The 57671-nt window shown below is 57.2% G+C and carries 52 protein-coding genes (1 of these 52 only partly in view); 20 read left to right on the plus strand and 32 right to left on the minus strand.

The genetic code is table 11. The features are described 5' to 3' along the window. Nucleotides 1-3 precede the first annotated feature (3 nt). From ABLQ08_RS21205 to ABLQ08_RS21225, 5 genes are all read left to right on the plus strand, one after another. Nucleotides 4-1212 (plus strand): SLC13 family permease, encoded by a 1209-nt coding sequence (locus ABLQ08_RS21205; protein ID WP_352946017.1) that lies wholly within the window; start codon nucleotides 4-6, stop codon nucleotides 1210-1212. Between the two features lie 156 nt (nucleotides 1213-1368). After that, nucleotides 1369-2343 carry a signal peptide peptidase SppA gene (gene sppA / locus ABLQ08_RS21210; RefSeq protein WP_352946020.1) on the plus strand — a complete coding sequence of 325 codons (975 nt, stop codon included), beginning with the start codon at nucleotides 1369-1371 and terminating at the stop codon, nucleotides 2341-2343. Nucleotides 2344-2367: 24 nt separating this feature from the next. Continuing rightward, the gene (locus ABLQ08_RS21215) at nucleotides 2368-2667 is read left to right on the plus strand and encodes an integration host factor subunit beta (protein ID WP_352946023.1); all 300 of its coding nucleotides are present in this window, start codon (nucleotides 2368-2370) and stop codon (nucleotides 2665-2667) included. Nucleotides 2668-2731: 64 nt separating this feature from the next. Further along, a complete protein-coding gene (locus tag ABLQ08_RS21220) occupies nucleotides 2732-3097 on the plus strand; it encodes a LapA family protein (protein ID WP_352946026.1) in 366 nt (121 codons plus the stop codon). A gap of 23 nt (nucleotides 3098-3120) precedes the next feature. Continuing rightward, the gene (locus ABLQ08_RS21225) at nucleotides 3121-4029 is read left to right on the plus strand and encodes an ornithine cyclodeaminase (protein WP_352946029.1); all 909 of its coding nucleotides are present in this window, start codon (nucleotides 3121-3123) and stop codon (nucleotides 4027-4029) included. 288 nt (nucleotides 4030-4317) lie between these two features. On the opposite strand, the gene ABLQ08_RS21230 is transcribed toward ABLQ08_RS21225, so the two are convergent. Next, entirely contained in the window at nucleotides 4318-4701 is a 384-nt protein-coding gene (locus tag ABLQ08_RS21230) for a VOC family protein (RefSeq protein WP_352946032.1), read from the minus strand. A gap of 157 nt (nucleotides 4702-4858) precedes the next feature. On the opposite strand from ABLQ08_RS21230, the gene ABLQ08_RS21235 reads away from it, so the two are divergent. Continuing rightward, complete coding sequence (locus ABLQ08_RS21235; protein ID WP_352946035.1) at nucleotides 4859-5434, plus strand: DJ-1/PfpI family protein; 576 nt, start codon at nucleotides 4859-4861, stop codon at nucleotides 5432-5434. 10 nt (nucleotides 5435-5444) lie between these two features. On the opposite strand, the gene ABLQ08_RS21240 is transcribed toward ABLQ08_RS21235, so the two are convergent. The 17 genes from ABLQ08_RS21240 to ABLQ08_RS21320 all read right to left on the minus strand — a co-directional run bounded on the left by ABLQ08_RS21240 (nucleotide 5445) and on the right by ABLQ08_RS21320 (nucleotide 27649). After that, complete coding sequence (locus tag ABLQ08_RS21240; RefSeq protein WP_352946848.1) at nucleotides 5445-6056, minus strand: trimeric intracellular cation channel family protein; 612 nt, start codon at nucleotides 6054-6056, stop codon at nucleotides 5445-5447. Nucleotides 6057-6297: 241 nt separating this feature from the next. Further along, on the minus strand, nucleotides 6298-6936 hold the full coding sequence (gene grpE, locus ABLQ08_RS21245; RefSeq protein WP_352946038.1) for a nucleotide exchange factor GrpE: 639 nt from the start codon (nucleotides 6934-6936) through the stop codon (nucleotides 6298-6300). A 147-nt stretch (nucleotides 6937-7083) separates the two neighbouring features. Then, the gene (trxA, locus tag ABLQ08_RS21250) at nucleotides 7084-7404 is read right to left on the minus strand and encodes a thioredoxin TrxA (RefSeq protein ID WP_352946041.1); all 321 of its coding nucleotides are present in this window, start codon (nucleotides 7402-7404) and stop codon (nucleotides 7084-7086) included. 85 nt (nucleotides 7405-7489) lie between these two features. After that, the gene (gene addA, locus ABLQ08_RS21255; protein WP_352946044.1) at nucleotides 7490-11002 is read right to left on the minus strand and encodes a double-strand break repair helicase AddA; all 3513 of its coding nucleotides are present in this window, start codon (nucleotides 11000-11002) and stop codon (nucleotides 7490-7492) included. After that, nucleotides 10999-14145 carry a double-strand break repair protein AddB gene (gene addB / locus ABLQ08_RS21260; protein WP_352946046.1) on the minus strand — a complete coding sequence of 1049 codons (3147 nt, stop codon included), beginning with the start codon at nucleotides 14143-14145 and terminating at the stop codon, nucleotides 10999-11001. Before addB ends, addA begins: the two co-directional genes overlap by 4 nt. Before the next feature lie 2 nt (nucleotides 14146-14147). Beyond that, nucleotides 14148-14882: a nucleotidyltransferase family protein gene (locus ABLQ08_RS21265; protein ID WP_352946049.1), complete on the minus strand. Its 735-nt coding sequence runs from the start codon at nucleotides 14880-14882 to the stop codon at nucleotides 14148-14150. 46 nt (nucleotides 14883-14928) lie between these two features. Next, entirely contained in the window at nucleotides 14929-16455 is a 1527-nt protein-coding gene (gene tsaE, locus ABLQ08_RS21270; protein WP_352946052.1) for a tRNA (adenosine(37)-N6)-threonylcarbamoyltransferase complex ATPase subunit type 1 TsaE, read from the minus strand. Nucleotides 16456-16466: 11 nt separating this feature from the next. Then, nucleotides 16467-18977: a PAS domain-containing sensor histidine kinase gene (locus ABLQ08_RS21275; RefSeq protein WP_352946055.1), complete on the minus strand. Its 2511-nt coding sequence runs from the start codon at nucleotides 18975-18977 to the stop codon at nucleotides 16467-16469. Between the two features lie 244 nt (nucleotides 18978-19221). Then, nucleotides 19222-20610, minus strand: coding sequence for an adenosylhomocysteinase (gene ahcY, locus ABLQ08_RS21280; protein ID WP_352946058.1), 1389 nt, complete (start codon nucleotides 20608-20610; stop codon nucleotides 19222-19224). Between the two features lie 310 nt (nucleotides 20611-20920). Then, entirely contained in the window at nucleotides 20921-21427 is a 507-nt protein-coding gene (locus ABLQ08_RS21285) for a hypothetical protein (RefSeq protein WP_352946061.1), read from the minus strand. A gap of 165 nt (nucleotides 21428-21592) precedes the next feature. Then, nucleotides 21593-22261 carry a SatD family protein gene (locus ABLQ08_RS21290; protein WP_352946064.1) on the minus strand — a complete coding sequence of 223 codons (669 nt, stop codon included), beginning with the start codon at nucleotides 22259-22261 and terminating at the stop codon, nucleotides 21593-21595. Between the two features lie 132 nt (nucleotides 22262-22393). Then, nucleotides 22394-23704, minus strand: coding sequence for a class I SAM-dependent methyltransferase (locus tag ABLQ08_RS21295; protein WP_352946067.1), 1311 nt, complete (start codon nucleotides 23702-23704; stop codon nucleotides 22394-22396). A gap of 111 nt (nucleotides 23705-23815) precedes the next feature. Continuing rightward, on the minus strand, nucleotides 23816-24100 hold the full coding sequence (locus tag ABLQ08_RS21300) for an HPr family phosphocarrier protein (protein WP_352946070.1): 285 nt from the start codon (nucleotides 24098-24100) through the stop codon (nucleotides 23816-23818). Nucleotides 24101-24107: 7 nt separating this feature from the next. Further along, a complete protein-coding gene (locus tag ABLQ08_RS21305; RefSeq protein ID WP_022998980.1) occupies nucleotides 24108-24512 on the minus strand; it encodes a PTS sugar transporter subunit IIA in 405 nt (134 codons plus the stop codon). A gap of 134 nt (nucleotides 24513-24646) precedes the next feature. Further along, the gene (locus ABLQ08_RS21310) at nucleotides 24647-25114 is read right to left on the minus strand and encodes an HPr kinase/phosphorylase (RefSeq protein WP_352946074.1); all 468 of its coding nucleotides are present in this window, start codon (nucleotides 25112-25114) and stop codon (nucleotides 24647-24649) included. After that, on the minus strand, nucleotides 25111-26928 hold the full coding sequence (locus tag ABLQ08_RS21315) for a sensor histidine kinase (protein WP_352946077.1): 1818 nt from the start codon (nucleotides 26926-26928) through the stop codon (nucleotides 25111-25113). The genes ABLQ08_RS21310 and ABLQ08_RS21315 overlap by 4 nt, the downstream gene beginning before the upstream one ends. A 22-nt stretch (nucleotides 26929-26950) precedes the next feature. Further along, nucleotides 26951-27649 (minus strand): response regulator transcription factor, encoded by a 699-nt coding sequence (locus tag ABLQ08_RS21320; protein ID WP_116699271.1) that lies wholly within the window; start codon nucleotides 27647-27649, stop codon nucleotides 26951-26953. Nucleotides 27650-28152: 503 nt separating this feature from the next. Between ABLQ08_RS21320 and ABLQ08_RS21325 the strand changes: the two genes are divergently transcribed. The 6 genes from ABLQ08_RS21325 to ABLQ08_RS21350 all read left to right on the plus strand — a co-directional run bounded on the left by ABLQ08_RS21325 (nucleotide 28153) and on the right by ABLQ08_RS21350 (nucleotide 33689). Further along, the gene (locus ABLQ08_RS21325; protein WP_352946081.1) at nucleotides 28153-29763 is read left to right on the plus strand and encodes a phosphoenolpyruvate carboxykinase; all 1611 of its coding nucleotides are present in this window, start codon (nucleotides 28153-28155) and stop codon (nucleotides 29761-29763) included. A gap of 137 nt (nucleotides 29764-29900) precedes the next feature. Continuing rightward, nucleotides 29901-30236: an XdhC family protein gene (locus tag ABLQ08_RS21330; protein ID WP_352946084.1), complete on the plus strand. Its 336-nt coding sequence runs from the start codon at nucleotides 29901-29903 to the stop codon at nucleotides 30234-30236. 14 nt (nucleotides 30237-30250) lie between these two features. Then, entirely contained in the window at nucleotides 30251-30880 is a 630-nt protein-coding gene (locus tag ABLQ08_RS21335) for a LysE family translocator (RefSeq protein ID WP_352946087.1), read from the plus strand. A 4-nt stretch (nucleotides 30881-30884) separates the two neighbouring features. Beyond that, on the plus strand, nucleotides 30885-31580 hold the full coding sequence (locus ABLQ08_RS21340) for an XdhC family protein (protein ID WP_352946089.1): 696 nt from the start codon (nucleotides 30885-30887) through the stop codon (nucleotides 31578-31580). Continuing rightward, a complete protein-coding gene (locus tag ABLQ08_RS21345) occupies nucleotides 31577-33193 on the plus strand; it encodes a molybdopterin-binding/glycosyltransferase family 2 protein (RefSeq protein ID WP_352946092.1) in 1617 nt (538 codons plus the stop codon). Before ABLQ08_RS21340 ends, ABLQ08_RS21345 begins: the two co-directional genes overlap by 4 nt. A gap of 286 nt (nucleotides 33194-33479) precedes the next feature. Then, nucleotides 33480-33689, plus strand: coding sequence for a hypothetical protein (locus ABLQ08_RS21350; RefSeq protein WP_352946095.1), 210 nt, complete (start codon nucleotides 33480-33482; stop codon nucleotides 33687-33689). A 208-nt stretch (nucleotides 33690-33897) separates the two neighbouring features. On the opposite strand, the gene ABLQ08_RS21355 is transcribed toward ABLQ08_RS21350, so the two are convergent. The 6 genes from ABLQ08_RS21355 to ABLQ08_RS21380 form a co-directional block, all read right to left on the minus strand. Continuing rightward, nucleotides 33898-34305, minus strand: a complete 408-nt coding sequence (locus ABLQ08_RS21355; protein ID WP_352946098.1) for a F0F1 ATP synthase subunit epsilon — start codon at nucleotides 34303-34305, stop codon at nucleotides 33898-33900. Nucleotides 34306-34403: 98 nt separating this feature from the next. After that, entirely contained in the window at nucleotides 34404-35828 is a 1425-nt protein-coding gene (gene atpD, locus ABLQ08_RS21360) for a F0F1 ATP synthase subunit beta (RefSeq protein ID WP_352946100.1), read from the minus strand. Nucleotides 35829-35947: 119 nt separating this feature from the next. Next, nucleotides 35948-36832, minus strand: coding sequence for a F0F1 ATP synthase subunit gamma (locus ABLQ08_RS21365; RefSeq protein ID WP_352946103.1), 885 nt, complete (start codon nucleotides 36830-36832; stop codon nucleotides 35948-35950). Nucleotides 36833-36865: 33 nt separating this feature from the next. Beyond that, nucleotides 36866-38395 (minus strand): F0F1 ATP synthase subunit alpha, encoded by a 1530-nt coding sequence (atpA, locus tag ABLQ08_RS21370; protein WP_352946105.1) that lies wholly within the window; start codon nucleotides 38393-38395, stop codon nucleotides 36866-36868. Then, complete coding sequence (locus ABLQ08_RS21375) at nucleotides 38395-38976, minus strand: F0F1 ATP synthase subunit delta (RefSeq protein ID WP_352946108.1); 582 nt, start codon at nucleotides 38974-38976, stop codon at nucleotides 38395-38397. The genes atpA and ABLQ08_RS21375 overlap by 1 nt, the downstream gene beginning before the upstream one ends. 183 nt (nucleotides 38977-39159) lie before the next feature. Further along, a complete protein-coding gene (locus ABLQ08_RS21380) occupies nucleotides 39160-41355 on the minus strand; it encodes a primosomal protein N' (RefSeq protein ID WP_352946111.1) in 2196 nt (731 codons plus the stop codon). A gap of 288 nt (nucleotides 41356-41643) precedes the next feature. On the opposite strand from ABLQ08_RS21380, the gene fsa reads away from it, so the two are divergent. The 3 genes from fsa (at nucleotide 41644) to ABLQ08_RS21395 (ending at nucleotide 44898) form a co-directional block, all read left to right on the plus strand. After that, entirely contained in the window at nucleotides 41644-42297 is a 654-nt protein-coding gene (gene fsa, locus ABLQ08_RS21385) for a fructose-6-phosphate aldolase (RefSeq protein WP_352946114.1), read from the plus strand. A gap of 232 nt (nucleotides 42298-42529) precedes the next feature. Further along, nucleotides 42530-43855, plus strand: coding sequence for a DUF1835 domain-containing protein (locus tag ABLQ08_RS21390; protein WP_352946117.1), 1326 nt, complete (start codon nucleotides 42530-42532; stop codon nucleotides 43853-43855). Nucleotides 43856-43965: 110 nt separating this feature from the next. Then, nucleotides 43966-44898, plus strand: a complete 933-nt coding sequence (locus tag ABLQ08_RS21395; RefSeq protein ID WP_352946120.1) for a tyrosine recombinase XerC — start codon at nucleotides 43966-43968, stop codon at nucleotides 44896-44898. 9 nt (nucleotides 44899-44907) lie between these two features. Here ABLQ08_RS21395 and ABLQ08_RS21400 read toward each other — a convergent pair whose 3' ends face one another. Beyond that, nucleotides 44908-45411: a GNAT family N-acetyltransferase gene (locus ABLQ08_RS21400; protein WP_352946123.1), complete on the minus strand. Its 504-nt coding sequence runs from the start codon at nucleotides 45409-45411 to the stop codon at nucleotides 44908-44910. Between the two features lie 157 nt (nucleotides 45412-45568). Between ABLQ08_RS21400 and ABLQ08_RS21405 the strand changes: the two genes are divergently transcribed. The 5 genes from ABLQ08_RS21405 (at nucleotide 45569) to ABLQ08_RS21425 (ending at nucleotide 48901) form a co-directional block, all read left to right on the plus strand. Beyond that, nucleotides 45569-45973, plus strand: coding sequence for a serine/threonine protein kinase (locus ABLQ08_RS21405; RefSeq protein ID WP_352946124.1), 405 nt, complete (start codon nucleotides 45569-45571; stop codon nucleotides 45971-45973). 110 nt (nucleotides 45974-46083) lie between these two features. Beyond that, complete coding sequence (locus tag ABLQ08_RS21410) at nucleotides 46084-46317, plus strand: hypothetical protein (protein ID WP_352946127.1); 234 nt, start codon at nucleotides 46084-46086, stop codon at nucleotides 46315-46317. A gap of 149 nt (nucleotides 46318-46466) precedes the next feature. Next, nucleotides 46467-47435: a metallophosphoesterase gene (locus ABLQ08_RS21415; RefSeq protein WP_352946130.1), complete on the plus strand. Its 969-nt coding sequence runs from the start codon at nucleotides 46467-46469 to the stop codon at nucleotides 47433-47435. Nucleotides 47436-47545: 110 nt separating this feature from the next. After that, nucleotides 47546-47965, plus strand: coding sequence for a MerR family transcriptional regulator (locus ABLQ08_RS21420; protein ID WP_352946132.1), 420 nt, complete (start codon nucleotides 47546-47548; stop codon nucleotides 47963-47965). A 159-nt stretch (nucleotides 47966-48124) separates the two neighbouring features. Then, the gene (locus ABLQ08_RS21425) at nucleotides 48125-48901 is read left to right on the plus strand and encodes a methyltransferase domain-containing protein (protein ID WP_352946135.1); all 777 of its coding nucleotides are present in this window, start codon (nucleotides 48125-48127) and stop codon (nucleotides 48899-48901) included. Nucleotides 48902-48958: 57 nt separating this feature from the next. Here ABLQ08_RS21425 and ABLQ08_RS21430 read toward each other — a convergent pair whose 3' ends face one another. The 7 genes from ABLQ08_RS21430 to ABLQ08_RS21460 form a co-directional block, all read right to left on the minus strand. Further along, entirely contained in the window at nucleotides 48959-50500 is a 1542-nt protein-coding gene (locus ABLQ08_RS21430; RefSeq protein ID WP_352946137.1) for a hypothetical protein, read from the minus strand. Nucleotides 50501-50608: 108 nt separating this feature from the next. Next, nucleotides 50609-52012 (minus strand): dihydrolipoyl dehydrogenase, encoded by a 1404-nt coding sequence (lpdA, locus tag ABLQ08_RS21435; RefSeq protein WP_352946140.1) that lies wholly within the window; start codon nucleotides 52010-52012, stop codon nucleotides 50609-50611. Nucleotides 52013-52058: 46 nt separating this feature from the next. After that, nucleotides 52059-52817: an SDR family oxidoreductase gene (locus tag ABLQ08_RS21440; protein WP_352946143.1), complete on the minus strand. Its 759-nt coding sequence runs from the start codon at nucleotides 52815-52817 to the stop codon at nucleotides 52059-52061. A 13-nt stretch (nucleotides 52818-52830) separates the two neighbouring features. Continuing rightward, nucleotides 52831-54249, minus strand: coding sequence for a caspase family protein (locus ABLQ08_RS21445; protein WP_352946146.1), 1419 nt, complete (start codon nucleotides 54247-54249; stop codon nucleotides 52831-52833). Between the two features lie 45 nt (nucleotides 54250-54294). Next, entirely contained in the window at nucleotides 54295-54909 is a 615-nt protein-coding gene (locus ABLQ08_RS21450; RefSeq protein WP_352946148.1) for a LysE family translocator, read from the minus strand. 35 nt (nucleotides 54910-54944) lie between these two features. Beyond that, nucleotides 54945-56456 carry a 2-oxoglutarate dehydrogenase complex dihydrolipoyllysine-residue succinyltransferase gene (gene odhB / locus ABLQ08_RS21455; RefSeq protein ID WP_352946150.1) on the minus strand — a complete coding sequence of 504 codons (1512 nt, stop codon included), beginning with the start codon at nucleotides 56454-56456 and terminating at the stop codon, nucleotides 54945-54947. A gap of 63 nt (nucleotides 56457-56519) precedes the next feature. After that, nucleotides 56520-57671: the final stretch of a 2-oxoglutarate dehydrogenase E1 component gene (locus ABLQ08_RS21460; RefSeq protein ID WP_352946850.1), read on the minus strand. The gene runs 1836 nt beyond the window's last position; the window shows 1152 of its 2988 coding nt (coding positions 1837-2988); its start codon lies beyond the right edge, outside the window; the stop codon is at nucleotides 56520-56522.

A 57671-nucleotide genomic window follows, 5' to 3' on the forward strand; every position in this document is an offset into this window, starting at 1 on the left:
TTCATGATTGCGATCCGTCAATGGTTGCCAAGTTGGGTGAAGATCTGGCAAATCATGACAGCTGGCGCCGTATTCCTTTTGGTAACAGGAAATATTTCACCTTCTGAAGCACTAAGTTCCATTGACTGGAACGTGATCGCTTACCTGTTTGGTGTATTCGCTATTTCCCACGCGCTTTTCGCGTCCGGCATTTCCAACGAAGTCAGCAACTGGATCTGCGCCGATTCCCGCCCGGTTCCGGCAATCCTGTTCTATTTCATCCTGTTTGTGACAATCGTTTCGGCCGTGCTGACAAATGATGCCGCAGCTGCCATCGGAACTCCGATCGCGATTGCCATTGCAGCAAGTCTTGGAATTCGCGCCGCCCTGCCCCTGATCGCCTTGTGCGTATCCGTCACAGTCGGGAGCATGTTTTCACCCGTCGGCAATCCGCAGAACCTGTTGATCGTGGCTGACGGACACTTCACCAACCCGGTTGCCGTGTTCCTGGAATGGCTTCTCGTACCCGGCCTGATATCGCTCGCTTTCACGCTTGTGTGGTTCTGGTACTGCTTTTCGAGAGAAGAAACGGGCGACCCACCCTCCCATGTTGCTCCGGAGGAACAGACACTGCGGCAGTGGCCGGCACTTCTCTCAACAGGACTATTGTGTGCACTTGTCCTGATCGACAGTTTTGCTCACGGCTCTTCCTGGATACCGGACCTGCCCCTGGGGGCGCTCAGCCTCATTGCCGCCGTACCGCTGTTCCTGTTTTCCTCGCATCGCGTCCAACTTGTGAAGGAGGTCGATTGGCACACGCTCATTTTCTTCGTGTCCATGTTCATCGTCACGGGCGCCGTGCTGAAGTCAGGCGCACTTCAGGAATGGTTGAGCCCCTGGCATGACCAGTTGGGCGATCCGGTGCTTGTCACGTCGATTGCCTTTTTCGGCAGTCAGGTGTTTTCAAACGTTCCGCTGGTCGAGATTTACCTGAACCTTCTTGAAGATCATGAGACCGCAACGCTGATGCTGCTCTCCGGTATCTCCACGCTTGCGGGGAACCTTTTCATTCTGAGCGCCGCCAGCAATGTCATTATTGTCCAGCAGACCGAGAAACATGGCGTCACACCGTTTCAGTTCTGGCAATTCACCCGCTACGTGCTGCCGGTGACCGTTGTATCCCTGGTCGCGTGTTACGTCTGGGTTGCCTTCGTGACAGAGCTCAACGGGTAGACTGTCGCCCGAGAGCAAGCGCCAAAGATTTCACCCGCATTACGTGAAACTGCCGCAATCTGATGCGAAAATCATGATAAGCAATTGCAATTCCTGTCATACTCACCCTATGTAGGTGCTGGTTTTCATACGATCTGGTCCGGAGAAACCCTGTTCATGGCTGTTGATGTTGACGCTCTGGTGGATAGGCGGCGTTTGAGGCGCAAAGTCACTTTCTGGCGCGTGGCAACCTTTGTCGTCGTTGCAGGGGCGCTGATCGCCGGCCTTGCCTATGTGTCGGGAACGACCGGCAAGCGGTCCGCTCATATTGCCCGTATTCCCATCGAGGGTGTGATCCTGGAAGATCGCAAGACGCTGAAGATGATCGAAAGAATCGGCAAGGCGGATGCGGTCAAGGGCGTCGTTGTCTCCATCAACTCTCCCGGTGGCAGCACCACCGGCGGCGAGGCCATCTACCAGGCCCTGCGCGAACTGTCTGAAAAGAAACCGGTGGTCGCGGAAATCCGTACTGTCGGAACATCCGCTGGTTATATGGTCGCCCTTGCCTCGGATCACATCGTGGCGCGATACAACACCATCACAGGGTCGATCGGGGTTCTCTTTCAGTTCGGAAATGCGCAAAAACTTCTTGAAACGGTCGGCGTTCAAATGGAAGCGGTCAAGAGCGCACCGCTCAAGGCCGAACCTGACTTTTATTCCGAGACCACGCCAGAAGTACGTGCAATGCTTTCGTCTCTGGTCAAGGATTCCTACGAATGGTTCGTCGGGCTGGTTGCAGAGCGCAGGGATCTTTCTCCCGCCAAAGCAAAAGAACTTGCCGACGGACGCATTCTGACCGGCCACCGAGCTATGGAAGAAAAGCTCATCGATGCCATCGGTGGTGAAGACGTTGCCGTCTCCTGGCTGGAAACCGAAAAGGGCGTTGCCAAGGATCTGCCCGTCGTTACCTGGACAACAAACAGCAACCTTGAAGAGCTTCCATTTTCTTCACGCGTCTCGCGAGAATTCGGAAATGGCATCGGATCTGCTCTGATAAATCCTATTATTGATGCTAAGGGGCTGATTCCTCGAGGTCTTACGCTTGACGGGCTCGTATCCGTTTGGCAGGCTTCTGACGCGGCAGACAAATAATCGTTAAGCGAGAGGGGGCGCAGCATGATCAAATCAGAACTTGTTCAGCAAATCGCCGAGCAGAACCCGCACCTTTATCAGCGTGACGTTGAGAACATCGTCAACGCCATACTGGATGAAATCACTGAAGCCTTGATGCGTGGGGATCGCGTCGAGCTGCGCGGATTTGGCGCATTCTCTGTCAAGAACCGTCCGGCCAGAGTTGGCCGAAATCCTCGTACCGGTCAGAAAGTGGAAGTGGATGAGAAACACGTTCCCTTCTTCAAAACCGGCAAGGAAATGCGTATACGTCTGAATGACGGTGTAGACCACGGCGACGACTAGTTGCGCCGCCCAGGCTTGCCCGTCTCAAACTGAAATCTGATCTGGTAAAAACCGGGAGGCCACCGTGACCCGTTTCGTTAAGTATGTGATCTTGTTCGCAATCGCGGTGGTATTGCTTCCCTTGGCAGTCACAAACAGGCACACGGTCTCCCTGTCCCTGAACCCTTTCGATCCGCAGGACCCAAGGCTGACCATTCCTGACATTCCGCTGTTTTGGATTATCTTTGCCAGCCTTTTGATCGGTATCATACTCGGTGGGTTTGGTGCCTGGGCCAAGCAGGGCCGCTGGCGCAAGGAAGCGCGTGTAAAGCGCCGCGAAGCCGACAAGTGGCACAAGGAAGCGGACCAGCTGAGGGACATGCAAGCGGCCGCACAGCCAGCTTCCAACCTCAAAGGCCTTGCCGGACCGGATAATCGTTCGGCTGCCTAGAGCATTTCCCGTATAATCGTCCGATGCGGATCATATCCAGCGACGAAATAGAAGCATGTCTTGAGGACAGGCCTGTTCTGGAGACCCTGAGGCGTGCGTTCCGGTCCAACACCGTGACACCACTCATTCCGGACCTCGCGATCGACCGGCTCGATCAGCATTCCGGTCATTTGTCCTTTCAACCGGCCTGGACGGACTTTGCCGCGCAAGGAGATGTCTCCAGAGGATATATCGGCTGCTCGCTTGCACTGGACCTTCCCGAACAGAAAGGCCTCTCCTCCGGCCTTTACATTCTCTTTTCCGGGTCCGGAGGCCAGCCGATCGCCCTGATCGACGGCGTTCGCCTGAATGCGTGGCGAACGGCGGGAATTCACGCCTTGGCCGCCGCCTATCTCTCCCGCGAAGACACTTCCCGGCTTCTCGTCATCGGCGACGATCCGCGCCTGCCGAGACTTTTGTCCGCTTATGCCGCAGTGAGAAATTTCACCTCGATCCTGCTTGCCGGTACTTCGAAAGAAACCCAGAAGAGAATTAGCAGCCAACCTGCCATGGAAGGTGTTCATATCGGTGTGACGAATGAAATTCATGCCGCACAGGAAGGCGCGGACATGATCTGCGTTGCGGGACCGGAACACGATACCCAGACGCACCACTCGCTGACCTACCTCGATCCACCTGCCGGGTGCCACATAGATGTGCTGGACACAACCGCGCTCCTGCCGTCGGAACTGCTTGAGGAAGCCCGACTGTTTTCCTCCGATCTTTCAAACCCGCCGAGAGCGGAACTGGAATGGGCTGCGGACCTCAAGGAGCTGGCTCAGGGAAGCAAGGCGGGGCGCCGATATTACGGCCAACGAACCCTTTTCCTTCCCGGCCCGGGAACCGGCCTTGCCGACTATGCGCTCGCTGCACACATTTTTTTGAGATCATAAACTCTGGAACTTCTGGCATGATGTCCCACATTGCAGGGTCAGCAGGGGTAAAACCAGAAAGCGAGGACCTGAAAGGACGCCCGTATTGCCTTTAGGCAAAAAATGGGCCCGCTTTCCCCATTGTCGTTTTGCAAAGGAGCAGGAAATGCTGACGACACTTGCCTATTCGGCAAGCCTACCGGTGATCGCATTTGGACTAATCGTTTACGTGTCGGGCACGTACGGGCTTGTATTTTAAGAAAAAAGCCGGTTCATAATGAACCGGCTTTTTTGGCATTCGACCGTCGTTCAGTCCGCCATTTCCGCCGGCGTCATCCAGCCCTGAGCAGCTCCGTTCACATCCTTCAAGATTGCAATCCGGCCAACGCCGGGAACATCGAACGGCGGACGGACAATTTCCCCGCCATGGGCCTTTGCCAGCTCCAGGCGCTCGTCGACGTCATCTACCGCAATGTAGGAAAACCAATGCTCCGGCAGGCCTTCAAACTGCGGTCCGTTCATCGCGAACAGGCCTGCAACGGGTTTGTCACCAAGTTTTGCAAGCAGATAGACACCTTCTTCCATCGGCATTTCCGTAAATGTCCACCCCAGCGTCTTGCCATAAAACTCACGGGCCTTGTCCGTGTCGCGGGTCATCAATTCATTCCAGTAAAAAATACCGTGTTCAGCCATCTTGGCCTCCACCCTGTCAAAAATACCATACCCCACATTACTCCCAGCCACATCAAAACACCATCTTCGGGCTACGTTCCCAAAACATTACTGACGGGAAGCTGTCAGGAACAACCTGTTACAGTCCGCCCCGATTGTAGATATTGTGGAGGTCAAGGTGCTACCGATCACCATACTCTTGACGGAGCAATACTCGGACTGGGAAATAGCTTCTCTTGCCGGGCTCGGGCGTGCTTTCTATGGCGCCGATATCGACTATGCCACACCTTTAGGCGGACAGGTTACCTCGGTTGCCGGGTTGACGATCGCCAACACCAAACGATTTGAAGCCCCCACCCGGGGCGTTGTCGTTGTTTGCGGAAGTCCAGGATTCGAAAACAATCCCGCGCCAGAGATCGAAGCGCGTTTACAGCAGGCCTCCGGGAGCGGTTGCGTCGTCGCGGGCATATGCGGTGGAACCGCGGTGTTGGCACGTGCGGGCTTGCTTGATCACGTGCGGCACACCTCAAACGCGCCCGGATATCTTGAAAAACATGCTCCGGCTTACGCGGGTGGTGCTCATTACGTCGATCAACCATCCGCACTACGGGATGAAAACATCATCACAGCACCGGCACCTGCTCCGGCCAGTTTCGCGGTTGCGGTTCTGACTGCCGCCGGTGTCGATGAGCAGGCGGCGGCACAGATCAGATTTCTGCTTGGAAAAGAGCATACCAAGGAGAACTGGGTGTGATCCGGGCGTATCAGCTTTCGGTTCCGCTCCTGTAGCCGGGCAAGGTCCAGCCGTAAAGGATCGCGCCCCCGCGCAACAGCAATGCAATGGCCGCTGCAATTGCGGCTGCCACGATTTGCGGTAGTCCCAGATGAGCAAGCACGACAAAGCTCCCAGCTCCCGCAAAGGCGGCAGTTACATAAATCTCGGATTTGACGATGGTCGAGGGATCCCGGGCGATGGTATCACGCAGGATGCCACCGAATGTCGCTGTCGATACGCCCATCAGGACGGCGACCAGAACGGTATCACCGACCGACATGGCCTTGGCGGCCCCCATGACGGAGTAGGCTGCTATGCCGATTGCGTCTGCCCACCTCAGCGGCTTGTTCAACTTCTCTATCAGGTGAGCGAAGAACCAGACGACAATGCTGATGATTACACAGACGAACAGATAACCTTCATTTTCTACCCAGAAGACGGGAACACCGAGGAGCAGGTCCCGCAAGGTCCCGCCGCCAATCCCGGTCAGTGTTGCAAAAAAGAGAAAGGCAATGAAGTCCAGCTGCTTGCGGGACGCAACGATGCCGCCTGTTACAGCAAAAACAGCAACGCCAAGATAGTCCAGGTATTGCAACAGCATCACGTTCTCCAGAGCCGTATCCATTCCGGGATTTCATTTAAAGGCCATCAGACAAATTCTGTCTTAACGACGAGATCGAGGTGCTGTGCCTGCACACCTTATTGCGCCCAGGGCTTGCCTTCGCCGTGGATTGGAACGCTGCTCGTGCCTGGTTTTCCGGGTTTCATCGATGACCAACAAAAAACCGCTTCGGCCAAAGGCAGAAGCGGCTTTCGAAACTCGGGAAATCCCGGACTGCTCGTCAGGCGCTCTTATCGACCGTCTGTCCGGCCTCTTCCGTTGCCGCCTGCGGCTGCGCGACCTCTTTCGGTCCACCTTTGGAGACGCCGACCATGGCCGGACGCAGAACGCGTTCGCCAATGACGTAACCGGCCTGCACGACCTGAACAACCGTGTTGTTCGGCACTTCGGTGTTCGGCACCTCGAACATGGCCTGGTGGAAATTCGGATCGAATTTCTGGCCTTCCGGGTTCAATTTCTTCACGCCGTTCTTTTCGAGCTGGTTGAGCAGATCCCGCTCGATCATCTCGACGCCTTCGATCAGCGAAGCAATTCCGGCATCCGCGTTCTTGCGGTCCTCATCCGGCAACGCTTCCATTGCACGGCGCAGGTTGTCGGACACGGTCAGCATGTCACGCGCGAAACCAGACACCGCATATTGCCGGGCATCCTTGATTTCTTTTTCTGTGCGGCGGCGCAGGTTTTCCATTTCCGCCATCGTCCGAAGCGCACGGTCTTTCAGATCCGCGTTTTCAGCTTGCAGAACTTCGATCGGATCGATTCCGGCTTCTTCGGCGGCATCCGGTTGCGCAGCCGCAGCTTCGGTTTCCGGGTTTACGCCTGCCGGCTGTTCTTCCGGGGTTTTGTTTTCGTCGCTCATGAATGTTCCGTTTGGCTCAAACTAGTTGCCGATGCTTATACGACCGGTTGTCCACTTTTTCAAAGAGGATCGGCGGACAAGCAAAAGCTTATCCGCCGGATGCGCTCATATGATGTCCGCAGCCGGCCGGCCGCAGGCAAATAGCAGTTAGATAGCGCTCTTGATCCAGTCGGAAAGCTTGCCTTTCGGGGCAGCACCAACCTGGGTTGCCATCGGCTCGCCATCCTTGAAGAGGATCAGCATCGGGATCGAACGGACGCCGTATTTCATGGCCATGTCCTGATTCTCATCGATATTGAGCTTGGTGATCTTCACCTGACCGTTCATCTCTTCGGAGATTTCTTCCAGCGCCGGCGCGATCATTTTACAGGGGCCGCACCATTCCGCCCAGAAGTCGACAACGACCGGGCCATCGGATTTCAGGACTTCGGTCTCAAAGGAAGCATCGGTAACTTGAGTGGTTGCCATATCAAGATCTCGTGGTTCTAGAATTCACGCCTACCCGATGTAAGCGCGTCAGTTGGCCCGAACGTAGGAAGCGGCAAGCCTGTCGTCAAGCTGCTGTGCCGTCAGGACGCAGCCCGGCAAAGGTCCGATCCAGAATTTCGGTGGGAATTTCCATCAAAGATGGTGCTGCCGTCCAGAGCAGGCAAGCGGCAATTTCCCTATCCGGATAAATCTGCTTCAGCATTTCCCTGTAAACACAAAGCTGTGCGCGGTATTCCAACGGCACGGCCTCTGCAGATTGCGGCGGATTGAAATTGGTCTTGTAATCCACAATCACAACCCGTTTATCATCGACCAGCAACCGGTCAATCTGCCCTGAGACCTCCACTTCGGTGCCATCGCTTGAACGAATCGTTCCGACAACCGGAACTTCGGCCTGTGCGGTTTCGGCAAACAAGGGCGCAAATGTTGCCGAATCGAGTATCGCAGCGACTTCCTCCAGCAGCTTTTCACGATAGTGCTCAAATTCCGGCTTCAAACTTTGCTTCAGGTAATTTCCGGCCGCAGCCAATCGTTCTTCTTCCGAAATGGCCGGAAGAAGTTCCAGCAACCGGTGCACAAGACGGCCTCGTTCCAGTGGCCAGGAGGCAGGCTGGCTATGCGCCTGAAGACGGGAAATGGCCGAAACCGGCGTAACGCCTTCTTTTTCCTCCATTTCCTCGAACGCCCGGGAAGGCTGCAGGCGCTTCTTCTTCGGCAGCGACCGTACCGGTTGCGCCAGCCACGCATGCAGTTTTTCCTCCTCTGCTGTCAGCTTTACATCTGACGGGTGCCCTGCATGGTCTTTATCTTTTTCCGGATCGCCCGAACTTTTCTGCCAGCGCCACGCAGACACTTCACCGGCGGCATCAAACAGTTCCCTGGCCTCGGGCTTCAAGGCCCGTTCCACCATGGAATACCAGCAGTTTTCATGAGCGCCGCGTTTCGGTTCCCAACCGCAGACGATCAAGCGGTCTTCCGCTCGGGTCAGCGCTACATACAGGAGCCGCCGATATTCCTCTTCCTGTGCGTCCCGCAGTCCTTCGACGGCTTCATCATGCCAGGGAGTACGATCTGCCTTGGACGGCAGCCATACCAGCGCTGGTGGCAGCAATTCGTTTTGCAGACGCATGCGCGGCAGGAACGACGGGTCGTGAATGGCACTGACCGGCGCGGCTCCCGGGTCCACCAACACCACGATCCTGGCTTCCAGCCCCTTTGATCCGTGCACGGTCATGATCCGGACCATGCCCTTGGTGTTGGTGAGTTCCCGCTTGATTTCCGTCGGTGCGGCAGCCATCCAGGCCAGAAAACCTTCAAGACTTGGTGTTCCGGCCTGTTCGTAAGCAATTGTCAGGGCCAGGAATTCGTCGAGAACATCATCAACTTCAACACCCAGCCGGGCGCGGAAAGTCTGGCGTCCTCCGTCAGCTCCCAGCAGGCGGGCATAGAATTCGTAAGGAGGAACAAAGTCGGCACGCGCGCGCCAATCTTCCAGCCGGGCGCGAACGGCCTGCCATTTTTCCGAGAGTTCGGATCGTTTGACCAGCATCTGCCAGAGGGTTCCCGGCCGGATTTTTTCCGGTGTCTCGCGCGCAACCTCCAGAAGGTCTTCATCGCTCAATCCGAAGAGCGGGCTTCTGAGGACACAGGCCAGCGACAGATCATCTTCGGGAAGCAGCAGAAACCGTCCGAGTGCGGCCAGATCCTGAACCGCAACATGGTCCGTCAACACCAGGCGGTCACTACCGGCAGCCGGAATGTCGAGCTGCTTGAGTTCCCGGTTGAGAGCTTCGACAAAAGGACCGCGCTTGCGCACCAGGATCATCACGTCGCCCGGCTCTGCCGTTCCGGTTCGCATCCATTCGGCTATTTCAGACGCGATCCGCTTGGCAACCTTGAGCATCGGACTACCGGTGCCGACATGATCGATCGGCTGGCGCCAATCGTCCGGTTCTTCGATCTCTGCTTCGGCTTCCAGCGGCCAAAGATCAACGATGCCGGGATCACGTCTGATGGCCTCGTGAACGGGTGCGACAATTTCCTGGGACAGTCCCCTGTGAGCGCTTTCGTCCTTGAACACCCTGTCAACGGCACCAAGCACGTCCGGTGTCGAGCGGAAGGACAGCTGCAGGTTGACGGAGTGAAACTCCTGTTCCGCCGCTCCGGCCTGGCTGGAAAAGGCGCGCCGCATGGCGTCGAAATAAGCCGGAACAGCCCCCTGGAACGAGTAGATCGACTGTTTTTCGTCCCCCACCGCAAAGAGGGTGCGGGTTCTTTCGTGAGCGCCCGTTCCGGCGAAAAACTCCGACGCCAGCGCCGTCACCACTTCCCATTGGCGCGGACTGGTGTCCTGGGCTTCATCGACCAGAATATGGTCGAGCCCCTGATCGAGCTTATATTGCACCCATAGCGCCGCATCGGACTTTTGCAGAAGCGTTGCGGTTTTGACGACAAGATCTTCGAAATCCAGGTACCCGCGCGCCGTCTTGGAACGCTCATAGTGACGAATGACGGCATCTGCGAGCCGCAGGAGCGACTGTGTTCCCTCGAAGGTCGCAACCTTGCGACGCTCGTCCAGAAGAGCCAGCAACCGGGTCTGCTCGCCAACAAGAGCTTCGACCATAACCGGGAACGCTTCGGCCACTTTCTTGGTTGCCAGCGATTTCCGTGGTTCCAGTTTGCTGGTCAGGAAAATCTGTTGCCAAGCTTCGCGAAAGCCGGTCGGATCGGCAATCTGCGATGCTGACGCGAGTGCATCGGCACGCGCCTGATCGGTCTTGGAGCCTGTGTTCAGAGCCTCGGTATAACTGAGGCATGTATTCCGGTCGAAGGGACACTCATCTTTGAATCGGCTGTCAAAATCCGCCAGGCGCACGGTGACGTCAACTTCAAGAATATGAGCCAACTCCTCCAGAGCTGCTTCCAGATCGCCCGCATCCACTGTCCAGCGACGAAAGGCATCCCGGCTTTGGATGAGCTCGTCCAGCGCCTTTTGGGCGCCGCCATCGCTCATCAGGTCGATGACAGAAGCAAGCGCCTGACCAAACGCGCTTTCAGGCTCGGTTTCCGCCTGATGCAGGACGCTGGCACGTGCCTCGGCCATCAATTCCGCGGCAATCCGGTCATCCAGAACCGAAAAATGTCCGGCGACATTCGCTTCCAGCGGAAACTGGTGCAGCAGAGATTCGCAGAACCCGTGAATGGTCTGGATTTTCAGGCCACCAGGGGTTTCCAGAGCGCGTGCAAACAGCCGGCGCGCCATGGCGACACGCTTTGCATCCGGCTTGCGGCCCTCGATGTCCCGAAGTTCGGCGGCAAGCTCACCGTCCTCCATTGTCACCCAGGTGCCGAGGATCTTGAAAACGCGGGTGGCCATCTCCGCCGCGGCTGCCTTGGTGAAGGTCAGCGCCAGGATCCGCGACGGATCGGTTCCGTCCAGCAGCAAGCGCACGACACGGCGGGACAGAACAAAGGTTTTACCAGACCCCGCGTTCGCGCTCACCCAGGCAGAAGCGCGCGGACGCGATGCCAGATCTTGCCGTTCCCTGGTCAGCTGGGGAATTTCAAATCCGCTCATGACGGTTCGTCTCCCCCAAGCGCCCATTCCTGTGTGCGGGCAAGATGATCATAGACGCCATCCATCTGGCGCTCGCGCATCACACGGGCGCGCGATCGATAACCAGTCTCCACCTTGGCATAGTGCGCGATCAGCTGTTCCAGTCTCGTCCAGGCATCCTCGATGAGATCTTCAAGTTCGGTTTCCTTGGGATTGCGCCTTGCCTCGATGACGGGCTCTGCTCCCCCCTTGAGCTGAAGGTACAGAAGTTCGGAAACCGGAGCATCGGCTGGAATATCCTTGAAGCCGTACCGCTTGATCATTGCCGCTTCCAGCAACAATTGCGGCGAAAGAAGTGCATCGACCTGTTTCTGGGAAGGAACCTGCCCTGTCTTGTAGTCGATCACCGACAGTCCGCCGCTCTTCAAAAGATCGATCCGGTCCGCTCGACCGCGCAGGCGGAAGTCAAAGCCCGGCAGTTTCAGCTCAACACCGCCGCCGATTTCCAGAAAGCGTTGTTCAATTGCCCTGGATCGTACCGCCTCGTAGCCAACGAAACCGGCAGCAATTCTTTGGAACCGGGGCCACCAGAGAGCCCGGATGGCCGGAAAGGCATCAAGCGGCTCGAACAGGTCCTCACCTATATCCGTCAAAGCGGCTACTGCGCTGTCGTCAAATGCGCCCGTCCAGGTGCTCAGGAACTCGGCCAGGGCATCGTGAATGAGATTGCCCTTGTCAGCTGCACCCGGTTCACCACCAATCGGATCGACCGACTGCAGTTCCAGAACATGGCGTGCATAGATCGCATAAGGATCCCGGACCAAACGCTCGATTTCGGTGATCGACAGCGTTGCCGGGCGTGCTGCCAATGGCGGCGTGGGACAAGGTCTCCTGGCTGGCTGGACGGGTCCAGGAGAACGATCAAGCAGCGCGGCAAGGCCGGAGTAGACAGCTCCTCTTTCTTCCATCACCCGTGTAACCGACGGTCCTGCGAGGGTCGTCAGGCGTTGCAGCCAGCGGGAGGTCACGGTGGGAGCCCCGTCAGCTCGGGCAGTCCGGGACAGAAGAACCCGCTTGGCGCCCATGCCTTGCGCAAAATCATGTGCGGCTGCGCCAAGCCTGCGCTCCGGCGGCTCCAACCCCATGTCCCGCTTCATCGGGCGGTTCAGCCAGGGATCGTTGCGGGTACGCTGCGGCCAGACGCCTTCGTTCAATCCGCCCATGATCACAAAATCAAAGGATTGCAACCGCGCTTCCATTGGCCCCAGGATCTGAACCCTGGGGTCGCCCGGCAGTCGGCGGCGCACGGCCTGGCCGGACATAAGCGCCGGCAGAACAGATGGCCATTCGTATGGCGGGACTTCCAGGCCGCTTGACGATGCTTCCAGAAGGCCGGTCAGGAACTGTGCCAGCGCTTCACCTGCTTCGCCCGCAAACAGTTCCTCTGTTGAGCCGGTATCGTCCACGGCGATTGCTTGCACCACATCGACATGACGTCTGGCAAGCTCGGTAATGGAGACCGGGTCTGTGGTTTCAGCAAGGTCTTCAAGTGGCTTGAGTGCTGTTGCCAGCCTGTCCACGAGGTCGGATATCACGTCCCAATCCGCGTCATGGATCTTTTTCCAGCGTGGTGTGTGCGCCTTGCCGGCGTCTTCCCGGCTGGCTTCAACGGCCAGCTTCAGACCATCGGTTCCAGGACGGGCCCGCGGGCCGCGAATGACCCCGCGTTCAAGCGCCCGCGCCGCTGACCGAATGTCCTTGACCGGCAGTCCCAATCGCGCAAGCGGATGTTTCAACAGGGACAGCAAGTCGATCGGTTCACAGCCATTGAGGGCGAGTTTCGCAGCCAAAAGCGCGAGGATGGCCGGAGCGGTCTGGTCGAGGGGACGGCCGGCACTGTCATCTACCTGAATGTTCCAGCGGGCAAGTTCGGCCGCCACCCGGCGCGTCAGCATCCTGTCCGGAGAAATCAGTGCTGCCGTCTCACCGCATTCGATCGTCTCGCGCAAGGCGATCGCCACGCTCAATGCTTCATCGGCTTCGTTGCGAGCCGTCAGGATAGAGACCTTCTCAAGAGCCCTTGCCCGAAGATCCTCGGGCGTCGCTTCAAGATACTCTGTCCAGCCGTCAGACGTATCGGCCGGGCGCAGGGCTTCGGAAACCAGTTTTTCCCGCAAGGCGAGATCCTGCGGTACGGATGGGCCCAGTTTGCGAACCCGCGAGCGGTTTACCTCCAGGCGATCCAGAAGCTGTTTCAGCGAATACTGCGGATGCGATGGCAGGAGCGTGCCGGATCGGCCGAAGAAATCGCGCTGCGCCGTCCCTTGCAGATCCCGTTGTCCGAGCGAGTGCCACGACATGTCGTCCAGGTGCTGATCGAGGCCGGGCAGAACGATGACCCCCTGATCCAGCCCCGCGACCACTTTCAGAAGTTCCGCCGTTGCAGGCACCGAGCCGGTCACGCCGGCCACGATGACCGGTCCTCTATGCGCCGCGCCGGCAAGGCGTTTCGCCTCGCGGCGGATCAGTGCGGACCGCCTGGCCTTCGGGTCCATGCGTCTCAATTCGTTCAGGTGTGCAGGCCACGCCTCCTGGACAATTTTCAGGAAATCCAGCGTGATCTGCCAGTAGCGCGCATGCTCTTCGGGAACGAGGCCGGAGAGTTCCGACCAATTGGCCTCTTCCGTTTCCACTTCATCCATGAGGGAAAGCAGATCACCGGCAAGCCAGGCGGCATCTGCGGTGGACGCAGGCAGCCCGAGAGGCTCGTCGGAGCGCAAGCTCAGGGCTTCACGCCTCAGCATGCCCTTCCACGCCTTCACCAGACGTGTCATCGCAAGATGACGTTCCAGCAATGGCATTGCTGGCGGAAGAGCTTCAAGATCGGGCTCGTTGGTCAGGCTGTGTGCATCTTCATCAGCATCACCGACTGGCCTGATAACAGGAAGCAGGACAGGTTTGCCGCCAAATCGCTCCTGAAACAATTCGGGCAGCAGGCGCGCTGCGCGCCGTGTCGGAAGGTAGAGGGTAACCGTTGGCAAAAGCAGCGGATCATCTTCCGGCCGGAAACCCGGCACCAATGTCCCGTCGACAAGCGTATCAACGAGCGTTTTGAGAAACGGAACAGAAGGAGGAATGGAAAAGAGACGCGTTGGCTCGGCCATCCTCAGGCAGCACTCTCGCGCACGGCATATTCGGCTGCGCGGATTGCGTCCGGCGTCCCGATATGAAGCCAGAGGCCTTCCATCTGCACACCGAAAAGACGGCTATTTTCGATCGCGCGATCAAAGAGAGTGTTCATTGAAAACGGTCCTTCGGGAGCGTCTTCGAAGATCCGAGGATGCAGGATTGCCGCTCCTGCATAGGCAAAGGGTGTTACGCCCTTTTCGGAGCGACGGGTCAGACTGCCATCGCGCGCCATTTCAAAGTCTCCGCGTCCGCTATAACCGACCGATTTCACGGTTTCGGCAACAAGCAGCAGCACATCCATCCGGTCCTCGTCCCAGGCTTCGATCATGTGCTCCAGATTGGGCTTCACCCCTTCAATCCAGTAACAGGTATCCGCATTCAGCTGGAAAAACGGCTCATCGCCCAAAAGCGGAAGCGCCTTCTTGATACCACCGCCGGTTTCCAGAAGTTGCTCGCGCTCATCCGATACAGCGATTTCGATATCATTCCTGCGGCTGACGTGAACTTCCACCAGATCGGCCAGATAGTGCACATTGACGACGCAGGTCTTCACCCCGGCAGCCACCAGCCGGTCCAGTCCGTGATCAATCAGGGCCTGTCCGTTGACCTCGATGAGCGGCTTGGGTGTCGTCGCCGTGATCGGGCGCATGCGTTTGCCCAGGCCGGCGGCCAGGATCATTGCTTTGGAAGGACGAAACCGCGATTCTGTCATGGCATTACTCAAATCATTGCGACCGGTACCGGAACCGCAGAAACCCTCAAGGCCGGTACCGACGGTACCAGTTTTTCAATTCCGACAACGCGGGGGTTTCAAGTGCCCGGTCAAGATAGCCCAGTATACGCGGCAAATGGCTCAAATAAGCCGGTTTTCCGTCACGCCGGGCCAAGCGGACAAATATCCCCAGGATCTTTGAATTCCGCTGCGCCGCCATGACTGCATAGGCTGTCGAGAAACCGGACCGGTTGAACACTCCGGTCTGTTTTTCCCTCGCAGAGACATAGGCATCGAAAAGGTCTGTTTCCAGTTCGACATCAATATCGGTACGAGCATCCATCAATAACGATGCAACATCGTAGGCGACCGGGCCGATGACCGTGTCCTGGAAATCTATGAGACCGATCCGATCCGTGCCCGTCTCACTATCTTGCCACAAAAGGTTCGGTGAGTGAAAGTCGCGCAGCACCCATCCTCGTTGAGCGTTTCCAAGGCTTTCCAATGCGTTGCGCCAAAGTGTTTCGAACTCGGCACGCATCGCCTCATCGACGGGTGTACCAGTGCTTTCGGGAACGTACCAATCAAGAAACAGGGACGCCTCGGCAACCAGAGCTTCGGTTGAATAGGCAGGGAGCCTGTAACTTGCGCCGTCCGGCAGCTCGACCGCGCCGGGCCAGGGTTCGCCATGCATCTTCGCCAGAACGTCGACGGCTGCGAGATACCGCTCGCGAACAGGCCTCCCGTTCACGACAATGGTTTCCTGCCCCAGGTCCTGAGACAGGATCAGACCGTCCTCAATGCTGGAACCAAGGATTTCAGCGGCCAATAGCCCCCGCCGGCGCAATTGCGTTCCGACAGCAACGACGGACCGGCAATCGCGCGCCAGATGCACTTTTTCCATGTAATCGCGAACAGACGGATCAACCGCATCACCAAGAAAAGGCCAGCGCATCAGCACTGCATTTTCGGCACCGGTGTCCACCGTCTCGAACGTTCTGAGAGATGCATCGCCGGCAAGAAACCGGCGCTCGGCGTCGGCAAACTCCGTTCCTTGCAGGAAATCCCTGATGCGGAGTGTCTCGCCGATCCGGATCTGCCAGGAAGTTTCTTCGGAAGAGAAACTGAAAATACGGGCGTCACTTTCCTCGTCCGGTTGGGAAATCTGGATCCAGAGCGCATGCGCGGGCAACAGGTCTTCGGCCTTTTCCGGCCACTCGATCAAGGCAGCCCCTGCCTCCAAAAGATCATCGAGGCCCAGCTCTTCCAGTTCTTCGGGCTCTTCCAGGCGATAAAGGTCGAAATGAGAGAGGTCGAAGCGATCGAAAGCATAGCTTTGAACAAGGGTGAAAGTCGGGCTCGGAACTTCCAGTTCCGGCTCTCCGGCAAAAGAGCGGATCAAAGCGCGACTGAAGGTGGATTTGCCCGCCCCCAGATCACCGGACAGGCACACGGTATCCCCCTGCCTGAGCGTCATGGCCAGGTCATTGGCAAGCCGTGCGGTCCCCTCCTCGTCGGGAATCTGCAAAGTCAGGAAAGGGGCAGGCAGGTGCCGAAGTTCGTTGTCAGCCATTGACAGGCGTCCTATTCGGCAGCGGCCTGGTCCGCCAGTTCTGGCCGCGCCGGGAAGGTGCAGGTAACCGTCGTACCCTTGCCTTCGGCGGAGTCGATATCAACTGCGCCGCCATGCAGCTCGACAAAGCTCTTCACAATGGCAAGGCCAAGCCCTGCCCCCTGACGCCGGGTTCCGGTATCGTGGCCGACGAAACGGTTGAAGACCTGGGTCAGAATTTCGGCCGGAATACCATATCCGTGGTCCTTCACAACGAACGTCACGTTGTTTTCGTCGCGGTCACAGCTGACATCGACCACCCCATCGGGTTCGGAATAACGAACCGCGTTGGAAATCAGGTTGAACAGGACCTGACGCAAGCGCTTTTCATCGGCGATCATGACACCGATGTCTTCCGGAACATGTGTGCGCAGGTTGATCCGGGCCTCCGCAATCCGGTCCTTCAGTCCCTCGACGGCAGCAGACACCGTGTCAGCGACATCAACCTCGCCAAGATCAAGCTCCATAATGCCGGCATCAAGCGTCGCCAGATCGAGAATGTCGTTGATGATGGCCAGAAGAGCGGAAGACGAAGACTGAATGTACTCGGCGTACTCGCCCTGCTTTTCGGAAAGTTCACCGAATTTCGGATCGGAAAGCAGCTGGGCAAACCCGATGATGTTGGTCAGCGGAGATCGCAGTTCGTAGGAAACGTGCTGGATGAACGCGTTCTTGATCTGGTCGGCCTGTTCGAGCGCTTCGTTCTTTTCAAGAAGGGCGCGTTCTACATTCACGCTATCGGTGACATCGACAAAGGTGACCAGGGTGCCGCCATCGGGCAGCGGGACTGTTGCATAGTCCAGAACGTCTCCATTGTGACGCTCCAGGCGGCTGACCTTTTGAGTGCGGTTGTCCAAAAGCCCTGTGACGTTGCCGGCCAGCTGCTCCCAGGCTTCCTCTTCCGTGTCGCTCAAGGTGCAGGCGGACACAACCTCCTTCACATGTGGCAGTTCGGAGAGCTGATCTTCTTCAAGTGCCCAGATCCGGCCGAAAGCCGGGTTCCAGAGACGCAGGCGGCCGTCCGAACCGAACACGGCGACCGCCTCGGACAGATTGTCGAGCGTTTCGCCCTGCACACGGGTCAGTGCGTTGTACCGGCTTTCCAGATCGAGCTGCTCGGTTACATTCTCGTAGATGTAGGTGACGCCGCCCTGAGGGTGCGGGTTGGCAATGACACGCAGCGTCCGGCCGTCGGGCAAATGCCACCAGTTCTCGCGTGCTTCCAGCGACTGGTAGCTTTCCATCATCTTTTTGCGCCAGCCGCGATAGTCGGCCTGTTCCGGAATCTTGCGTGCAGCGCGAAGCGCGTCCAGAACGGCGCCGTCTTCCGGATGGCCTTCCAGAAAGGCTGCATCCAGGTCCCAGAGCTGACGGAAGGCTGCATTGTAGAACTGAAGCTTGCGGTCGCTGCTGTAGATCGCCACGGCTGCGGCAAGCTGATCAAGGGTACGGCCATGGAACTCCTCGGCCCGCCCGAGTTCTTTCTTGGCCTGTTCCAGCTCGCTGATATCAACGGCAATACCGGCTCCACCGACATTCGCATTGACATCGGTGATTTCGAAGACCCTGCGCTCACCGGAGGCCACAATCGGGATCCGCGCGTTGAAACAGCCGTCTTCCGTCCGCTGGACAGCCATGGCTGTACGCGCCGCAGCGTCCAAGAAGGTGGCGCCTTCTTGCACTGCGCTTTCCGCATCCGTCATCTCGACCGCTTCGGCATAAGCATCATTGGCCCAAATTAGGTTGCCTTCGGCATCTCGCTGCCAGGCCGGCGCGGGCATGGCATCCAGAAGCGAGTGCAACATGTGCAGCTCGCCGGAAATCTTGGCATTGCGCGCAGCAAGTTCCGCCTGCATCTGCCGTTCACCGGTCAGATCTCTCAGGCGTAGAACGACAGCGCCGCCAGTCGTGCGCCCCAGCGCTTCGACATAGGTTCCAGTGCGGGTTTTCAAGGTTGTCGTGAAGGCTTCGCCGGTGCGGAACAGCATGTCCAGAAAACGTTCCAGATCACCGGCGCATTTCGCCGTCAGCCAGCTGCCGAATGCCAGCAGTTGCGCCGGCGGGCGCGGCACGCCGGATTTTTCCGGCAGAATACCCCAAATCTGAGGCATGGCACCGTTACCGGTCCAGACGATCACACGTTGCTCATCAGTGTTGAGCATCGCCTCGAGACGGTCGACGCGAAATTTCAGATCACCCTTTTCCTTTTCGAGGGTGGCGGTAATCTGCCCGGACTGCTTGCGATGACGGACAAGCGAAACCGCGGCGGTCACGGCAAAGGCACACATGCCGCCGAGCGCACCGAAGAGAATCATGGTATCCGGATTGATGGCAGCTGTGGTTTCCGCGAGCACGCCGGCTGCAGCCGGGCCAGACGACAGTCCAAGCCCCGCTATCGTAGCGGTGCCAAGCTTAACTCGATTCAGACTCCGATCTCGCCACGTCGCGCTTGAATGCGCGCCGTCTGTGCCGCCTATCGGCATGTTATGGTCCCCTTACGCCGCATTGTCCCGCCTTGCGGGAACAGCCCCCGGATTCCGGGAGTAAATCAAAGACTTTCGCCTCTTGGCCTTTGATTCGTTTTAACCATAACCTTTTTGAGAATCGCGCAGAAGAGTCCGTAACCGAAAAGTTAACAGGACCCTTCAAATTGAAGGGTCCTGCGTTTTTTTGTTCACAAGCTCGGATCAGGCAACCGTCAATATCTAGTAGCCTGAAAGACAAGCATCAGTATTTGTAGTGCTCGGACTTGAATGGACCGGTTTTGTTAATCCCCAGATATTGAGATTGCTCGTCCGACAATTCGGTTAACGTGACACCGAGTTTTTCCAGGTGCAGACGTGCAACCTTTTCATCGAGATGCTTTGGCAGCACATAAACTTCGTTCTTGTATTCATCACCCTTGGTGAAGAGTTCGATCTGAGCCAGTACCTGGTTGGTGAAGCTTGCAGACATCACGAAGCTCGGATGGCCCGTCGCGTTACCGAGGTTCACCAGACGCCCCTGGGAGAGCAGGATCATGCGCTTGCCATCCGGGAACTCGTACATGTCGACCTGGTCCTTGACCGGGCGGCACTTGGTGTTCTTCAGTGCAGCAACCTGGATCTCGTTGTCGAAGTGTCCGATGTTGCAGACGATCGCCATGTCCTTCATGCCACGCATGTGGTCGAAGGTGATGATGTCCTTGTTGCCGGTTGCGGTGACATAGATGTCGCCTTCCGGAAGCGCCTGTTCCATGGTCTTGACCTCATAGCCGTCCATGGACGCCTGCAGGGCACAGATCGGATCGATTTCTGTCACGATCACGCGCGCGCCCGCACCGGCCAGAGACTGAGCGGAGCCCTTGCCCACATCGCCGTAACCGCACACCACTGCGACCTTGCCGGACATCATCACGTCGGTACCGCGGCGAATACCATCGACGAGAGATTCACGGCAGCCGTAGCGGTTGTCGAACTTGGACTTGGTGACGCTGTCGTTGACGTTGATCGCCGGGAAAGGCAGCGCGCCCTTCTTCTGCATTTCGTAAAGACGCAGAACACCTGTGGTGGTTTCTTCAGAAACACCCTGGATCAGTTCTTTCTGCTTCGTGAACCAGCCCGGATGAGATGCCGCGCGCTTCTTGATCTGTGCGAACAGGGCTTCTTCTTCTTCCGACGTCGGATTTTCGATGATGTCGGTTTCACCGGCTTCAACGCGCGCGCCAAGCAGGATGTAGAGGGTTGCGTCGCCACCATCATCGAGGATCATGTTGGCGCCTTCAGGGAAGTCGAAGATCTTGTCGGCGTAATCCCAGTACTCTTCCAGGGTTTCGCCCTTGATGGCAAAAACCGGAACACCCGAAGCAGCGATGGCAGCCGCGGCCTGGTCCTGCGTGGAATAGATGTTGCAGGAAGCCCAGCGGACCTCGGCCCCCAGCGCGACCAGGGTCTCGATCAGAACAGCTGTCTGAATGGTCATGTGCAGGGAGCCGGCGATACGGGCGCCCTTGAGCGGCTTGGATTCACCAAACTCCGCACGGCAAGCCATCAGGCCCGGCATTTCGTGCTCGGCGATCTCAATTTCGGTACGGCCCCAATCTGCGAGCCCGATATCTTTGACAATGTAGTCGGTCATGAAAGTGTCCTGCTGTTAGGTCCAGCTCGTTACGCCGGGCTTAGAACAAGCGGCCGCTGCCCTTTGAAGCCATTGCCTCGACGGGTTGCGGCGGCCACAAGCCGATTTCCGGCAGAATCCGGAATTCGTTGGGGGGCGTTATAGCGCTCTCAAGGACTTCACGCAATAAAGATATAAAGAATTCTTTATATGATCGATTTACCTGCACCACAATCCACGTTCTGCCGGCTGGCCGACGCCATTCAGGCACAGGATATCCTGCTGTTCCGCAATCCGGTTCCGGACTGGGTCAGTCGCGTATCACGGCAGGTCAGCTGCCGAACAGCCAGGTTGTCGGCAAGACAGAAAATCCAAAATGCCTGTCGTAAAGGACAAGCAGAACAGCAACGCCAATCGCCCAGACGATGCTGGCAAAGGATCCAATCAGAAAATACTCTGCGTCGATCTTGTCATCGAGTTCCTTGTGCCGGGCAACGGTTTTCAACGCGATGACAGCAAGAATGATCTCCCAGTTGTTCCAGACCAGTCCTGCGACAATGAGCAATCGCTCCAGAAGACCGATATATTTTCCGGACTTGTTCTCCGGACAAGAGCTTTCGTCAGAAACCGCCCCGAAATCAGCTTGCTCAAGCGATAGAGATGCAGATGGATCCTCATGTCCTGACGCCTGTTTGGCACGGTTCCGCCGCGCCAATGCCCGTTCACGCGTACCGGCTCCGCTGATTTCAAGAATGTGTTTCGTAAAACCGGTACCGACGTCGAACAGCAGATAAGCCAGGACGATATAGCCAATCGATTGAAGCAAAATCTCGAGCATGCCGCACCTGATCAATGCCCCGTGACTGAGGCTGCATGGTCAAAAATTCTCAGAAGAATAGAAAGCCGGTCCGTAACAATCTTGTCAAAGCGATTGACAGGCTTTGCCGCCACGTCCCCAACCTTTTCCCGTTCTTCACGGTTGAGCGTATTGCGTCCTCCGGTTTCAGGGCGTCACGCATTGACGCAGATAAGCGTGCAAGGCTTCCCGGCGGCTCCGGTAATCATCCCACCCGGCCGATTCCAGTGTGTAATAGACAGATCGTTTGCTGACACCACGTTCCTCGGCAATCCGATCGGCGTTTCCTTCAAACCTGCCCCAAAGACGAATTGTCTCCAACTGCTTTTCCGACCAGCCGCGCTCCGCCTCAGACAGCACCGAGCCAAAGGCATCCAACAGGGTTTGGCGTGCACTGAGATCTTCACGCTCCGGAGCTCCCAACATTGAGAAGCGATAGGCGTTGGCATCCTGTTTCCGGTTAAGCTTTTCACGGGCACTGGCCAATCCGTCACCGAGCATGTTCCACGCCAATTCCGTGTTGACCGGTGTCTGGATATCCGCCTGTCCGATCACAAAACGGCATGGAACGGCTTCAAACAAAAGCCTGAGGCGCAGCGCATTGGCAATGTGAAATGCCAGTGCGGAACTCGGCAACATTCCCTGAAACTCATCTCCGAGTGTTATGGTCAAGGGAGATAGGAGACTAGAACGGTTCTCGGCATTCACATTGCTGATCGAATCATTGAAAACCTGATGCAATCGGCTGCGTTCCATCCTTTCGCTACCGATCACGTCACCCATGAGCACTGACAGTTTTTTCGATTCACCTGACATGGCCCGGTCCCGTCACCTGGAAAACCTGCCCTTAATGATGAAGTAAAAACACTTCAAACTCAACCATTGAAGCTAATAAACTTCATTCATACTCAGTGAAGCGAAATCACTACAAGCGACGAAACAAAGTGATCAGGACCGGTAGAGATCTTCCCGTGTCGGCGGCATTCCCGAAAGTCCTTTGGTGCGCCTTGACGTGACGGTCTGAAAAATTCCGATCGTGCCGCGCTCAAAGCCAAGCGACACACCGCACAAATAGGCAAGCCAAAGCCGGTATTTGGCCTCGCCGACCTCCGCGATCGCCGCGTCTTTGACATTCATGAGGTTTTCCGCCCACAAACGGGTGGTGCGTGCATAGTGCTCTCGCCAGGCCTCGACATCGTGCACCTCAAAGCCGTGGGCCTCGAGATTGGTCAGAGTCCAGCCGATATGATCCACCTCTCCCCCCGGAAAGATGTAGCGCACCAAAGCCTGGTACTCAGGCTTCTTGCGCCGGAACGCATTCAGATCCTTTTTGCCGCGCCGGGTTATGGCGTGGTGGAGATACAGCCCGCGCGGTTTGAGCAGGCGGTGGACGCTCTGGAAATAATTGTCGTAGTTATCCAGACCAACGGCTTCGAACATGCCAATGGAGGAGATCTTGTCGAACTTGCCGTCCATCTGGCGATAGTCAATCAGCTCAACCGAAACCTTGTCCTGCAGATTTCGAGCGGCAATGTTTTCACGAGCGAGTTTCAGCTGTTCTTCCGCCAGTGTCACCCCTACGGCCGTCACACCGTAATTTTCGGCAGCATGGCAGATCAGCGCGCCCCAACCGCAACCGATATCCAGCATGCGATCACCGGGCTTCAGCCGTAATTTACGGCAGATCATGTCGAGTTTGTCAGTCTGCGCCGTTGCCAGATCGTTGTCCCAGTCCGTGAAATAGGCACAGGTGTAAACCATCTTCGGATCAAGAAAGAGCCGGTAGAAATCGTTGGAAACGTCGTAATGGAAAGCGATGTCGTCCTTGCGGCTGCCGGAACTGCGATCCGCCAGCTTGCCGGCATCAAGACCGTCGATCTGATCCGATCGGTCGTTGGACTTGCTTCCAAGGAGCAAAGGCAATGCGTTTTTTAGCAAAAGCCCTTTGTTCAGGCGCTTACGAACTTCACGGCCTTTGACGGTTGGCCGTTTGTCGGCGAAATCGAAAATGCTTCCACCACGCGGGTCGATCTCCGCGGTTGAGTAGAGATCGATCACGGTCTTGATGCCCGGTCGCCTCAGGAGCCTGGTCAGAGCTGTCTCGGAAAGAGCAACTCGCATTCCGTCACGAGGGGCATCAGCAGGAACGAAGGAACCGTCCCAAAGCTCAAAGGCGAATTGCAGTTCCAGCGCTTCGTGAAGATGCTCCAGCACGGTGCGTGCAGCTGAAATCAACCGGGCTTTTGAATGACTCGCCATAATACCCCATCTAAAAACTGCTGCGGTCGGCCTGCGACCTGCAAATTACTTGTCGGGTGACGCAAGCCAAAGCAGGAAGGATCCTCCTGGCCAGATCCGTTGCCCGGAAAATCAGTCCTCTTCGCCGAAGCCGCTTTCGACAAGTTCAGAAATAGCAGAAAGTGCGTCTTCCGCGTCGTCGCCGGTCACACATACCTTGATGCAGCATCCCGGGCTCGCAGCGAGCATCATCAATCCCATGATGGATGTTCCGCCCACGGTCTGCCCGTCTTTTGATACTTGAACATCCGCAGCGAAAGTTTCGACAAGCTTTACAAGCTTTGCCGAAGCACGAGCGTGCAGTCCGCGGCGATTGACGATCGTCAGGTCTTTTTCAAACAAATTCTGAATTGTCATTTTCGTATTAATTTTGCCCCGACAAAACCTGACTCGCGACCGAAATATATTTTTGACCGGCTTGCCGAGCTTCATCAACCGCATCCGCAAGCTCACGATCTGCGCGCACGCTCGCCAGTTTGATAAGCATGGGAAGATTGACGCCGGCAACCACTTCGACGGATTTGCTGTCCATGACCGAAATCGCCAAATTGGAGGGCGTACCGCCGAACATGTCAGTCAGCAAAACCACACCCTTGCCGGAGTTGGCCGCCTCTACCGCCGCCAGAATATCCTGTCGCCGTTGCTCCATATCGTCATCCGGACCGATAGAAATGGTTTCAACCTGTTCCTGAGGACCAACGACATGTTCGAGCGCCGCCTTGAATTCTTCGGCGAGACGTCCATGGGTGACAAGTACAAGTCCGATCATACGTAATATGGCCTGATTATCGAGTGCAGTTGGCTCAAGGTTCCAACCGGAACCCAGGGAGCCGGGCGTTTATCAGTCTGATGCACTCTCTTCAACCGTCTCTCCAGTTGCAAGCAAAAAACACTGTTGCTGTATTAAATATAATCAGGTCCGCGCGGAAACAAACTCCGAATGGCCCATCGGGTCAGGCGAAGGCCGATATCAGACCTGTTGGCGGGGCAGGTCACGGCAGGAACAAGGCCGCCTGCGACGGATTTCGTTGCAAGGGTTTCTTCCGGCAAACGCTCGATCTCGGTCATCGGCACCAGGTCGATGAGAAGATGGACCCGGGCGACAGGTTGGAAGTCGACATCCACCAGGTCAAATCCGCGAATTTCCAGTTTTCCCGCGATTGTCTTGGGAACACGCGCGATCACACGTTCTTCTTCGCACGAGAGATAAACCCGGTCATCGGCGACAAGCACTCCCCGGTGACCTTTGGCTCTGGCGGCTTCAATGAGGGTTTCGGACAGCGATGATTTGCCGCAGCCCGCTTCGCCGCGGATCAGCAGCCCGCATGTGCCGATGATCAGACAATTTGCATGGACGGCCTGCGCCGTCACTTTCCGGCTCCTGCCGGCAGGTAAATGACGAACCTTGCCCCGGCGATCCTCTGCTCACCATCCGGACCAACCTCCATGCGGTTGGTTGCAGTGATGGTGCCGCCATGCGCCTCGATGATCTGCCTTGAGATCGACAAGCCGAGACCCGAGTTGTTGCCAAACCCTTCACCGTCCGGCCGATCGGTATAAAAACGCTCGAAAATGCGTTCCGTATTTTCCGCGCGGATACCCGGACCGTCATCATCAACGATGATCTTGATCCTCTTGCCCTCCCTCCCGAGATCGACACGAACCGTGCCGTTCGCGGGCGAAAACGAACGGGCATTATCCAGAAGATTGCTGATGACCTGTCCGAGGCGGATGTCATGACCCATCATCTCGTAGGGTTTTGCGCCATGCGCATCAGCAACCGCAAGCTTAACGCTGGCCTCTTCTGCGCCCGAGCGCTGGTTGGCGGCGTCGGCCATGTTGCGAAGCAGTTCGGCCAAGTCGATTCTTTCCGACTGGATCCGGGCCAGTTCCGCGTCCAGCCTCGAAGCGTCGGAAATATCGCTGATCAGACGGTCCAAACGGCGGACATCATGCTGAATGACTTCCATCAGACGGTCTTGCGATTCCTTTGATCTTGCCAGGGGCAGCGTTTCCACAGCGCTGCGCAGAGATGTCAGGGGGTTTTTGAGTTCATGAGCCACATCCGCGGCAAACTGTTCGATTGCGTCGATCTTGTTGTAGAGCGCATTGGTCATGTCACTGAACGCGCGGGCCAGATGACCGATCTCGTCCTGACGGTCGGCGAAGCTCGGAATTTCCTCGCGCGAATTCGTTCCCTTTCGCACGCGGTCTGCCGCAGCCGCCAGTCGACGGACCGGCCCGGCGATCGTGCCGGCCAGCAAGATGGACAAAAGAATGGTCACGGTAGCGGCAAACAGGAAGACACGAATGATCGCTATCCGCTCGGCGCGCACGATGGCATCAATATCCCCCCCTTGCGTCGACAGGAGCAGTGACCCGAGAACCGCGCGAAAGCGCTGGATCGGTACGGCCACAGAAACAATCAGTTCTCCACGCTGGGAAATGCGGGTCACGCTTGCAGGAGAACCTGCAAGGGCCGCCTCAACCTCCGGATACGCCCTGCCGTCACCGCCGCCGACTTCCTGATAAAGCGGCAGATCACCTTGTCTCAGCCAGCGTTTGGCCCATTGCCAGACCGTGTCCCAGAACCCCTCGTCTTGCGACGTGGGTGGTGGCAGATCAAATCGGAGGATCTGCGCACTCGAATAAAGGTGGCGGGAATCCAGGATCAGGATCCCTTCCGGATCGTATATCCTGGCGCGGGTTTTGGTCGGCGAAATAAGCCTTCTCAGAACCGGGCCAACGCGTTCGGGATTGATCGGAAAATCGAGATTGTCGAGATCGTCGCTGGTCGGCGTGATGCTTTCACCCGCCTGCAGCTGCAAGAGACGTTCCGGATCGACAGTGATGGCACCCGTATCCACCGTCGCCGAGGCGGCAATCGCACCGGCAATGATTTCCCCCTGGGTCAGAAGACTCTGAACCCGCGCATCGATGAGGCCCGCGCGAAACTGGTTGAGGTACAAAATGCCGATCACCAGAGCCAGAAGGCCGACCAGATTGATCGCGATGATCCGGCGCGTCAGGGACGAAAGAACATAGGTTCCGAAAATGCGCCCCAACTGATTGAGCAGGCGGCGGCGGAGACGCTTGTTGCCAAGCCGACGCAAACGGGATCGTTCCGAACCGCTTCCCGGCTCAGAAACGCCAATTCCTTCTGCGCTCTCGCTTTCAACCGCCATTCAGGTTCGCTCTACGGTTGCTTCAGGCCTCCCGGAACCGGTAGCCGACACCATAAAGGGTTTCGATCATGTCGAAGTCGTCGTCAACAACCTTGAACTTCTTCCGCAGGCGCTTGATGTGACTGTCGATGGTGCGGTCGTCAACATATACCTGATCATCATAAGCCGCATCCATCAGCGCGTTACGGCTTTTCACGACACCGGGACGCTGAGCCAGAGCGGACAGGATCAGGAATTCAGTGACGGTCAACGTCACCGGCTTGTTGTTCCAGGTGCAGGTATGGCGCTCCTGATCCATCACCAGCTGACCACGCTCCAACAGCTTGTCCGCATCATCACGCGGTGCGCTGGCGTCCCGAGGCTGCGCACGGCGCAAAACCGCGCGAACGCGCTCGACCAGAAGACGTTGGGAAAACGGCTTACGGATAAAATCATCCGCGCCCATCTTCAATCCGAACAGTTCGTCGATCTCATCGTCCTTGGACGTCAGGAATATGACTGGGAGATCCGAGTTCTGGCGTAACCGGCGCAAAAGTTCCATGCCGTCCATGCGAGGCATCTTGATATCAAAAATCGCCAGCTCCGGCGGATCGCTCTGCAATCCGTCAAGCGCAGAGGTTCCGTCCGTATAGGTCTGGACCCGATATCCTTCCGCTTCCAATGCAATTGAGACCGAAGTCAAAATGTTGCGGTCGTCATCGACCAGAGCAATCGTCGGCATGCTTTGCTTTTCCATTTCCGGCAACACGCAAGAGGCGCGTATCGGTGTTACTTTAACACAGAGCCTTTGGCCTGCTAAATGCGCATAAATTAAGGCAAACCGCTAATTCTACCTAGTATGGGGCAGAACAGCCCATTTGTCGGGTGCATTGATGGGTATCGCAAGTCGGAAAATCAAGTGCCTGCCCACCGCACGAAAAACGCGCATTGCATATTCCGAACCACTATAGCCTGCCAAGCAGGCGCGAACCAGGCTCACTTTCTTTCGAAATAACCAAAGATACGAACATTTCGAAGGTTTCGTTTTTTACTTTCCCGTCCAAATTAATCAATGAGCAAATTCAAAAATCTTTTAATCGATTAAACAATGAACCAGCACCTTTAGTAGTCTTGCTGCCCCAAAGTCATTCCACTAGGTTCGCAGCCCTCACAGCCGGATTTAGTCTTTCTTAACTCTCTCCGGCGGAGACGAGAAAAAGCCCACATCACGAGGACTGCGGGAACATGCAAGAAATCGGTGTCAGGAATCCATCCAAAGGCTGCGAAACCTTCGGCTTCAAAGGTCTGAAGGCGCTCTATTGGAACCAAAGCGAGCCTGCCCTTTACGAATACTCCCTTTCCCGTGGTGAAACCCAGCTTGCCGCAGGAGGCGCACTGGTCGCAGAAACCGGCATTCACACGGGCCGGTCTCCAAAGGACAAATTCGTCGTTCTGGACGACGAAACGAAAGACAGCGTCTGGTGGGACAACAACGCGCAAATTTCGAAAGAAAAATTTGACGTTCTCCTGTCGGATTTTCTATCTCACGCGGAAGGCATGGAGCTTTTCGCACAGGACCTGTTCGGCGGTGCGGACGCCACTCACCGGCTGCCGGTCCGTGTATTCGCCGAATATGCCTGGCATTCGCTGTTCATCCGCAATCTGTTGCTGAGACCTGAAAACAGTGAGCTGGCAAGCTTCGATCCGGAAATGACCATTGTCGACCTGCCGAGTTTCAAGGCCGATCCGGAACGTCACGGCTGCCGAAGCGAAACGGTCATTGCCGTGGACCTCACCCGGAAGATCGTTCTGATCGGAGGAACGTCCTATGCGGGTGAGATGAAGAAGTCCGTCTTTACCATGCTGAACCACCTTCTGCCGGCCAAGGGCATCATGTCCATGCACTGCTCGGCAAATGTCGGCGACGATGGCGACACCGCGGTCTTCTTCGGCCTGTCCGGCACCGGCAAGACCACCCTTTCCGCAGATCCGTCACGAACACTGATCGGCGACGATGAGCATGGCTGGAGCGAAAGCGGCGTTTTCAATTTTGAAGGCGGCTGCTACGCCAAGACCATCAAGCTGTCTGCGGAAGCCGAGCCGGAGATCTACTCCACGACGCAGCGCTTCGGCACGGTACTGGAAAACGTTGTCCTGGACGAAAACCGCGTCCCCGACTTCGACGACGGATCAAATACCGAGAACACCCGCGCAGCCTACCCAATCCATTTCATTTCAAATGCAAGTGACAGCGGCTGCGCTCCACGCCCGAAAACCATCATCATGCTGACGGCCGATGCGTTTGGCGTGATGCCGCCGATCGCGCGTTTGACCCCGGCTCAGGCCATGTATCATTTCCTGTCCGGCTATACGGCGAAGGTCGCGGGAACCGAAAAAGGCGTTACCGAGCCGCAGGCAACCTTTTCGACCTGCTTCGGCGCTCCGTTCCTGCCTCGGCATCCGTCCGAATACGGCAATCTGCTCAAGGACCTGATCGCCAGACACAATGTGGACTGCTGGCTGGTAAACACAGGCTGGACCGGAGGTGCCCACGGTGTTGGTCACCGTATGCCGATCAAGGCCACGCGGACATTGCTTCAGGCAGCCCTTTCCGGAGATCTCAACGGAGCAGAATTCAGAACCGATCCGAATTTCGGCTTTGAGGTCCCGGTCACCGTGGCCGGTGTCGATGACAGGATCCTGACACCGCGCGAAACGTGGGACGACAAGGAAGCCTACGACAAGCAAGCGGCCAAGCTGGTCGAAATGTTCGTCGGAAACTTCGCGACTTTCGAAGACCATGTGGACGGCGCTGTTCTCAGCGCCGCACCGGCCCTGAGAGCGGCTGCAGAATAAAAACCGATAATATCTGACCACACGAACTTGAACGGCGCTTGCATCAGCAAGTGCCGTTTCTGTTTTCGGGTACCTTTCTTCCTGTTTGGAAAGATCTATATTGAGTAATCCTTCCAGGGCCAGAAAGGGGCTTGCGCATGTCCGAAACCGATCGTTCATCCATCGCCGATGTTCTGAAGACAGCAGAAAGCTGGAGCGGTGCCGGAAGATCTGTCGCATTGGCAACCGTGATCGAAACCTGGGGGTCGGCTCCAAGACCGGTCGGATCTCACCTCGTGATTGACGCTGACGGCAACTTCGAGGGATCCGTTTCCGGAGGCTGTGTCGAGGGCGCCGTTGTTTCCGAGGCAATCGACGTGATTGAAACCGGCAAACCGACAGTGCTGGAATTCGGAGTAGCAGATGAGACCGCATGGCGCGTGGGTCTCTCGTGCGGTGGCCGAATTCGTGTTTATGTCGAACCTGTTCTTTGAATTGGATACCAGCCTTGCTTTCAACCGAGACATTTCTGGCCTTCATCGCCGCGACCGCGCTATTTGCCTATATGCCCGGGCCCGCTCTTCTTTATACGGCCGCCCAGACCATCTCGAGGGGTCAGCGCGCGGGCTTTATGGCAGCTGCCGGCATACATCTGGGCTGTTATGTCCACGTCTTTGCCGCGGCCTTCGGTCTGTCCGCGATCTTCACGGTGGTTCCAACACTCTATTTCGCCCTGAAACTGGCTGGCGGAGCCTATCTCGTTTATCTGGGAATTCAAATGATCCGCACGCGGATTGCGTCCGGTCCCGTGCCGAACCTTCCGCAAAAGTCCTCCCGAAGGGCATTCGCAGATAGTGTGCTGGTTGAGGTTCTCAATCCCAAGGTTGCGATTTTCTTTATCGCCTTCCTGCCCCAATTCGTCAGCCCGAGTGCCGATTTTCCGATTTGGGCCCAGTTTCTCATTCTCGGGACCATTGTTAACTTCGCCTTCACATCGGCAGATATCGTCACCGTGCTTTTCGCCACTGAGGTAAAGAAGCGCCTGACCAGAACATCCCGGTTCCAGGACTTCAGCCGCTGGATTGGCGGCTCTCTCCTGGTTGGGCTGGGCGTAAAACTTGCAACGGACCGTAGCTGACCCAATGGACCTGACCCTTCTTTCACAACTGAACAATCTTCGCTCGACCCGCCGGGCCGCGATCCTTGCAACCAGGTTGTCCGACGGCACGCAGCGGTTGGTACGCAGGGAAGAAGATTATTCGGGCGATCCACTTGCCGAAGAGTTTGGAAAACGCTTCCGATCTGGCAAATCCGGTATCATTCAGGAGGGGGCGGAGGATGTTTTTCTGACCGTTTCTGTTCCCGCCCCGCGGCTGGTGATCATTGGCGCGGTTCATATCAGCCAGGCTCTGGTGCCCATGGCCCGGATCGCCGGCCTGGACGTGAGCGTGATCGACCCACGCACCGCCTTTGCCACCGAGGATCGCTTTCCAGGCAGTTCATTGAAAGCGGAATGGCCCGAAGACGTTCTCAAGGAGACGCCGCTCGATGCCTACACAGCTGTCGCTGCGGTGACCCATGACCCAAAAATTGACGATTTTCCGCTGATGGAAGCCTTGAGAACCGGATGCTTTTACGTCGGCGCGCTTGGAAGCAGAAAAACACATGGTAAACGGCTGGACCGTTTCCGGGAAGCCGGGCTGGACCCGGCACTGTTCGGGCGGATCGACGCCCCGATCGGGCTCGACATCGGCGCCGCATCGCCTGAGGAAATCGCAGTCGCTGTTTTGGGGTCCATCATCGAAGCATTGCGAAAGTCGCCGGAGTTTCATGGATGAAGTTTGGTGACTGCCCCAGCGAAGATGCCGTCGGCTGTATCCTCGCGCACAAGACGAAGCTATCGGACAGGACCTTGAAAAAGGGGCACGTGCTTGATCTTCAGGACTGTTCCGATCTTGTCACGCAAGGCATCACCCCAGTGGTTGTCGCGCGGCTGGAAGAGGGCGATGTCGGCGAAGATCTTGCCGCAGCCCGGCTCGGCACCGCTGCCAGGGGCGATCAGGTCAGCGAAGACACGGCTTTCACGGGACGAACCAATCTTTATGCGGACCTGAACGGTGTTTTGATCGTTGACGAAACTGCTGTTACGGCGGCCAACCGGATCGATCCGGCGATCACCTTTGCCACGCTGCCGAACTTCAGCAAAGTGGCCCGCGACCGCATGGTAGCAACAGCCAAGATCATCTCCTTTGCCGTATCGGATGATCGCTTGAAACGCGCCGAAGATGCGATTCACGGTGCGGTTTCGATTGCCCGGTTCCAGCCGCGAAAAGTAGGTTTGGTCGCGACTGAGTTGCCGCATTTGAAGCCGGCGACAATGGACAAGACCCGCCGGATTCTGGAAGACCGTCTGCGCCCGAGCGAAAGCATCGTCCTTGGCGAAATGCGGGTCCCGCATTCGCACCAGGCTGTCTCCGATGCAATGCGCAAGCTGTTGCGGCAAGGTGCGGATTTCCTGATTCTTTTCGGCGCCTCGGCAGTTGTTGACCGGCACGATGTTCTGCCTGCCGCTCTCGATCTGGCGGGCGGCACCGTCGACCATCTCGGCATGCCTGTCGATCCGGGCAATCTCCTGATGCTGGGGAGACTTGACGACATACCGGTTCTGGGCGCGCCGGGTTGCGCCAGAAGTCCCAAGGAAAATGGTTTCGACTGGGTTCTGGACAGATTGCTTGCCGGCGTAGAGGTCGGGCCGAAAGACATCACCGCCATGGGGGTCGGAGGTTTGCTTATGGAAATCGGAACCCGGCCGCAACCGCGTGAAAAGAAGCTGCGCGATACCAAGCCCCGCATTGGCGCAATCATTCTGGGCGCCGGAAGATCGTCGCGGATGGGAGGTCCCAACAAGTTGCTTGCCCAGCTGGATGGTAAAGCTCTGATCCGCCATGTTGCCGAAGCCGCACAGGGCGCAGATCTGGCGCAAACTGTTCTGGTCACCGGTCATCTGGCCGAGGACGTGAGCCAGGCAGTTTCGGATCTGGATCTCACCCTGGCCCACAATCCAGACTACACCGACGGCATGGCCGGCTCGATTCGCACAGGCATGAACGCCCTTTCGCCCGAACTCGACGCCGTCATGATCTTGCTGGGTGACATGCCGCGCATTGATGCAAAGGTCTTGCGGCAACTCGCTGCCGCATACCGGGAAAACGAATCCAGCCTGATCGTCACCGCCACGGCTGACGGCAAACGGGGCAACCCGGTTCTTTGGGATCGACGGTTTTTCGGCGACTTGAAATCTCTCAGCGGAGACATCGGTGCACGCCACATAATTGCTGAAAATCCAGGCTTTGTATCTGAAGTAGAAATCGGGCCTGCAGCAAGACTGGACCTTGATACTCCGCAAGCATTAAAAGATGCGGGTGGCACTTTACCGCAAGGTGATAGCTAAGCAGTTGAGTCTTCTAAATATCACCTCCAGATAAACACCGATAATAACACTACATTAACCCGGTATGCGCTGAGTGCAGGCCGGAAATGTCAGGTATTCTATTGCATTTTTGTGACATGCCGCTTATGTAATGCCTGCGCTTGCTGAAGAGCACCCTTGCGGGTTGGACAACGGATGACGTCCCGGGCGCCGATAACATCCGATTCCTTACGAAAGCTGTTCGGATCCTCTCCTCCCGAGGATGCTCGAGCGCTTTTGTTGCTTGGTAGAAATAGAGGAAAACAACATGGCTGACTTGTCTCTCCCGCGTCCGGGTTGCTGCAAATGGGCAGAAGGTGAAGCTGGTAACTACATTTTTCCGTGCTCGACCCGTGTTGAGCCGGGCGTATCTTACTGCGCCGAGCACAGCGCCATTGTGTACATTCCGCCGGAAGAGCGCCGTCGCAACCGTTCTGGCGGTGGCGGCATGAGCCTGTCCTTCCGCCGCGCGGCTTAACAATACCAGCTGCTTTATAGAAAAGCAGAATATACGTGGGTTTCCCACGCGACTTCGGACCCGGCCATTGGCCGGGTTTTATTTTGCCTGTTTCGCACTGCCACGTCGGCCGAACTCACGCTCGTTCCGTCGCTCTCATCCAACCGAACAAAACAAAACGCGACCCGTTTCCGAGCCGCGTTTCAAAATTTCAGGCAGTTAAGGACGATCAGGCCGCCTTCAAAGCGTCTGCCACGTCCTTCAGCTGCGAAAGCGTCATTTCCGCTTTCTGCTTGGTGTCGTCGTCCTTGGCATCAGCAACGTCTTCTTCCGCATTCTTGATCGCCTGATCAAGCTGCTCTTTGCTGATCTCCTTGACCGGAACGGCCTGCTCGGCCAGAACCGTCAGACCACCGGATGCGACGTCGGCAAATCCGCCGCGCACGAAATACTCGTCCCAGGAACCACCGCCATTGCGGACCTTCAGAATGCCCGGCTTGATGGTGGACATGAACGGGCTGTGGTTCTTCAGAACGCCAAACTCGCCTTCAGTGCCCGGTACAACGACCTCGGCAACCTGCTCGGAGAGAAGCTGGCGCTCCGGGGAGACCAACTCAAACTGGAAAAGTTCAGCCATTTGGCGTCTTCCTTGTCAGTCTACAATTCAGATGGCCAAGCCATCAAACATGAAGAAAACCGGACGCCCTTTCAGGGCGCCCGATCAATCTGTCGCACTTAAGCGGCTTCTGCAGCCAGCTTCTGAGCTTTTTCGATCGCTTCGTCGATGGAGCCAACCATGTAGAAGGCAGCTTCCGGCAGGTGGTCGTATTCACCTTCCACCAGGCCTTTGAAGCCCTTGATGGTGTCTTCCAGAGCAACCAGCTTGCCCGGGGAACCGGTGAAGACCTCAGCCACGAAGAACGGCTGGGACAGGAAGCGCTCGATTTTACGTGCGCGGGCAACGGTGAGCTTGTCTTCTTCAGACAGTTCGTCCATGCCCAGGATGGCGATGATGTCCTGCAGAGCCTTGTAACGCTGCAGAGTACCCTGAACGGCACGCGCAGTGTTGTAGTGCTCTTCACCGATGATACGGGCATCCAGCATACGGGAAGAGGAATCCAGCGGATCCACAGCCGGGTAGATACCTTTTTCAGCAATCGCACGGTTCAGAACGGTCGTTGCATCCAGGTGGGCAAAGGTCGAAGCCGGTGCCGGGTCGGTCAAGTCATCGGCCGGAACGTAAACGGCCTGAACGGACGTGATCGAGCCCTTCGTGGTGGTCGTGATGCGTTCCTGCATCGAGCCCATGTCGGTCGCAAGCGTCGGCTGGTAACCCACAGCGGACGGGATACGGCCGAGAAGCGCGGACACCTCAGAACCTGCCTGGGTAAAGCGGAAGATGTTGTCCACGAAGAACAGAACGTCCTGCCCCTCATCACGGAAGTGTTCCGCGACCGTCAGACCGGTCAGAGCAACACGAGCACGCGCTCCGGGAGGTTCGTTCATCTGACCGTAAACGAGAGCCGCTTTGGAGCCTTCTCCGCCGCCTTCCTTGTTCACGTTGGATTCGATCATTTCCCAGTAAAGGTCGTTGCCTTCACGGGTACGCTCACCAACACCGGCGAATACGGAGTAACCGCCGTGCGCCTTAGCGATGTTGTTGATCAGCTCCATGATCAGAACGGTTTTACCAACGCCGGCGCCGCCGAACAGACCGATCTTACCACCCTTTGCATACGGGGCCAGCAGGTCAACGACCTTGATGCCCGTTACAAGGATTTCAGCTTCGGTGGACTGCTCGATGAAGGACGGAGCCTCCTGGTGAATGCCGCGTTTTTCAGTGAAGACGATGTCGCCAGCGTCATCAACCGGCTCGCCGATCACGTTCATGATCCGGCCCAGAGTGCCGTCGCCAACCGGCACCATGATGGCGGATCCGGTGTCAACAACTTCCTGACCGCGAACCAGACCCTCGGTGGAGTCCATTGCGATGGTACGTACCGTGTTCTCACCGAGGTGCTGAGCCACCTCGAGAACAAGGCGGTTGCCCTGGTTGTCTACTTCAAGAGCATTCAGGATCAACGGCAGGTGGTCATCGAACTTGACGTCGACAACGGCGCCGATGACCTGGGTGACCCGTCCGACCTTTTTGTCAGCCATATCCCTAATCCTCGTCTCGATCCCGTTTGATCAACTCGCTTTCGTCCAGATGAAAGCAGAAAGGTTGATCGACATTAATACTGTTCAAGCACTCTGCGCCCGATTGGGCGCAGGATGCCTTAGAGCGCTTCCGCACCCGAGATAATTTCAATCAGTTCCGTCGTAATCTGAGCCTGACGCTGGCGGTTGTAGTTGATCGTCAGCTTGTCGATCATGTCGCCGGCGTTGCGGGTTGCGTTGTCCATGGCGGACATGCGGGCACCCTGCTCAGATGCAGCATTTTCAAGAAGCGCCCTGAAAACCTGAACGGAAATGTTACGCGGCAGGAGATCTGCAAGGATCTCGGCCTCGTCCGGTTCATATTCATAAACCGCGCTGGCACCGTCGGCTGCATCGGCGTCGCCAGCTTCAAACGAAGCCGGGATCAGCTGCTGTGCAGTCGGTTCCTGTGCGATCACGGATTTGAAGGTCGAATAGAACAGCGTGCAGACGTCGAACTCACCATTGTCATACATGGAGAGAACGTCACGACCGATTTCATCCGCATTGGAGAAACCGACGTTCTTGACGGAACGCAAATCCACATTCTTGATCACGTGTTGGCCGAGCTCGCGCTTGATGGCGTCAAAGCCCTTTTTGCCCACACACATGATCTTGACCGTCTTGCCGTCCGCCAGAAGGCTGCGTGCCTTGTCGCGTGCCAGCTTGGCGATGTTGGTGTTGAAGCCCCCGCAAAGTCCGCGCTCGGCAGTGGCAACGACCAGGAGATGAACCTGATCATTGCCCGTACCGGACATCAGCTTCGGAGCATCATCGCGGCCCTCGAAAGCCACCGCGAGGTTGGCCAGCACGGCGTCCATGCGTTCCGCATAGGGGCGTGCAGCCTCCGCAGCTTCCTGAGCACGACGCAGCTTCGCCGCGGCCACCATCTGCATGGCCTTGGTGATTTTCTGCGTCGCTTTCACGGAAGCGATACGGTTTCGTAAGTCCTTCAGGCTCGGCATGGCCGCCCCTGCTCCTTATCCCGGCGTGTGATCTTAAGCGAAGTTCTTGGCGAACGCGTCGACGGCAGCTTTCAGCTTGCCGGTCAGTTCGTCGTCAAGTGCCTTCTTTTCCCAGATGGCGTCCAGCAGATCCTGGTGCTCACCGCGCAGGAACAGAAGCAGGCCTTCTTCGAAGTCACGCACACGGTCAACCGGATGCGCATCAAGGTAGCCGTTCACACCAGCGTAGATGACCGCAACCTGTTCTTCGGTCTTCAGCGGCGAGAACTGCGGCTGCTTCAGAAGTTCTGTCAGGCGTGCACCGCGGTTCAGCAGGCGCTGTGTGGTTGCGTCGAGGTCGGAGCCGAACTGCGCGAAGGCCGCCATTTCGCGGTACTGCGCAAGCTCACCCTTAATCGGGCCGGCAACCTGTTTCATCGCCTTGATCTGAGCGGAGGAACCCACGCGGGAAACCGACAGACCGACGTTAACGGCAGGGCGGATACCCTGGTAGAACAGGTCGGTTTCCAGGAAGATCTGACCGTCGGTGATCGAGATCACGTTGGTCGGAATAAACGCGGAAACGTCGTTGCCCTGGGTTTCAATGACCGGAAGAGCGGTCAGGGAGCCACTGCCGTAGTTTTCGTTCAGCTTCGCTGCACGTTCCAGCAGACGGGAGTGCAGGTAGAAAACGTCACCCGGGAAAGCTTCACGTCCCGGCGGGCGGCGCAGAAGCAGAGACATCTGACGATAAGCAACGGCCTGCTTGGTCAGATCGTCGTAACCGATCACGGCGTGCATGGAGTTGTCACGGAAGTACTCGCCCATCGCACAGCCGGCAAACGGTGCCAGGAACTGCAGCGGAGCCGCGTCGGACGCGGTTGCGGCGATGACAATGGAGTATTCCAGAGCGCCGGCATCTTCCAGGGTCTTCACGAACTGGGCAACGGTGGAACGCTTCTGGCCGACTGCAACATAGATGCAGTACAGTTTGGCGCTTTCGTCGTCGCCGGCATGCAGCGGCTTCTGGTTCAGGAAGGTGTCGAGGATGATCGCGGTCTTACCGGTCTGACGGTCACCAATGACAAGCTCGCGCTGTCCACGGCCAACCGGGATCAGGGCGTCAATGGCTTTCAGGCCGGTTGACATCGGCTCGTGCACGGACTTACGCGGCAGAATGCCAGGCGCTTTGACGTCCACACGGCGCTTTTCGGTGGCTTCGATCGGGCCTTTGCCGTCGATCGGGTTGCCGAGCGGGTCAACAACACGGCCGAGCAGGCCTTTACCAACCGGGACTTCCACGATGGCGCCGGTCCGCTTGACCGTATCGCCTTCCTTAATGTCACGGTCAGAACCGAAGATAACGACACCGACGTTGTCGGATTCCAGGTTCAGGGCCATGCCCTTGATGCCACCTGGGAATTCGACCATTTCACCAGCCTGAACCTTGTCCAGACCATAAACACGGGCGATACCGTCACCGACGGAGAGCACCTGACCAACTTCAGAAACTTCGGCTTCCTGGCCAAAGCTCTTGATCTGGTCCTTGAGGATTGCGGAAATTTCCGCGGCCCGAATATCCATCAGCCGACCTCTTTCATCGCGAACTTGAGTGAATTGAGCTTGGTACGCAGAGATGTGTCGATCATGCGTGAGCCGACCTTGACCACGAGGCCACCGATCAGAGCAGGATCAACTTTCGCTGCGACGTTTACGGATTTGCCCGTGGAAGCGGAAAGAGCCTCTTTCAGGGCAGCGACATGCTCGTCGGAAAGAGCAGCTGCGGATGTCACCTCAGCTGTTTCCTCACCCCGCTTTTCAGCAAGGAGGGCCCGGAAGGCCTTGATCATGTCGGGAAGAACGAAGAGCCGCCGGTTACGGGCGGCCAACTTCACAAAATTTGCGGCAAGACCGGAAATGCCTGCCTTTTCGAGAAGTGCCGTGAGCGCTGCAAGCTGCTCCTCAGCACTGAATGCCGGGCTTTTCACAAGACGGTCGAGATCTTCACTTTCGGCAAGCATGCCTTCGAAAGCAGTCAGATCCCGCTCCACGTCAGCCGTTACGCCATCGCCCTCTGCGAGGTCGAGAAGGGCGGACGCATAACGCTGTGCCACGCCGGATACGAGAGATACGTTGTCAGTCACCAGGTCCGTGCTCTCTGACATTTTTCATGCCCGCAGAACGGCTAGCGTCTTAAGGCATTGAAAAGATGAATGATTTCAAGGTCGGAAGGTATGACGGTTAAACCGTTCCCCCAAAGCCGCGCCTCAATTAGCACAGGGTTTCTCAGTGTGCAACTTCGCCGGATGGCTGTTCTTGCCGATTTATAGGTGTTTTTTGCTATGTGCCTATAAAAAGTGTTGCGGATCAATGTCTACCTGCACTCTTAATCCTTTAGACGGTTTTGGCCCGTTGCCCAGCCAACCGCGTAAATAGGACTGCAGATCAAACTGACGGGGCGCCATAACCAGGAGTCTGTAGCGGTAACGCCCGCGAACCATGGCAAGAGCAGCTTCGGCGGGCCCCAGGACGGTTACCGCCTGATCGTGAGGAGCAGCTCGAACCAACGCCCGAGAAAAACCTTCTGCAAAGATCTTGTCCGGACCGGAGATGACAACGGCGGCCAGGCGCCCGAATGGCGGCAGTCCGGCAACACGGCGCGCTTCGATTTCGGCTCGGTAGAAGGCATTCTTGTCGCTGGACAAAAGTGCATTTATCACCGGATGATCAGCGTTGTAGGTCTGCAAAAACCCTTTGCCGCCGCCGGTTACACGTCCCGCGCGGCCGGTCACCTGGGCTAGTAACTGGAAGGTTTTTTCAGCCGCGCGTGGGTCGCCATGAGCCAGTCCGAGATCAGCATCAATGACGCCAACCAGTTTCATTTTCGGAAAGTTGTGCCCCTTGGCAACCAGCTGCGTGCCTATGACAATGTCGGCTCCGCCCTCCTCCACGATCTTCATTTCACGTTTGAGCCGCTCCGGTCCGCCAGGTAGATCGGACGAGAGAATCAGTGTGCGGGCCTGCGGAAAAAGATCGGAGACCTCTTCAGCGATTCTCTCCACGCCGGGGCCGCAGGCAACCAGGGTATCCTTGCTCTGACAGGACGGGCAGGCGTCCGGAACCGGCTCGAAATGACCGCAGTGATGGCAAATCAGCTTCTTCTGGAACCTGTGTTCAACCAGCCACGCGCTGCAGTGAGCACACTGGAACCGGTGGCCACAGGTGCGACAAAGAGTCAGGGGTGCGTAACCGCGCCTGTTGAGGAAGAGGAGCGACTGGTCACCTTCGGCAAAGGTGTCCTTGATGGCATGGACGAGTGTCGGGGCCAGCCAACGACCGCGCTCGGGACCGTCGATGCGCATGTCGATCGCCTGAAGATCGGGAAGGGCTGCTCCCGAAGCCCGCTCCGGCAGTTCATAGAGCTCATACCGGCCCAGATCCGCATTGACGTGACTTTCCACCGACGGTGTCGCCGAAGCAAGAATGACCGGAAATCTGGACAGGTGACCGCGCACCACCGCCATATCTCTGGCGCTGTAGGGAACCCGGTCGTCCTGCTTGAAGGCGGCATCGTGTTCTTCATCCACGATGATCAGACCGAGCTCCTTGAAAGGCAGAAAGAGTGACGAGCGCGCGCCGATCACGACGCGCACATCGCCCGAAGCCACGCCGCGCCAGACGCGCGCACGGTTCTTTGGGGTGATTTCGGAGTGCCATTCCGCCGGATAAACACCGAATCGTTGCTCGAACCGGCGCAGGAACTGTTCGGTGAGGGCAATTTCCGGCAGCAATACCAAAGCCTGCTTTTCCCGGCGCAGCGCCTCGGCAATCGCTTCGAAATAGACTTCCGTCTTGCCGGAACCGGTCACGCCATCAATCAGCGAGATACAGCCGCCCTTGTCAAAACTCTCCTTCAATCCTTCGGCAGCTCTTTGCTGGTCCGGTGTCAGAGGCTTCGGTGCATAATCGATTTGCGGTCTGGGCGGAGGTGGAGCTGCCGGCATGGAGACGGTCTCCAGCACATTTTGCTGCAAAAGCCCGTCGATGACAGACGGAGAAACCCCGGCAGCATGAGCTAACCCGCTTTTGGTCCAGGCAAATCCTTCTTCCATGGTTGCCAGCACACGTTTACGCGCCGGTGTTGCCCGATCCGGTTCTGCCGCCTCAATCCGCCTGACTCCAGGAACCGGTGCTTCCGGCTCCAGCGCCTCTTCCGAACGCAACACCATGCGCAGAACCATTCCCGGGGCACCCAGAGTCCAGTTTGCGACCCAGTCCACAAAGCGTCGCAGATCTTCATCCAGCGGCGGTGTCGTGTCATAGACCCTGGCAATTGTCTTAAGTTTCTTCGGATTGATGGCGCCATCCGGCTCGACATCCCACACGGCTCCCAGAACCTCACGCGGTCCAAGCGGTACCTTGACGATAGTGCCAGGCACCACCGCCTGTCCGGCGGGGACTTTGTACGTGTAGGCAACAGGCACCGGAACCGGCACCAGAACACTGGCAATCGTTTCTTTGAACTCTGGATCGTCAAACAGCACGGAATGTCAGGTCCTTTTCACCTCGCGCCGAGGGCCTTCTATCTCAAGTATTTCAGCCATCGACACAAATGACGACATTGCCTTCCCAACGCCCGCTTTCAAGGCTGATAATTTTTGAGGTACGTACCGCAAAAATTTCTTCCACTGGAGAATCAGGGGTTCTTCTTGTGATCATCCTAGGGTAAAGAGAGCGCGGCTGAACATGAAATCGTTTGCCCCGAAGTCGGGGAAAGCATCCGGCGACCGGCAATATGCAAAAGGCTGGGCGCCTACAGGGAGTAGACACTGATGAAATTTTTCGTCGACACCGCCGACACGGCCGAAATCAAGGAACTGGAATCCACCGGTCTTCTTGATGGCGTGACCACCAATCCGTCGCTGATCGCCAAGTCCGGTCGCGACTTCAAGGAAGTGATTGCGGAAATCTGTCAGATCACAAAGGGCGATGTCTCCGCCGAAGTCGCCGCCACCGACTTTGATACCATGATCAAGGAAGCGCATGTGTTGCGCGAACTGGCCGACAATGTCGTCATCAAACTTCCGCTGACCTTTGATGGCCTGAAAGCCTGTAAGCAGCTGACCGACGAAGGCACCAAGACCAATGTGACCTTGTGCTTCTCGGCCAATCAGGCGTTGCTCGCCGCCAAGGCAGGTGCAACCTACATTTCGCCATTCATCGGCCGGCTGGACGATATCCACGCCGACGGTTTGGAACTGATCCGCGAGATCCGCGTTATCTATGATAATTACGGCTTCGAGACCGAAATCCTGGCGGCTTCCATCCGCACGCCGAACCACGTCAAGGATTGCGCCATCATCGGTGCCGATGTCGCGACCATTCCGCCGTCAACACTGAAAGCTCTGGTGAAGCATCCGCTTACCGACAAGGGCCTCGACGCATTCCTGGCCGATTGGGCCAAGACCGGTCAGAGCATTCTCTGATCGACAATTTTCATGACTGCAGAGACGGCCCGGACTTCCGGGCCGTTTTTGTATCCAGCTTGCCGAATCAAGTCAGACGCCATTATTCTGCGGTTGGTCTCCGGGCGAGGCCTCCGGTCCGCGGAAAGGTTTCCACGCTCGCAATCAACAGCACCCAAGGTGCTGAAGACATTCGACACCCGCTCGATCCGGAGATGCGGACGCTGGATAATATCCGAGCCCGGGAGTCATCATGACCAATCAAATGCGCGACGCGCAAACCCTTCCGCTGTTAAGCTCCACCGATCTTTCGCTCGATCTCGAGCGCCAAAGGCGATTCGCAAAAGAGTTGCGCAACGCCGTTCGGGAGGGATGCAAGACCTCCATTGACAGATTGAAGGTGCACCATCCCCGCTTCGACCAACTGGAACTATCCTCCTTGAAACTGTCCGATGCCCAGCTGACGCTTGCACGCGAGGCCGGGCTCCCAAGCTGGCCTGCCCTGAAAAAGCATGTCCAGCAGATGGACATTGCCAAGACTGCCATCGAACAGGCCTCCACCGCACCGGATGCGGATCTTCCGACGTTGCACATCCGGTGTGGCAACGACATTGAAACCGCCCTGAAGCGAGCGGGCTTTGCCGGTGATTTTCTGATGTTCGCCGATCCGATCTGCCAGGGTCCGGTCAAATCCGGCAAAGAGGCGCAAAAGGTTCGTGCCGAGTTCATCGCGAGCGAATACCCGGGCGAAATTTTTGAGGAAACGCTTGAAGTTCTAAAAAGTGCCGATACGCTTTTGTCCAATGCGGGCAATCACGGCCGGATCGTTCTCTGGTTCGAACACGATCCCTACGATCAGCTCCTTTTGGCAAGATGTCTTGCCGTTCTCAGACAAACCGGTGCGGACAGACGAAAAGTCGAGTTGGTCAGCCTCGACAGATTTCCGGGGATCGAGAAATTCATCGGGATCGGCCAACTGTCACCAGCAGCCCTTCGCTACACGTATGACCAACGTCAACCGGTCAGCGCATCAGCCTATGCCACGGCATCCGATACCTGGAACGCGCTTAGCGCACCATCTCCATTGCCCTTGTTTGAAATTGCAAGCCAATCCAAATCGCTGCCCTATCTGAGCGGATCGATATTGCGGTATCTGGCCGAACTGCCTTCTGTCGAAAACGGCTTGTCCTTCACTGAACACACCATTTTGGACATTCTCAAGGACGGTCCGCTTTCTTGGGCCGGGATCTTCAGAGAGTTCTTGATGAAGCGTGATCCCCTTCCCTACCACGGAGACCTGATGTTTCTTGGAACTCTGCTCCGGCTGCGGGACGCTGGCCAACCAGCCCTGACAAGCGAGACAGTCAGCCTGGACCAGGACGACTGGGGCAAGGCCGAGTTTGCACTGACTGAAGCAGGTGAACTGCTCTTGCAAGGCAAAGCGGATTGGAAGGACTTCAGCCCACGCAAAAGACAACACGGCGGCATCGACTGCTTCGGCAATCCCGACTGGAGGTGGGACAAGGTCAGAAGGTGTCCGGTTGCTGCAGGAACGGCAACATCCGGCAATTCAAGTTGACCAGGGGCAATTGAAATCTTTCTCTTTGCGGGAAAGACGGCGCCGTTAAGAAAGCATAGGCACACATGAGGCACACTGGGGTCATGTGTGCCCAAACAGATAATAGCGAAATGTTGCTCGTCACGGCCCAACCGGATCTCAACCGGCGACTCGACAACTGGCTGGATCACCTTTCAGACGAACGCCGTCTGTCCGACAAGACCCTGCTCGCCTATGAGCGGGATCTTCGTCAGTTCCTGCGTTTCCTGACCGGCCACCTCGGCGGTGCACCGGCCGTGAAGGATATCGCTGCACTTCGGCCTGCCGATTTTCGTGGTTTTCTGGCCTATCGCCGCCGTCAGGGCGTTCAAAGCCGCTCACTTGCGCGCGGTCTGGCCGGAATTCGTTCGTTCCTGAAATTTCTGGAACGACAGGGGGAAATAAATGCAGCGGCTTCGGACGCGGTTCGCCCTCCGCGTCAATCCCGTTCATTGCCCAAACCCGTTTCATCGCAGGATGCCATCGACATTACCAGCGGCGATCTGGCGATGGAAAGCGAGGCGTGGATTGAAGCCCGAAACGCCGCCGTGCTGACATTGCTTTACGGATGCGGCCTGCGGATATCGGAAGCGCTGTCTCTAACCGGCGGCATGGCTCCGAATGCAGGTGCCAAGACCTTGCGCATTATCGGCAAGGGCCGAAAGGAACGGATTGTCCCTATCTTGCCCGCGGTCTGCCAGGCGGTGGACCTCTATCTGAAACTCTGCCCCTTTGCGATTACCCCTGAAGGCCCACTGTTCCTGGGTGCGCGAGGCGGACCGCTCAATCCCCGAATGATTCAACTGGCCATGCAAAAGCTGCGCAGTGCTCTGGGCCTGCCGGACAGCGCAACGCCGCATGCATTGCGTCATTCCTTTGCAACGCACTTGCTGGCAGGCGGCGGTGACCTCAGGACGATCCAGGAACTGCTTGGGCATGCGAGCCTTGCATCCACTCAGATCTATACTGAGATAGACAGTACGCATCTGCTCTCGGCATACGACAAGGCCCATCCGCGCGGATAAGTGGCAAAATCATCTCCGTCGCGGCAATTCGTAGACTGATCGCACAAGTCCGTCCGGAAATTTCTCCCGGGCAATCTGCCTGCCTCCCAGTTTCTGAACCAGCCCGCGAGCCGCCGCGTTGTCATCATTCATATGCGTTTCAACAAGCGGCCAACCGTATTCCTCATAAGCGTGTCGGATAGCCGTCCTTGAAACTTCTACCGCAACGCCCTTGCCACGCGCTTCCGGAAGCAGCCACCAGGTAAGCTCCCTTCTCGGCCAACCCTGAGGCCAGACAAAACCGCACCCGCCCAGAGCTTCGTTGCTGATTTTGTCTCGGATCACCCACATGCCGTAACCGCGCAACTGCCAATGACCGAGATGACCCGCCAGGACACGCCACGCCTGATCTTCACGCAAGGGTCCCCCGTAAAACCGCGAGGCCTCACCATCGGCATAGAAACCTTTGTAAAGTGCAAAGTCTCTGGTCTGCGGAGGTTGCAGCGTATACCGCTCCGTGGTGAGTGAATGCATGCCCGTTTCCTGTTTCGGCTGGAAAAGAATCGAAGAAGTTGTTCAGTATAGCGCCAGTCATTTCTGGCAGTGCCTCCCTCAATCGACTAGGTTGATTTGCAACAACAAATTTGCCGCCAGTTCAAAGTTTGCGTCTGGTCCGAATGGAGAGATTCGAATGCGTCTGATGATCCTTGCTGTCGGCTTCCTGCTTGTGTTTTGCACGCCTTCCCTCGCCCAACGCATTTACTGCCCGATTCCCGAGGACGGGGTCTGGGTCAATCCGGATGCCGAGCCGAAGGAAATCAGCCGGATCGAGATTGAAAGCCGCTGTGAGAACGAGCAGGTCTTTGTCCGCGTTCGTGCCTTCACCTCATGTGTTCCACGAGATTGCAAGTGGGGCTGGACCAAGGCTGAATTGCGCTCCGACGGCGCGATCCAGGTGCTACTGGTCGGTTTTTTAAGCAGCAAACAGATCACTTTGCGGGCGTTCGGCGATCTTCTCGACACGCATGTCATCAACGTGGTCAACGATCAGTCCTCACCGCGTACCGAAAAAACCTATAACCTGCAAAGAAAATGAAGCATCAAGGATACAGCCCACCAGCGTCGTTTTTTCTTGCCAGATCGGAGCAATGCATTACCGTACGTAAGTGATCTGAGTTTCGGATTGGAAACGAACGGAGGGTATCCATGCGCCTGATGAGCATTCTGTTTAGCGCCCTTGCCCTGATTGCCTTTCTCATTGCACCGGCAAGTGCCTGCTCCTGGAGCAAATCTGCGGATTCGCAGCAGATGACCGTTGCCGACGTTAGTGAAGTGCCGCAAACCGGTGCGGATATCTCGCTGGCAACGAATGACCTGAGCGACGACGTGTTGCTGGAGGTATCGCCTCTGCCGGTCCCGGTTGAAAAGCCGGCCGAATAAGCGGCGGCCAAATTCAAGAAGTTTAAACCCGTCGCTCGCGGCGGGTTTATTGTTTGCACAAAATCTGCAAAAATCTGCCTCTTTAAGACCTCAACAGGACGCGAAAATTCCTGTTTCAAACCGCAACGATTTCAGATTGGGGGTCTTGCTTGAAATTTTCCAGACGGTTTTTCTTGAAAAGTCTCGGACTTGCAGGGCTTGCTGCGATTTCGGCTCCGGCTTACGCAATCGGCGTTGAACCGTTTCGCCTGCGCATTCAACGCTATCACCTGACGCCACCACGCTGGCCAAAGGACCTGAAGTTGAAAGCGGCCCTGATCGCCGATCCGCATATTTGCGACCCGTGGATGAACCTTGACCGCGTCCGTTTCATCGTGGAGCGTACCAACGCGCTCAAACCCGACATCATCCTGATGCTCGGCGACTATGTGGCCAGTCACAAATGGCAGTACGATCCGATCCCACCGCAAAGATGGGCGGATATCTTCGGAGACCTGTCCGCTCCACTCGGAACACATGCCATCTTGGGCAATCACGACTGGTGGGATGACAGGGAAGCACAAGTAACAGGCAAGGGACCGACCAAATATGGCCAGGCCCTGATCAACGCCGGGATCGAGCTTTATCAGAACCGCGCCGCAAGGTTGGAAAAGGACGGCAGGGTTTTCTGGCTGGCCGGCCTGGATGACCAGATCGCACTAAGGCCTGTTCACAGGTTGAAGCGCTATCGCTGGCGCGGTCTCGACGATTTGCCCGGCACCCTGAATCAGGTGACAGATGACGCACCGGTATTGTTGATGGCGCACGAACCGGACATCATCGGTGAAGTGCCTTCGCGGGTCAGCCTGACGCTCAGCGGACATACCCATGGCGGTCAGATCAACTGGTTTGGTTATAAACCGGCCTTTCCCGCAAAGCATGGAAAAAGCTATGCCTACGGCCATATCATTGAAACCGGTGGAACGACAATGGCCCGCCATCTAAGCCTGTCGATTGAACCGCGTCACCTTGTTGTGTCCGGAGGGCTGGGCTGTTCAATCGTCCCGGTCCGCTTTGGCGTTCCTCCGGAAATCACCGTTGTCCATCTGGGAGATAACCCGTCTGCCCAAGTGGCCTGATACTGGTTGCAGTGTATCTCGCAAACGAATTCCCGGAGTACTGATCGCTTCGATTGCACATTCGGCCACCTCACTATATCTATAGAAGCTATAGATTTTGAGGACCAGTCATGGACTATTCGATTGGCGAGTTGTCGAAACGGACCGGCGTCAAGGTGCCAACCATCCGTTACTATGAAAAAGAGGGGCTCCTTGAGGCGCCACTGCGGACAGAGGGCAACCAACGCCGATACCATGCTTCGGAACTTGACCGGCTTGGCTTCATCAAGCACTGCCGGGATCTCGGTCTGCCCATGCCGGCGATCCGCGATCTGATCGAACTCAGCCAGCATCCGGACAGTCCTTGCGAACAGGCGGATCAGATCGCCGGAACTCAGCTAGCGGAAGTGCGGCTGCGCATTGCTCATTTGAAAAAGCTGGAAGCTGAACTTGAACGGATTGCAACAAGTTGCCAAGGCAGCCATACCGTAACCGAATGCAATGTCCTCAAGGCATTCGGCGATCACAGCCTGTGTCAGGAAGATCACTAGCGGCTCTTTACTCAGCCGTTCTTTCGAGGTGATCAGTGATCCGGCCCGTTCGCCTTTGCCGGACGAGCGCAATATCACGGATTGCGAAATTGGCTTGGCGAAGGTCGACGATGTTACGGTGGTTTTTTTGGACTGCCCCTAATACCTGTCGAGGCACAAATGCTTAGATTCGGCGCACGAACAGCAAAACTTCTGGAAATTTCCTATCAGGGATCGGACTTCTCACGGCGGAGGCGTGCCTCTTTTGATGCACTTCGTCCGAAGCCGGGAGATGCAATTGCCGATATCGGTTGCGGTAACGGGATGCTTACGCTCGAGCTGTCGCGTACGATCGGCGATGGCGGCCAGGTCTACGGCGTCGACCCGAGCGAAGACATGCGCCTTGCCGCCAAGAACCGCTGCGAGGACTTCACCAATGTCGAAATCCTGGACGGGACAGCAACCGATCTGCCTCTTGAAACAGGCTCGATTGACAATGCGGTGTCGTTACAGGTGTTTGAATATCTCGACGACCTCCCGGCAGCGGTCTCGGAGGCAGCCAGGATCCTGAAACCCGGTGGCCGGCTGGTGGTCGGGGACATGCATTGGGATACGATCGCCTGGTTCAGTGATCATCCGGAACGTATGCGCAAAGTGCTGGACGCCTGGGATCACCATTTGGTGGAGCGGTGCATACCTGCCGTTCTGCCACCTGTGTTGCGAGGCGCCGGCTTTCAGGTGGAAGAGATAATCCCGATCCCTTTCAGTGACGCCGAGCTTCGCCCGGACGGGCTTTCAAACATGATGATCCATCTCATCAAGCCCTTCGTTGTCAAGAAAGGCCTGATTTCCGAGAATGAAGCTTCCGATTGGGCGGACGAGCAGACCGAGCTCGCAGAGGCCGGACGGTTTTTCTTCTCAATCACTCATTTCGTCATCATGGCCAGGAAGCACTAGCCAGGCACTCAAAGACACGCGGGCACGGCGTTGATGTGACCTTGGAACTGGTCGGCGTCAGCTCTCTCTGCCCTCCAGTTGCCGCTCTTCAACACTTTCGCCGAACTCCCGGATAAGCACATTCCCGTTTTCGCGCTCCAGCCTCATGATCTTCCAGCGTTCTGTGGGAAGATTACAGGAATGGCGGCCAAGCACGCACGGTATCTGCGGCACTCTCTGGTAATCCGGTTTCGACCACACCCTGCGGGCAACGTCGTGCCGCCCTTTCAGATATCCCAGCAACGTGTACTCGCTGACGAACCAGACGTCTCCCTCTTGAAGATCCTCCAGACTGGTTGCCCGCCCCTTTGGAAATGTCCCGCCCCACGTCCAGGACAAGGCGCCCCCGGTCTTTTGATCCAGGTAATGCTGGGCCATCGTTTCATCGACAAACACACGCTTGCCCGCTTCCACATCCTGCAGATAGGCATCAACAACCTGGCCCCGGTTATGCTGATCTTCGGAAAACAGATAGAAACTGAAAAAGTTGATGGAAAGGACAAGAAACAGAACACCGTAGAGGGCGGACTTGGCCTTGTTCCACCGAACTGCAAGCGCCGCGTCGAGTGCAACCAGAAACACCATGGACGCCGCAAGATTGCGGATCAGGGCCTTGTCATGAAGGAACGCCGCCAGAAACTGACCAGCCGCGAGCATTGCGCAAAGAGCCGCAACAACCCGGGCCTTTCGAAACAGAACAGTTGCGGCGGCGGCAAACAGAACAGCTCGGACGATGGCTTCATCGTTGAAGCCACCTCCCGTCGATCGGCTGGCGTGATAGGTGAACTGGTTGAGAAATTCAGCAAACTCAAAATTGATCGAGACAGCAAAAACAATCAACGACAGGCAGAGCGCCGCAAGGCCTTCACTCAATATTCTCAGGATGCCTGCCTGGCGCGACAGCAGCCGCCAGATCTCCAGCACCGCGATTGCACCGAGGCTCCAGGCAAAAATCGCCGGAGCCGCAAGCGGAGCAACGCCAAGCAGGACTTTCCCGAAGATGCTGCAAGCGGTGGTGCTCCTCGCCCGTCCGCGCTCTCCGGCGACTGCCTTGATCAATAGCGGTAGAGATACAAGGAGCCCCAGCACCCAGATCAGCGCACCGGTCAATTCCAGACGAAACCCGGCGACCACATACATAGGCGCAAAGATCAAAGGCGTGAACAGCGCTGCCAGTCTCAGATTGAGTTTCAGACAGATGAGAACAAAAATCAGGCTCGTCAGCGCGTAACAAAGAAACTCGAACAGGACGAGTGAAGTGGTATCGGTGCCGGCGGCACCGAAGAACAAGCCCGCAAGGATAAGATGCAGTCGCGGCTGCAAATGATAGTTTTCCAGGCCGGGAAACTGCACTGCAAGCAGGGAATTCGAATGCCGCCCGCTCTCGGCGAACTCCATCGCCCAGGGAACGAAGAACAGGTCATCGACATTTGCAATCGTATGTTCCGGCCAAAAGAAGATCAGACCGCAAAGCAATGGCAGGATTAGTCCGGCAATCAACAGGATCCATGCCGCTGAAAGCGCGCGCGGGGTGCCGTTTACTGTCTCTGCCTGGTTCAAGATACACCTCAACGACAATGAAAAAGCCGGAGGCTCTTATGTCTCAAGAGCTCCCGGCTTCCAACTGTTTTCGTTTCGTAAGCCCGATTGAACGGACCTGCATGCCGTTTACGAGTGGATAGGCTTTGCAAATGCGCCGAGTGCGGCTTCCTTGATGGCTTCCGACATAGTCGGGTGCGCATGGCAGGTCCGCGCTAGATCTTCGGCGGATCCGCCGAACTCCATCAGCACGGCTCCTTCGTGAATCATTTCGCCTGCACCGAAGCCAACAATATGGACACCCAGAACCCGGTCGGTCTTGGCGTCTGCCAGTACTTTCGCAAATCCTTCCGTGTGGTTCATCGCACGGGCCCGGCCATTAGCGGAGAAGTTGAACTTGCCGGTCTTGTACTCGATGCCGGCAGCCTTCAGTTCTTCTTCCGTTTTGCCAACGGAGGCGACTTCCGGCTGGGTATAGACGACGCCCGGAATGACATCGTAGTTCACGTGACCAGCTTGTCCGGCCAGGATCTCGGCAACGGCAACGCCTTCGTCTTCTGCCTTGTGCGCCAGCATCGGTCCGTCGACCACATCGCCGATCGCATAGATACCGTCGACGTTGGTCTTGTAGTGCGCATCGATCCGAACGCGGCCACGGTCATCCATCTGAACACCGGCCGTATCGAGACCAAGTCCCTCGGTGTATGGACGTCGGCCGATGGCGACCAGCACGATATCGGCTTCGATGATCTGAGCATCGCCGCCCTTTGCAGGTTCAACGGTCACAGCCAGGCCTTTGCCCTTCTTCTCAACACCCGTGACCTTCGACGACAGTTTGAAGGTCATGCCCTGCTTCTTCAGCATGCGCTGGAAGTTCTTGGAAATGTCGCCGTCCATCGGGCCGAGAATCTTGTCCATGAATTCGACAACTGTGACTTCGGAGCCGAGACGGTTCCAGACAGAACCCAGCTCCAGGCCGATCACACCACCGCCCACGACGACCAGCTTGCCCGGTACCTTGTCGAGTTCGAGAGCTCCGGTAGAAGAGACGATCTGCTTTTCATCGATCTCGACACCCGGCAGAGGCATGACGTCGGAACCGGTGGCGATCACGATGTTCTTCGTATCCAGAACAGTCGCCGCCCCATCTTCGGCGGTCACTTCGACCTTACCCTGGCCGAGGATCTTGCCCGTGCCGGTATGAACGTCGATCTTGTTCTTCTTCATCAGGAAGGCAACGCCGTTGACGTTGGCATCCACGACATCGCCCTTGTGCTTCATCATGCCCGGAAGGTCGAGTTTCGGCTTGGAAACCTTGACACCGATCTTCTCCAGGCCGTGCCCTGCCTCTTCAAACATTTCAGAAGCGTGCAACAGCGCTTTGGACGGGATACAGCCAATATTGAGGCAGGTCCCGCCTAGCGTTGCGCGTTTTTCGACGACTGCGGTTTTCAGACCGAGTTGAGCCGCCTTGATCGCACAAACATAGCCCCCCGGGCCGGTTCCGATGACGACAAGATCATATTGGGACATTTTGGGTCGCCTTTGCCTCTTTCAGTTTAAAGTCCAGATTGCTGGATCATGGTAGGATTGCCCGGCCTCCGGACACGTCCAGAATGGCTCCGGTCGTGTAGCTGGATTGGTCGGACATGAGCCAAAGAATTGCTTCGGCCACTTCATCTGCGGTGCCCGCGCGTTTCATCGGCAGTTTGGATTGCAGTTGAGCCACCCGGTCGGGGATGCCGCCGGATGCATGAATTTCAGTATCGATGATGCCTGGGCGAACCGCATTGACTCGAACGCCCTCATCCGCGACTTCAAGCGCAAGGCCGACGGTCATCGTGTCGATCGCACCTTTGGATGCCGCGTAGTCGACATATTGCCCCGGAGATCCAAGCTTGGACCCGGCCGACCCCAGATTGACGATCACTCCGCCTTTGCCGCCATGTCTGGTCGACATGCGTTTGACGGCTTCACGGGCACACAGAAATGTCCCGACCAGATTGATGGAAAACATCCTGGTGAGACGGTCGACGGTCATTTCGTCGACCCGTTGCGCATGATCAACCACCCCGGCATTGTTCACCAGACCAACCAGACGACCGAGCCTGTCGGCTTCACCGAACAGTTTCAGCACTTCCGCCTCGTGCTGGACATCGCCCTGCACGGCGACCGCCCGGCCACCATCGGCCTCGATCTCGCCGACAACAGCGTCTGCGGCCGCCCTGTTGACTGCGTAATTGACCAACACCGTGTGGCCAAGACCAGCCAGCTTGCGGCTGGCTGCGGCGCCAATTCCCCGGCTCCCGCCAGTCACCAGAATTACAGTATCTGCCACCTGAGATCGTCTCCTATCTGCCGCTCACGAATTGCAAGGTCTCCGAGCCCCGACCGCCGGACCAGAGGCCCTGCAAATCGCCATTGCCGGTCAAAGCGTAGACAACCGGTGTCGTATCGCCCCAGTCCACGGTCAGCACATTTCCGTCAAGCGCTCCGATGCCTTTGTAGCTGTCGGCGCCGATCTGCCAGATAAGAGTGAACTTGCGGCCCTGGCGGGAAATATCGACGGTACCGACATAATTCGATCCGTTCGGGTTCCGACCCTTTGCGCTGTAAGTACCTTCGCGGAGCGCAAGGCTTTTCTGGGCGGAGCGCGAATACAGCGTCAGCCTTTCGGTCGCCGAGCCGTCTGCCCATTCGCCATCGAGGATCTTTTCGCCTTCAAACGTATAGACAACCGGGTGCTTGTCGCCCCAGTTGACCACAAGCATGCGACCGGCGAACTCTCCCACTCCGGTGAACACATCGTCGCCAATCCACCAGGTAAAGTGAACCTTGCGACCATCCGGGGTGATCGAGAGCATGCCGGAATAGCCGGAACCGTCAGGGTTCGACCCGGCAACCCGATAAACTCCCGAAATGCGCCGCGCCGGTCCGTTGCGGGCAAGACTTTCGGCAAGCACCCTGCCGATTGAGGACGAAGCGGCAACCTGCGCCGGGCGCACGCCCGCGCTGTCTCCCTCACCGGCCAGAAACATGAAGTCACCGAAAAAGGAAGACGATATCCAGGGCGTCTGCTCGCCGCTTGTATCCTGATAGACACCCTTCAGAGTTCGCTTGAAGGTTTCCTCCAGACTCAGCGCCGGTGTCTTGATCGCGTCTGCAAGATGCTTCGTATAGGGACTGTTCACACCCTTACCGTCCGAAGCAACCGCTCCCGGCGATGTCGAATAGGACACGAAGAGGCGCGCACTGCTATCAATGCGCGAAAGCCCCTGGCTGTCACCCGTAAGCGGATTGTTGCGGCATGCATCCAGAACGACGATGTTGAGCCCGTCATGGGAAGAACTCATCAGATCAACCGCTTCGCTGACCGCAAACGACTTCGTTCTGACCGTTTCCTCGTCGGGAAAATCCTCACCAAGCGGCAGAAGATAGTTCTCCCCCTGGATCTGAATGCCATGGCCGGCGAAATAGAACATGCCGATGCTGTTGTCCGCCTTCAGTCGATCACCAAATGCCTGCAAGGCTTCCAGCATTCCGTCGCGACTGACATCGGTTTGCAGGATGACGTTGAAACCGGCGCTATCAAGTGCCTTGGCGATGGCAACCGCATCGTTGACGGGATTGGCAAGCGGTGCGAAAGCGTAGCCGGCATTGCCGATTACAAGCGCTGTACGCTGCTGCTCTGAAACCGCGGCGGATGCCAGACCAAATACCGACACGATCAGGAAAAGAACTGTCAGAAAGGAGCGTTTCATCGCGCTCATTCTCTTTTCCTTTCCCAAGTTCGCCCTTGATCCGCTGCGCGGGTGTTACTGCTCCGCGAGCGCGAGCCGGAAACCGAACCCTGCGAATGTCGCCGCGATGGTTCTGCGCATCCAGACCATCATCCGCTCACTCTGCAGCACCTTCTCCCCGACCAGCGAGGCAAAGAGGCCGTAGCCAAGAAATACAACAAAGGTCATCGCCATGAAGACGCCGCCCAGCATCAGCATGTCGAATGTCGGATTGGCAGCAGACGGGCTGACGAACTGAGGCAGGAACGCCAGAAAAAAGACCGTCAGCTTCGGGTTGAGAATGTTGATCAGAATACCAGTGCGCGCCGTCGCCCAAAGGCTTTTGCGCGCACCCTTTTCCGCTTTCAGCTCCAGAGGACCGCTGTCCTTCAGCGTTTGCCAGGCCAGATAGAGCAGGTAAGCGACGCCGGCATATTTCACGACCTGAAAGATCAGGGCGCTGGTATGCATCAGGGCCGCGAGCCCGACAACGGAGGCCAGAATGGCCGGAATGATCCCGAGGGTACAGCCAATGGTGGCGGCAATCGCTGCTTGCCGCCCCTTGCCGAGTCCAACCGCCACTGTGTAGACCACGCCGGTTCCGGGAACCAGCACGACGACCAACGCGGTAATCAGAAATTCCAGGCTCATACCCGCCCCCTTACGCTATTGCCACGTTGGCCGGATCAGAGATCCAGGACGAGGCGCTGCGGATCTTCCAGGCTTTCCTTGACACGCACGAGGAAGGTCACGGCCTCCTTGCCGTCGACGATCCGGTGGTCATAGGAAAGCGCCAGATACATCATCGGGCGGATCACGACCTGTCCGTTCACCGCCATCGGGCGTTCCTGGATCTTGTGCATGCCCAGAATGCCGGATTGCGGCGCATTCAGGATCGGGGACGACATCAGTGAGCCATAAACACCACCGTTGGAGATGGTGAAGGTGCCGCCGGTCATATCGGCCATGCCAAGCTTGCCGTCGCGTGCCTTGCGGCCGAGATTGCCGATTTCCTGTTCGATTTCAGCAATGGACATCTGGTCGGCATCCCGCACGACCGGAACAACAAGGCCCTTGTCGGTGCCGACAGCGACGCCGATGTGGCAGAAGTTCTTGTAGATGATGTCGGTGCCGTCGATCTCGGCGTTCACTGCCGGGATTTCCTTCAGGGCGTGCGTGACGGCTTTCGTAAAGAAGCCCATGAAGCCGAGCTTGACGCCGTGCTTCTTCTCGAACAGCTCCTTGTACTGCTTGCGCAGCTCCATGACCGGGCCCATGTCCACTTCGTTGTAAGTGGTCAGCATGGCTGCGGTGTTCTGGGCGTCTTTCAGGCGGCGCGCAATTGTCTGGCGCAGCTTGGTCATACGGACGCGCTCTTCGCGAACTTCGTCTTCTGCAGCAACCGGACCACGGGCTATCTGTGCCGGAGCGGGCGCGGCAGCCGCCGTTGCACCGGAAGCGATTGCATTGATGACATCTTCCTTGAGCACCTGTCCGCGCTTGCCGGAACCGGCAACCTGGTCGGCTGCAAGATTGTGTTCCGCCATCATCTTCTGAGCGGACGGAGCCGGTGGCATGGATGTGGACGGTGCCGGAGTTGCAGCCGGAGCCGGTGCAGCTGCTGCCGCGGCCGGAGCTGCTGCGGCGCCGGCGCCCGACGGATCGATCTGACACAGCAGAACACCCGGTTCGACAGTGGCCCCGGTTTCAGCGGCGATCTTGACAATGGTACCGGAGACCGGTGCCGGAACTTCCTGAGCTGCCTTGTCGGTTTCCAGTTCGACAAGAGTGTCGTCGGTCTTGACGACGTCGCCGACCTTGACGCTCCATTCACCGACTTCAGCTTCGGTGACGGATTCGCCGGCGCTTGGCGTCACGACATCAACGAGTTCAGCCTTTGCATCGGACTTGGCTTCTGCTTTCGCCGGAGCAGCGGCGGCCGGTGCAGCTACCGCGGCTGCACCTTCGGCGATCTGACCAAGCAGCGCGCCAACTTCGACGGTGTCGCCTTCCTTGACCACGATGCTTTCCAGGGTACCAGCTGCCGGAGAAGGCACTTCGACCGTTACCTTATCGGTTTCCAACTCCACCAGCGGTTCGTCCTGATTGACGGCCTCGCCCGGTTTTTTGAACCATTGTGCAATTGTTGCTTCAGAAACGGATTCACCCAGCGTGGGCACGCGAATTTCGGTTGCCATGGTCGCCTTCTCTTAAAATTACCTGGCCAAATTTTGAAAGGGGGTCTGAAGACCCCCTCTTGATTAGTTTCCAAGAGCCTCTTCAAGGAATGCCTGAAGTTGCGCCAGATGCGCTGACATCAAGCCGGTCGCAGTCGAGGCCATCGCCAAGCGGCCGGCGTAGCGCGGGCGCTTATACTTGGCGTCGATCTGTTCCAGAACCCATTCGATGTAGGACTCGACAAAGAACCAGCTGCCCATGTTCTTCGGCTCTTCCTGACACCAGACCATTTCAGCCTGCGGGAAGCGCGCAAGCTCCATCATCAGAGCCTTTTTCGGGAACGGATAGAGCTGCTCGACTCGCATCAGGTAGATATCATCGATGCCGCGCTTTTCGCGTTCTTCGTAAAGGTCGTAGTAGACCTTGCCCGAACACATGACGACGCGTTTGATCTTGTCATCTGAAACCAGTTTGGTTTCGGAAGCCGGATTGATCTGGGCATCGTCCCACAGCAGACGGTGGAAAGTTGAATCCGGGCCGAGCTCATCGAGCTTGGAGACCGCCTTCTTGTGACGCAGAAGCGATTTCGGCGTCATAAGGATCAGCGGCTTGCGGATATCCCGGCACAGCTGGCGGCGCAGAATGTGGAAGTAGTTGGCAGGTGTCGAGCAGTTCGCTACCTGCATGTTGTCTTCCGCGCAGAGCTGGAGATACCGCTCCAGGCGGGCAGACGAGTGTTCCGGCCCCTGACCTTCATAGCCGTGCGGCAACAGGCAGACGAGGCCTGACATGCGCAGCCACTTGCGCTCGCCAGAGCAGATGAACTGGTCAAACAGGACCTGGGCACCATTGGCGAAGTCGCCGAACTGGGCTTCCCAGAGCGTCAGGGCACGCGGCTCTGCCAGCGAGTAGCCATATTCAAAGCCGAGAACCGCTTCTTCCGAGAGCATCGAGTTGATGACCTCGTAGCGCTGCTGACCAGGCGCGATGTTGTTCAGCGGGATGTACCGGCTTTCGTCTTCCTGATCATACAGAACCGAATGGCGCTGCGAGAACGTGCCGCGTTCACAGTCCTGACCGGACAGGCGAACCGGGTGGCCCTCTTTCAGGAGCGATGCGAAAGCCAGCGCTTCAGCGGTTGCCCAGTCGATGCCTTCACCGGTTTCGATCATGCGCTCGCGATGGTTCATGAAGCGCGCAATCGTGCGGTGGATGTTGAAGCCGTCCGGCACATG

The sequence above is a fragment of the Roseibium sp. SCP14 genome, assembly GCF_040329475.1.
GTDB lineage: Bacteria > Pseudomonadota > Alphaproteobacteria > Rhizobiales > Stappiaceae > Roseibium.

Bases quoted from the DNA above. Each gene is read 5' to 3' on its own strand.
- sppA (WP_352946020.1), top strand. From the start codon at position 1,369: ATGGCTGTTGATGTTGACGCTCTGGTGGATAGGCGGCGTTTGAGGCGC.
- fsa (WP_352946114.1), top strand. From the start codon at position 41,644: ATGAAATTTTTCGTCGACACCGCCGACACGGCCGAAATCAAGGAACTG.
- ABLQ08_RS21405 (WP_352946124.1), top strand. From the start codon at position 45,569: ATGCGTCTGATGATCCTTGCTGTCGGCTTCCTGCTTGTGTTTTGCACG.
- ABLQ08_RS21355 (WP_352946098.1), bottom strand. From the start codon at position 34,305: ATGGCTGAACTTTTCCAGTTTGAGTTGGTCTCCCCGGAGCGCCAGCTT.
- ABLQ08_RS21240 (WP_352946848.1), bottom strand. From the start codon at position 6,056: ATGCTGTTGCAATACCTGGACTATCTTGGCGTTGCTGTTTTTGCTGTA.
- grpE (WP_352946038.1), bottom strand. From the start codon at position 6,936: ATGAGCGACGAAAACAAAACCCCGGAAGAACAGCCGGCAGGCGTAAAC.
- lpdA (WP_352946140.1), bottom strand. From the start codon at position 52,012: ATGTCCCAATATGATCTTGTCGTCATCGGAACCGGCCCGGGGGGCTAT.
- ABLQ08_RS21410 (WP_352946127.1), top strand. From the start codon at position 46,084: ATGCGCCTGATGAGCATTCTGTTTAGCGCCCTTGCCCTGATTGCCTTT.
- ABLQ08_RS21340 (WP_352946089.1), top strand. From the start codon at position 30,885: ATGGACCTGACCCTTCTTTCACAACTGAACAATCTTCGCTCGACCCGC.
- addA (WP_352946044.1), bottom strand. From the start codon at position 11,002: ATGAGCGGATTTGAAATTCCCCAGCTGACCAGGGAACGGCAAGATCTG.
- ABLQ08_RS21300 (WP_352946070.1), bottom strand. From the start codon at position 24,100: ATGACAATTCAGAATTTGTTTGAAAAAGACCTGACGATCGTCAATCGC.
- ABLQ08_RS21450 (WP_352946148.1), bottom strand. From the start codon at position 54,909: ATGAGCCTGGAATTTCTGATTACCGCGTTGGTCGTCGTGCTGGTTCCC.
- ABLQ08_RS21285 (WP_352946061.1), bottom strand. From the start codon at position 21,427: ATGCTCGAGATTTTGCTTCAATCGATTGGCTATATCGTCCTGGCTTAT.
- ABLQ08_RS21420 (WP_352946132.1), top strand. From the start codon at position 47,546: ATGGACTATTCGATTGGCGAGTTGTCGAAACGGACCGGCGTCAAGGTG.
- ABLQ08_RS21305 (WP_022998980.1), bottom strand. From the start codon at position 24,512: ATGATCGGACTTGTACTTGTCACCCATGGACGTCTCGCCGAAGAATTC.
- tsaE (WP_352946052.1), bottom strand. From the start codon at position 16,455: ATGGCTGACAACGAACTTCGGCACCTGCCTGCCCCTTTCCTGACTTTG.
- ABLQ08_RS21330 (WP_352946084.1), top strand. From the start codon at position 29,901: ATGTCCGAAACCGATCGTTCATCCATCGCCGATGTTCTGAAGACAGCA.
- odhB (WP_352946150.1), bottom strand. From the start codon at position 56,456: ATGGCAACCGAAATTCGCGTGCCCACGCTGGGTGAATCCGTTTCTGAA.
- ABLQ08_RS21345 (WP_352946092.1), top strand. From the start codon at position 31,577: ATGAAGTTTGGTGACTGCCCCAGCGAAGATGCCGTCGGCTGTATCCTC.
- ABLQ08_RS21215 (WP_352946023.1), top strand. From the start codon at position 2,368: ATGATCAAATCAGAACTTGTTCAGCAAATCGCCGAGCAGAACCCGCAC.
- ABLQ08_RS21400 (WP_352946123.1), bottom strand. From the start codon at position 45,411: ATGCATTCACTCACCACGGAGCGGTATACGCTGCAACCTCCGCAGACC.
- ABLQ08_RS21445 (WP_352946146.1), bottom strand. From the start codon at position 54,249: ATGAGCGCGATGAAACGCTCCTTTCTGACAGTTCTTTTCCTGATCGTG.
- ABLQ08_RS21205 (WP_352946017.1), top strand. From the start codon at position 4: ATGATTGCGATCCGTCAATGGTTGCCAAGTTGGGTGAAGATCTGGCAA.
- ABLQ08_RS21425 (WP_352946135.1), top strand. From the start codon at position 48,125: ATGCTTAGATTCGGCGCACGAACAGCAAAACTTCTGGAAATTTCCTAT.
- ABLQ08_RS21320 (WP_116699271.1), bottom strand. From the start codon at position 27,649: ATGCCGACGATTGCTCTGGTCGATGACGACCGCAACATTTTGACTTCG.
- ABLQ08_RS21365 (WP_352946103.1), bottom strand. From the start codon at position 36,832: ATGCCGAGCCTGAAGGACTTACGAAACCGTATCGCTTCCGTGAAAGCG.
- ABLQ08_RS21295 (WP_352946067.1), bottom strand. From the start codon at position 23,704: ATGGCGAGTCATTCAAAAGCCCGGTTGATTTCAGCTGCACGCACCGTG.
- ABLQ08_RS21395 (WP_352946120.1), top strand. From the start codon at position 43,966: ATGTTGCTCGTCACGGCCCAACCGGATCTCAACCGGCGACTCGACAAC.
- ABLQ08_RS21390 (WP_352946117.1), top strand. From the start codon at position 42,530: ATGACCAATCAAATGCGCGACGCGCAAACCCTTCCGCTGTTAAGCTCC.
- ABLQ08_RS21375 (WP_352946108.1), bottom strand. From the start codon at position 38,976: ATGTCAGAGAGCACGGACCTGGTGACTGACAACGTATCTCTCGTATCC.
- ABLQ08_RS21265 (WP_352946049.1), bottom strand. From the start codon at position 14,882: ATGACAGAATCGCGGTTTCGTCCTTCCAAAGCAATGATCCTGGCCGCC.
- ABLQ08_RS21290 (WP_352946064.1), bottom strand. From the start codon at position 22,261: ATGTCAGGTGAATCGAAAAAACTGTCAGTGCTCATGGGTGACGTGATC.
- atpD (WP_352946100.1), bottom strand. From the start codon at position 35,828: ATGGCTGACAAAAAGGTCGGACGGGTCACCCAGGTCATCGGCGCCGTT.
- ABLQ08_RS21325 (WP_352946081.1), top strand. From the start codon at position 28,153: ATGCAAGAAATCGGTGTCAGGAATCCATCCAAAGGCTGCGAAACCTTC.
- ABLQ08_RS21315 (WP_352946077.1), bottom strand. From the start codon at position 26,928: ATGGCGGTTGAAAGCGAGAGCGCAGAAGGAATTGGCGTTTCTGAGCCG.
- addB (WP_352946046.1), bottom strand. From the start codon at position 14,145: ATGGCCGAGCCAACGCGTCTCTTTTCCATTCCTCCTTCTGTTCCGTTT.
- ABLQ08_RS21350 (WP_352946095.1), top strand. From the start codon at position 33,480: ATGGCTGACTTGTCTCTCCCGCGTCCGGGTTGCTGCAAATGGGCAGAA.
- ABLQ08_RS21275 (WP_352946055.1), bottom strand. From the start codon at position 18,977: ATGCCGATAGGCGGCACAGACGGCGCGCATTCAAGCGCGACGTGGCGA.
- ABLQ08_RS21225 (WP_352946029.1), top strand. From the start codon at position 3,121: ATGCGGATCATATCCAGCGACGAAATAGAAGCATGTCTTGAGGACAGG.
- ahcY (WP_352946058.1), bottom strand. From the start codon at position 20,610: ATGACCGACTACATTGTCAAAGATATCGGGCTCGCAGATTGGGGCCGT.
- trxA (WP_352946041.1), bottom strand. From the start codon at position 7,404: ATGGCAACCACTCAAGTTACCGATGCTTCCTTTGAGACCGAAGTCCTG.
- atpA (WP_352946105.1), bottom strand. From the start codon at position 38,395: ATGGATATTCGGGCCGCGGAAATTTCCGCAATCCTCAAGGACCAGATC.
- ABLQ08_RS21230 (WP_352946032.1), bottom strand. From the start codon at position 4,701: ATGGCTGAACACGGTATTTTTTACTGGAATGAATTGATGACCCGCGAC.